Annotated in this window: 43 protein-coding genes, 2 tRNA genes and 5 pseudogenes (2 of these 50 cut by a window edge); 39 read left to right on the forward strand and 11 right to left on the reverse strand. The window is 51.1% G+C overall.

Going from position 1 to position 57,671, the window contains the following annotated elements:
* Positions 1-1,251, forward strand: a pseudogene (gene secD, locus E7747_RS03295) (protein translocase subunit SecD); it begins 1,628 nt to the left of the window's first position.
* 102 nt (positions 1,252-1,353) lie between these two features.
* On the forward strand, positions 1,354-1,869 hold the full coding sequence (locus E7747_RS03300; RefSeq protein WP_136414092.1) for a methylated-DNA--[protein]-cysteine S-methyltransferase: 516 nt from the start codon (positions 1,354-1,356) through the stop codon (positions 1,867-1,869).
* A 58-nt stretch (positions 1,870-1,927) separates the two neighbouring features.
* Here E7747_RS03300 and E7747_RS03305 read toward each other — a convergent pair whose 3' ends face one another.
* Positions 1,928-2,959, reverse strand: a complete 1,032-nt coding sequence (locus tag E7747_RS03305) for a TlpA disulfide reductase family protein (protein WP_136414094.1) — start codon at positions 2,957-2,959, stop codon at positions 1,928-1,930.
* Between the two features lie 286 nt (positions 2,960-3,245).
* Between E7747_RS03305 and E7747_RS03310 the strand changes: the two genes are divergently transcribed.
* The 3 genes from E7747_RS03310 to E7747_RS03320 all read left to right on the forward strand — a co-directional run bounded on the left by E7747_RS03310 (position 3,246) and on the right by E7747_RS03320 (position 6,317).
* Positions 3,246-3,503, forward strand: a complete 258-nt coding sequence (locus tag E7747_RS03310; RefSeq protein ID WP_136414096.1) for a DUF4492 domain-containing protein — start codon at positions 3,246-3,248, stop codon at positions 3,501-3,503.
* Positions 3,504-3,577: 74 nt separating this feature from the next.
* On the forward strand, positions 3,578-5,134 hold the full coding sequence (locus E7747_RS03315; protein ID WP_136414098.1) for a cytochrome ubiquinol oxidase subunit I: 1,557 nt from the start codon (positions 3,578-3,580) through the stop codon (positions 5,132-5,134).
* Positions 5,135-5,189: 55 nt separating this feature from the next.
* Positions 5,190-6,317 carry a cytochrome d ubiquinol oxidase subunit II gene (locus tag E7747_RS03320; RefSeq protein ID WP_136414100.1) on the forward strand — a complete coding sequence of 376 codons (1,128 nt, stop codon included), beginning with the start codon at positions 5,190-5,192 and terminating at the stop codon, positions 6,315-6,317.
* A gap of 199 nt (positions 6,318-6,516) precedes the next feature.
* On the opposite strand, the gene E7747_RS03325 is transcribed toward E7747_RS03320, so the two are convergent.
* Positions 6,517-7,815 carry a M18 family aminopeptidase gene (locus E7747_RS03325; RefSeq protein WP_136414102.1) on the reverse strand — a complete coding sequence of 433 codons (1,299 nt, stop codon included), beginning with the start codon at positions 7,813-7,815 and terminating at the stop codon, positions 6,517-6,519.
* Positions 7,816-7,969: 154 nt separating this feature from the next.
* Positions 7,970-8,800 carry a DUF3298 and DUF4163 domain-containing protein gene (locus tag E7747_RS03330; RefSeq protein ID WP_136414104.1) on the reverse strand — a complete coding sequence of 277 codons (831 nt, stop codon included), beginning with the start codon at positions 8,798-8,800 and terminating at the stop codon, positions 7,970-7,972.
* Between the two features lie 320 nt (positions 8,801-9,120).
* On the opposite strand from E7747_RS03330, the gene E7747_RS03335 reads away from it, so the two are divergent.
* The 9 genes and pseudogenes from E7747_RS03335 to E7747_RS03375 all read left to right on the forward strand — a co-directional run bounded on the left by E7747_RS03335 (position 9,121) and on the right by E7747_RS03375 (position 18,111).
* Positions 9,121-9,360, forward strand: a complete 240-nt coding sequence (locus E7747_RS03335; protein ID WP_123614068.1) for an acyl carrier protein — start codon at positions 9,121-9,123, stop codon at positions 9,358-9,360.
* Positions 9,361-9,548: 188 nt separating this feature from the next.
* A pseudogene (gene fabF, locus E7747_RS03340) lies at positions 9,549-10,816 on the forward strand (beta-ketoacyl-ACP synthase II).
* 639 nt (positions 10,817-11,455) lie between these two features.
* Positions 11,456-11,716 (forward strand): 50S ribosomal protein L28, encoded by a 261-nt coding sequence (gene rpmB / locus E7747_RS03345; RefSeq protein ID WP_123614065.1) that lies wholly within the window; start codon positions 11,456-11,458, stop codon positions 11,714-11,716.
* Between the two features lie 4 nt (positions 11,717-11,720).
* A complete protein-coding gene (gene rpmG, locus E7747_RS03350; RefSeq protein ID WP_107033239.1) occupies positions 11,721-11,909 on the forward strand; it encodes a 50S ribosomal protein L33 in 189 nt (62 codons plus the stop codon).
* 11 nt (positions 11,910-11,920) lie between these two features.
* Entirely contained in the window at positions 11,921-12,070 is a 150-nt protein-coding gene (locus E7747_RS03355) for a DUF4295 domain-containing protein (RefSeq protein WP_123614064.1), read from the forward strand.
* A 325-nt stretch (positions 12,071-12,395) separates the two neighbouring features.
* Positions 12,396-14,330, forward strand: a complete 1,935-nt coding sequence (locus tag E7747_RS03360; protein ID WP_136414106.1) for a glycogen debranching enzyme N-terminal domain-containing protein — start codon at positions 12,396-12,398, stop codon at positions 14,328-14,330.
* A gap of 13 nt (positions 14,331-14,343) precedes the next feature.
* Complete coding sequence (locus E7747_RS03365) at positions 14,344-15,603, forward strand: glycosyltransferase family 4 protein (RefSeq protein ID WP_136414108.1); 1,260 nt, start codon at positions 14,344-14,346, stop codon at positions 15,601-15,603.
* A gap of 65 nt (positions 15,604-15,668) precedes the next feature.
* Positions 15,669-17,123, forward strand: a complete 1,455-nt coding sequence (locus tag E7747_RS03370; protein ID WP_123614061.1) for a glycoside hydrolase family 57 protein — start codon at positions 15,669-15,671, stop codon at positions 17,121-17,123.
* 193 nt (positions 17,124-17,316) lie between these two features.
* Positions 17,317-18,111, forward strand: a complete 795-nt coding sequence (locus tag E7747_RS03375; RefSeq protein ID WP_228449303.1) for a glycoside hydrolase family 16 protein — start codon at positions 17,317-17,319, stop codon at positions 18,109-18,111.
* Positions 18,112-18,239: 128 nt separating this feature from the next.
* Here E7747_RS03375 and E7747_RS03380 read toward each other — a convergent pair whose 3' ends face one another.
* From E7747_RS03380 to E7747_RS03390, 3 genes and pseudogenes are all read right to left on the reverse strand, one after another.
* Positions 18,240-20,573: a hypothetical protein gene (locus E7747_RS03380; RefSeq protein ID WP_136414112.1), complete on the reverse strand. Its 2,334-nt coding sequence runs from the start codon at positions 20,571-20,573 to the stop codon at positions 18,240-18,242.
* Between the two features lie 160 nt (positions 20,574-20,733).
* The gene (locus tag E7747_RS03385; protein ID WP_136414114.1) at positions 20,734-22,749 is read right to left on the reverse strand and encodes a RagB/SusD family nutrient uptake outer membrane protein; all 2,016 of its coding nucleotides are present in this window, start codon (positions 22,747-22,749) and stop codon (positions 20,734-20,736) included.
* Between the two features lie 41 nt (positions 22,750-22,790).
* Positions 22,791-26,014: pseudogene (locus E7747_RS03390) on the reverse strand (SusC/RagA family TonB-linked outer membrane protein).
* 856 nt (positions 26,015-26,870) lie between these two features.
* Here E7747_RS03390 and E7747_RS03395 point away from each other — a divergent pair.
* From E7747_RS03395 to E7747_RS03480, 18 genes and pseudogenes are all read left to right on the forward strand, one after another.
* A complete protein-coding gene (locus tag E7747_RS03395) occupies positions 26,871-28,388 on the forward strand; it encodes a glycoside hydrolase family 28 protein (protein WP_136414116.1) in 1,518 nt (505 codons plus the stop codon).
* A gap of 198 nt (positions 28,389-28,586) precedes the next feature.
* Positions 28,587-29,069, forward strand: coding sequence for a hypothetical protein (locus tag E7747_RS03400; protein ID WP_136414118.1), 483 nt, complete (start codon positions 28,587-28,589; stop codon positions 29,067-29,069).
* 30 nt (positions 29,070-29,099) lie between these two features.
* Positions 29,100-29,684 carry an SMI1/KNR4 family protein gene (locus E7747_RS03405; protein WP_136414120.1) on the forward strand — a complete coding sequence of 195 codons (585 nt, stop codon included), beginning with the start codon at positions 29,100-29,102 and terminating at the stop codon, positions 29,682-29,684.
* 370 nt (positions 29,685-30,054) lie between these two features.
* On the forward strand, positions 30,055-31,749 hold the full coding sequence (locus E7747_RS03410; protein WP_136414122.1) for a glycoside hydrolase family 43 protein: 1,695 nt from the start codon (positions 30,055-30,057) through the stop codon (positions 31,747-31,749).
* 31 nt (positions 31,750-31,780) lie between these two features.
* Positions 31,781-32,755: a pectinesterase family protein gene (locus E7747_RS03415; RefSeq protein WP_168185211.1), complete on the forward strand. Its 975-nt coding sequence runs from the start codon at positions 31,781-31,783 to the stop codon at positions 32,753-32,755.
* A gap of 74 nt (positions 32,756-32,829) precedes the next feature.
* Positions 32,830-34,319, forward strand: a pseudogene (locus E7747_RS03420) (tagaturonate reductase).
* Between the two features lie 11 nt (positions 34,320-34,330).
* Positions 34,331-35,842 (forward strand): UxaA family hydrolase, encoded by a 1,512-nt coding sequence (locus E7747_RS03425; protein ID WP_136414126.1) that lies wholly within the window; start codon positions 34,331-34,333, stop codon positions 35,840-35,842.
* Positions 35,843-35,973: 131 nt separating this feature from the next.
* A complete protein-coding gene (gene uxaC, locus E7747_RS03430) occupies positions 35,974-37,389 on the forward strand; it encodes a glucuronate isomerase (protein WP_123614048.1) in 1,416 nt (471 codons plus the stop codon).
* A 3-nt stretch (positions 37,390-37,392) separates the two neighbouring features.
* Positions 37,393-38,897, forward strand: a pseudogene (locus E7747_RS03435) (MFS transporter).
* 693 nt (positions 38,898-39,590) lie between these two features.
* Positions 39,591-39,794 carry a hypothetical protein gene (locus E7747_RS03440; RefSeq protein ID WP_123614046.1) on the forward strand — a complete coding sequence of 68 codons (204 nt, stop codon included), beginning with the start codon at positions 39,591-39,593 and terminating at the stop codon, positions 39,792-39,794.
* A 107-nt stretch (positions 39,795-39,901) separates the two neighbouring features.
* A complete protein-coding gene (locus E7747_RS03445) occupies positions 39,902-40,276 on the forward strand; it encodes a hypothetical protein (protein ID WP_123614045.1) in 375 nt (124 codons plus the stop codon).
* 34 nt (positions 40,277-40,310) lie between these two features.
* The gene (locus tag E7747_RS03450) at positions 40,311-40,751 is read left to right on the forward strand and encodes a zinc ribbon domain-containing protein (RefSeq protein ID WP_228449237.1); all 441 of its coding nucleotides are present in this window, start codon (positions 40,311-40,313) and stop codon (positions 40,749-40,751) included.
* A gap of 144 nt (positions 40,752-40,895) precedes the next feature.
* Complete coding sequence (locus E7747_RS03455; protein WP_168185212.1) at positions 40,896-41,840, forward strand: double zinc ribbon domain-containing protein; 945 nt, start codon at positions 40,896-40,898, stop codon at positions 41,838-41,840.
* Between the two features lie 11 nt (positions 41,841-41,851).
* On the forward strand, positions 41,852-42,523 hold the full coding sequence (locus tag E7747_RS03460) for an energy transducer TonB (RefSeq protein WP_168185213.1): 672 nt from the start codon (positions 41,852-41,854) through the stop codon (positions 42,521-42,523).
* Positions 42,524-43,035: 512 nt separating this feature from the next.
* Positions 43,036-46,407, forward strand: coding sequence for a SusC/RagA family TonB-linked outer membrane protein (locus E7747_RS03465; protein WP_136414132.1), 3,372 nt, complete (start codon positions 43,036-43,038; stop codon positions 46,405-46,407).
* 21 nt (positions 46,408-46,428) lie between these two features.
* Positions 46,429-48,261 (forward strand): RagB/SusD family nutrient uptake outer membrane protein, encoded by a 1,833-nt coding sequence (locus E7747_RS03470; RefSeq protein WP_136414134.1) that lies wholly within the window; start codon positions 46,429-46,431, stop codon positions 48,259-48,261.
* Positions 48,262-48,293: 32 nt separating this feature from the next.
* Positions 48,294-48,785, forward strand: coding sequence for a hypothetical protein (locus E7747_RS03475; RefSeq protein ID WP_123614041.1), 492 nt, complete (start codon positions 48,294-48,296; stop codon positions 48,783-48,785).
* A 103-nt stretch (positions 48,786-48,888) separates the two neighbouring features.
* Complete coding sequence (locus tag E7747_RS03480) at positions 48,889-49,824, forward strand: hypothetical protein (RefSeq protein WP_123614040.1); 936 nt, start codon at positions 48,889-48,891, stop codon at positions 49,822-49,824.
* Between the two features lie 20 nt (positions 49,825-49,844).
* Here the strand turns inward: E7747_RS03480 and E7747_RS16470 are convergent, their stop codons facing one another.
* Positions 49,845-49,991 (reverse strand): hypothetical protein, encoded by a 147-nt coding sequence (locus tag E7747_RS16470; protein WP_168185214.1) that lies wholly within the window; start codon positions 49,989-49,991, stop codon positions 49,845-49,847.
* A gap of 154 nt (positions 49,992-50,145) precedes the next feature.
* On the opposite strand from E7747_RS16470, the gene E7747_RS03485 reads away from it, so the two are divergent.
* The 3 genes from E7747_RS03485 to gdhA all read left to right on the forward strand — a co-directional run bounded on the left by E7747_RS03485 (position 50,146) and on the right by gdhA (position 53,275).
* Positions 50,146-50,316 carry a DUF362 domain-containing protein gene (locus E7747_RS03485; RefSeq protein WP_107032135.1) on the forward strand — a complete coding sequence of 57 codons (171 nt, stop codon included), beginning with the start codon at positions 50,146-50,148 and terminating at the stop codon, positions 50,314-50,316.
* A 228-nt stretch (positions 50,317-50,544) separates the two neighbouring features.
* Positions 50,545-51,774 carry an IS4 family transposase gene (locus tag E7747_RS03490; RefSeq protein ID WP_136413786.1) on the forward strand — a complete coding sequence of 410 codons (1,230 nt, stop codon included), beginning with the start codon at positions 50,545-50,547 and terminating at the stop codon, positions 51,772-51,774.
* Positions 51,775-51,937: 163 nt separating this feature from the next.
* The gene (gene gdhA, locus E7747_RS03495; protein WP_136414136.1) at positions 51,938-53,275 is read left to right on the forward strand and encodes an NADP-specific glutamate dehydrogenase; all 1,338 of its coding nucleotides are present in this window, start codon (positions 51,938-51,940) and stop codon (positions 53,273-53,275) included.
* A gap of 189 nt (positions 53,276-53,464) precedes the next feature.
* Here the strand turns inward: gdhA and E7747_RS03500 are convergent, their stop codons facing one another.
* From E7747_RS03500 to ung, 4 genes are read right to left on the reverse strand one after another with little or no spacing between them, the layout of a single operon-like run.
* The gene (locus E7747_RS03500; RefSeq protein WP_136414138.1) at positions 53,465-54,067 is read right to left on the reverse strand and encodes a DUF3109 family protein; all 603 of its coding nucleotides are present in this window, start codon (positions 54,065-54,067) and stop codon (positions 53,465-53,467) included.
* Positions 54,068-54,118: 51 nt separating this feature from the next.
* Complete coding sequence (locus E7747_RS03505) at positions 54,119-55,390, reverse strand: type IX secretion system plug protein (protein ID WP_136414140.1); 1,272 nt, start codon at positions 55,388-55,390, stop codon at positions 54,119-54,121.
* Positions 55,380-55,778: a C-GCAxxG-C-C family protein gene (locus E7747_RS03510; RefSeq protein ID WP_123614037.1), complete on the reverse strand. Its 399-nt coding sequence runs from the start codon at positions 55,776-55,778 to the stop codon at positions 55,380-55,382. The genes E7747_RS03505 and E7747_RS03510 overlap by 11 nt, the downstream gene beginning before the upstream one ends.
* Before the next feature lie 31 nt (positions 55,779-55,809).
* Entirely contained in the window at positions 55,810-56,499 is a 690-nt protein-coding gene (gene ung / locus E7747_RS03515) for a uracil-DNA glycosylase (protein WP_136414142.1), read from the reverse strand.
* 133 nt (positions 56,500-56,632) lie between these two features.
* Between ung and E7747_RS03520 the strand changes: the two genes are divergently transcribed.
* The 4 genes from E7747_RS03520 to E7747_RS03535 form a co-directional block, all read left to right on the forward strand.
* A tRNA-Arg gene (locus E7747_RS03520) sits at positions 56,633-56,704 on the forward strand.
* Between the two features lie 36 nt (positions 56,705-56,740).
* The gene (locus E7747_RS03525; protein ID WP_136414144.1) at positions 56,741-56,947 is read left to right on the forward strand and encodes a hypothetical protein; all 207 of its coding nucleotides are present in this window, start codon (positions 56,741-56,743) and stop codon (positions 56,945-56,947) included.
* Positions 56,948-57,052: 105 nt separating this feature from the next.
* Positions 57,053-57,136: transfer RNA gene (locus E7747_RS03530), tRNA-Leu, on the forward strand.
* Between the two features lie 87 nt (positions 57,137-57,223).
* Positions 57,224-57,671, forward strand: partial view of a hypothetical protein gene (locus tag E7747_RS03535; protein ID WP_136414146.1) — the 5' portion only. 17 nt of this gene lie beyond the right edge of the window; the window shows 448 of its 465 coding nt (coding positions 1-448); the start codon lies at positions 57,224-57,226; its stop codon lies off the right edge, out of view.

The following is a 57,671-nucleotide window of genomic DNA, read 5'->3' on the forward strand; positions in this document are numbered from 1 at the left end:
GCGTACCAAAGAAGAACTCCGAGCCGGCAAGAGCATCCGCACAGCAATCGCCGACGGTTATGCCAACGCATTCTCTGCCATCTTTGACTCAAACCTTACCTCTATCATCACCGGTGTGATCCTCCTCCTCTTCGGTACAGGTCCTATCAAGGGCTTCGCCACTACCCTCATCATCGGTATCATCTGTTCGTTCTTCACTGCGGTTTATCTGACACGCCTTATCTATATAATGTGTGCCAAGACCAAGCCCTTCGAGAAACTCACCTTCACCACCGCTATTTCATCGAAGATGTTCTCTAACACGAACTTCAACTTCCTCGGTGCCCGCAAGGTCAGCTTCGGCATCGTAGGCGCTGTGGTTCTCGTGGTTATCATCTCCCTCTTCGCCCGCGGTCTCAATCAGGGCATCGACTTCTCCGGTGGACGCAACTACGTGGTTCAGTTTGACCATCCCGTCAAGACCCACGAACTGCAGGCTCAACTCGCACCTCTCTTCGACGGTGCTCAGCTCAGCGTCATCACCATCGACGACGACACCAAGGTCCGCATCTCGACCAACTACAAGATCGACTCTGACGAGGAAGGCATCGACAACGAAATCACCCAGATTCTCTACAAGGGTCTCCAGAACGAACTCAACGGCATGAGCATCGAAGACTTCTCGACAACAAACGAGAACATCGGCATCATGTCATCGCAGAAAGTAGGTCCGACCGTGGCCAACGACATGCGCACCGACGCTTATATCGCAGTCATCCTCGCGCTCCTCGCCATGTTCTTCTACATCCTGCTCCGTTTCCGCAACATCGCATTCTCGCTCGGCGCACTCGCAGCTGTCGCATTCACCGCATTCACCATCATCGGTTTCTACTCGCTCTTCTGGGGCGTCTTCCCTTCGCAATGGAAATCGACCAGTCGTTTATCGCCGCTATCCTTACAGTTATCGGTTATCAGATCAACGACACCGTGGTAGTCTTCGACCGTGTGCGTGAAAACGTCGGTCTCTATCCCAAGCAGAATTTCTTCACCACCATCAACTCTTCAATCAACTCGACACTCGGACGTACAGTCATGACCTCATCGTCAACCCTCCTTGTACTTCTCTGTATCTTCATCCTCGGTGGTGATGCCATCCGCTCATTCGTATTCGCAATGATATTCGGTGTAATCATCGGCACACTCGCCACAATCTACCTGGCAGCTCCCGTAGCCTACATCACCGACAGCCGCCGCAATGCCAAGAAGGCATAAAGCACAGCGCTGACGAATTACTCAAACAGAAAACTCACTGTCCGCGACGATTTACCCGTCGGACAGTGAGTTTTTTCAATTCAAACATATTCCGCTGAAACCATGAACCGAAAAATATATCTGACATCATACCAATCGCCATGCGGAACACTGGAGCTTGGCAGCTGCGACGGCAGGCTCTGCCTCTGTGACTGGACAGCCCGACAGCGACACACAGACATCGTCATACGGATTGCCAAAGGTCTCGGCTGCGGGACGGAATCGGGTGTATCAGCCTGTACTGAAGAAACCATAAAGCAGCTCGACGACTACTTCTCCGGGAAACGGACCGAATTTGACATCCCTCTGCTCTTTGTCGGAACTCCGTTTCAAAAAGAAGTGTGGCGACACCTCCTCGACATCCCCTACGCCACGACCGAATCATACTCGTCGCTGTCACTGCGCGTTGGCAATCCCACTGCAGTGAGAGCCGTGGCCAACGCCAACGGAGCAAACGCAATTTCAATCTTCGTCCCGTGTCACAGAGTCATAGGCAGCAGTGGCTCTCTGACCGGCTATGCAGGTGGTCTCGCCGCCAAACAGTTCCTTCTCGACCTCGAACAGAAAACGCCCGGCTGAGCATCCACACTCAGACCGGGCGTTGTTTCTACAAAGGATGTTTCTGATAAGAGACCTGTTATTTAGCCGGCTCCATAGCCTTGGCCACATCATTGCGGAGATCATCGTTCTGCTTGTCGCGGCTGATGATCTTACCGTCAGGGCCAAAGAGAATGATACAGGGAATACCCTGAATGCCATAGATTTCTGTCGGGATGCTCTGGGCATTGAGAATGTTCTTCCAAGGAAGTTCGTGAGACTCTATGCCTTTGAGAGTGTCCTCAGGCTTATCCCAGACAGCAACACCGATGACTTCAAGACCTTTTGGACCATATTCCTTGTAAAGATCCTTGATGACGGCTGTCTGACGGATGCACGGACCGCACCAGCTGGCCCAGAAATCGACGAGCACATATTTGCCTTTGCCCACATAGTCGCTGAGACGGAAAGTGGAGTCATTGTAGGTCACTTCGAAATCCTTGAACATCTTGCCTTCAGATGTCTCCTCCTGATTGATAAATGCCTGACGCATCTTCTGGATACGCTTGTATTCGCCAAGCGACGGATGTGCGGCTATAGCCGAGTCAAGCTGAGCGAGGTTCATCCTGCGGGCGGGACCGTAGACAAAGTAATAATACCCGAGAGGGTTATCCATATTCTCTTCCCTGAGCTTGTCTTCCGCGTCATTGATGCGGGTCTGGAATTCCTCGTAGCGCGACTGCTGCACTGAGTCAGGAAGATTGCGGAACTCCTCGATGGCAGCCATGCGCTCGGTCCAGTAAGCCTGATTCTTCGCATTAAGCTCACCGCCCTCGACAGCTCCGTTCTCAACGAGAATCGAATCTGCTTCAAGATAGAAGTCTCCGAACCCCTTGCCGTCTATCGATAGAGCGACGAGACGTGGAGCATCGATTTTGCCGGTAAATGTGGCCACACCGCCGGCCACTACCGCACTGTCAAGCTTCTCCTCCGTATCGAAGTCGATGATATAGGCAGTCTTGTCATTTAGATTCTCGTCTGTGTTGACAGTCACTACATAGCTTGATTTCGAGTCCTGCGAGCAGGAAGCCAGCATCAGCATGCCGGCTGCATAAAATAACGATCGTTTCATTTTTAGTTTGTAAATAAATTCTATTGAGTTACAGATTCAAGGCATTATTCAGGACACATGCCACATGGTCTGACACGGGTGGATTCCGTCAGGCCGCCGGCACATTTCACTGCGCAAAGATAAGTTTTTATCCCAACATCTTAAAATTATCCAAACTGTTAAATAACAGCAAAAAAATCAATATCAATAAAAAAAATCGTATATTCGCCTCCGACATTAATCATCAATAGAGTGTTATAGGAAAATAACATCGTTCACAAAACACGCCGCAACAAGGCTGACCGGCATGGCAGAAAAAAACTCACATCCAACAGACAGGCTCTTCTCACGTTTCCCGGCATGGCCCGGAAAGGTGGTGAGATTCTATGCCGACGGTTTCCGCAGCATGACGGTCGGGAAAAAACTATGGCTGCTGATACTCATCAAACTGTTTATTATTTTCTTTATCTTCAAACTGTTTTTCTTCCCCGACATTCTCAAACGCGACTACGACAACGACACCGCAAGGGCCGAAGCCGTCCGCTCCTCACTCCTCAACCGCTGAAAAACGACTGTACAGACCAAAAACTCTGACTCACAACTTTAACTATTTTACTAACCACATCTCACTTAAATCTTATGGATGATCTGATGACCGTAGTCGACTGGTCGCGATGGCAATTCGCCCTCACCGCCATGTATCACTGGCTCTTTGTGCCGCTCACACTCGGATTGAGCGTGATTGTCGGCATAATGGAGACCATCTATTACCGCACACGGAATGAAAAATGGCTTCACACAACAAAGTTCTGGATGACACTCTTCGGGATAAACTTTGCGATGGGCGTAGCCACCGGTATCATTCTCGAATTTGAATTCGGCACAAACTGGTCAAACTACAGCTGGTTTGTCGGCGATATCTTCGGAGCGCCGCTCGCCATCGAAGGACTGCTCGCCTTCTTCATGGAGGCCACCTTCATAGCAGTCATGTTTTTCGGATGGAAAAAAGTCAGCCCCGGATTCCATCTCGCATCGACATGGCTGACGGCACTCGGAGCGTCAATCTCCGCGCTGTGGATTCTTATCGCCAACGCATGGATGCAATATCCCGTCGGCATGGAATTCGACCCCGGACAGATGCGCAACATCATGGACAACTTCTGGGACGTAGTGCTATCGCCTGTGGCAATCAACAAATTTTTCCATGCCGTGTTTGACGGCTGGGTCGTAGGCGCTGTGTTTGTCTGCGGTGTCAGCGCATGGTACATGATGAAAAAACGCCGCCGCGAATTCGCACTCGACTCAATCCGCATAGCCGGATGGGTGGGGCTTGTCGGAATCCTGCTCACTCTCTGGACAGGCGACGGCTCCGCCGTGCAGGTAGCAAGAGTGCAGCCGATGAAACTCGCCGCGATGGAAGGGCTCTACAAAGGCAAACCGGGACAGGAAATCGTCGGTGTCGGCATCCTCAATCCATCAAAAAAGCCCAACGACGGACAAGACCCCTTCCTGTTTGAGATTTCGATCCCCTACGGACTGTCAATTCTCGCCAACCATGATCCACACAGCTTCGTTCCCGGTATCGACGACCTCCTCAACGGAATCGAACTCACTCCCGAAGGCGACACCATACGCACCGACTCTTACGCCGAGCGCATAGCCATCGGCAAGCGTGCCCACGAATCACTGCGAGCATTCGACACCGCAATGGCCAAGGGCGACCATGCGGCTATGGAGGAAGCACGCGCCAAACTCAAGGAAGATTACCGCTATTTCGGCTACGGCTATCTCGACAGCCCCGAGGAGGCAGTGCCCCCGGTAGCGATGACCTTCTACTCGTTCCACATCATGGTGATGGCTGGAGGCTACCTGCTTCTGTTCTTCATCATCGCCGTGTTCAGTTCGCTCAAGGGAAGCCGGCTTTGGGAAAAATGCTGGTGGCAATGGGTAGCCATTCTCACCATCCCCGTGGTCTGGATATGCTCCGAAGCCGGATGGGTCACTGCCGAAGTCGGCCGTCAGCCGTGGATCATCGAAGGACTGATGCCTAACAAAGCGGCCATATCAGCGATATCCGCCTCGACCGTGCAGCTTACGTTCTGGATGTTCGCGGCCGTCTTCACCGCGTTGCTCATCGCCGAAATCACCATCATGGTCAATCAGATCCGCAACGGCTCTGACCGGAATGAATATTAAGGTGACAGAAATACACAACAAAAGCATTATCCATCTCCTAAAATGCCATTAACTCATGGGACTTGAATCATTACAGATATACTGGTGGCTGCTGATTTCCATACTCGGCGCACTCCTCGTCTTCCTGCTTTTCGTGCAGGGCGGACAGACATTCCTGCTCAGTGTCAGCGACAATTCCGAAGCCTCGCGACGCATGATCGGCTCGTTCGGCCACAAATGGGAACTGTCGTTCACCACTCTCGTCGTTTTCGGCGGAGCATTCTTCGCATCCTTCCCCCTGTTCTACTCAACCAGCTTCGGAGGTGCCTACTGGCTGTGGATGCTCATCCTCATCAGCTTCGTTCTGCAGGCCGTGAGCTACGAATTCCGTGCAAAGAAAGGCAATCTCTACGGCACACGCACCTACGACACCTTTCTTTTCATCAACGGCTGTGTCGGCTGCGTGCTGCTCGGCGTGGCTGTGTCGATGTTCTTCTTCGGAGCTGAGTTCACTGTCTCCAAAGGCAATCTGCTCGACACAATCGCCCCCGTCATCTCGACATGGGCACCCTCTCACGGATTCGAAGCCATATTCTATTGGAAAAACCTCATACTCGGTTTTGCAGTCCTCTTCCTCGCCCGCACACAGGCCGCACTCTATCTGATGAACAACAACAAGCAGGACGACGCCTTCTTCCGCGCCAACCGTCGCCGGGTGCTCGTCAACGCCGTGGTGTTCCTGATATTCTTCCTCCTGTTCGTCGGGCTGCTCCTGACTGCCGACTCGCTTGAGACAACATTCGACGGCAGCATCGACGGAAGGCAGAGTGAGTTCACCGTCAGAGAATTCAAATATTTCTTCAATTTCATCGACATGCCGTGGGCGCTCGCATCTTTCCTCGTGGGTGTGGTCATGGTGCTCTATGCAATCATCCGCTCCGCGTTTGCCTCGCACTGGACATCCGGAATATGGTGGAGCGGCATCGGGACTGTCCTCGTTGTCCTCGCCCTCTTCTGGGTTGCAGGCTACAACAACACACCCTACTACCCCTCGCTGGCCGACCCATCGTCGTCGCTCACAATCTTCAACAGCTCGTCGAGCCACTTCACTCTCACCTGCATGAGCTGGGTGTCGGTCATCATACCCTTCGTCCTCGCCTACATCGCCTACGCATGGTATGCGATGGACCGCAAACATCACTAATCTGTATCTATACTCCAAAAGAGTTCAAAAATAAAGGATACAGAAATTCATAAATTACCCCCGGATAACAGATTTTTTATTTCAGGCACCCGGCGAGCGTGATGGGAGTTACAAAGGACTCCTCACTCAACAATCTCCGAGCAGTGAAACAAGAACCTGTTATCCGGGGGTAATTTATGAATTTCTGTACCCTTTATTTTCAGAGGTCAAAGAAAGTCTTGAAAGCGCGTATCGTATAGACGTGGTCGCGTGTGGCCATTGTCTCGCGCACCGAGTGCATCGCCCAGATGGCTTCGCCCATATCCACACCGCGAAGATCGATCTGCGATGTCAGGATATTGCCGAGAGTCGAACCGCCGGCCACATCGCTGTGGTTGACAAAATACTGGCACGGGACACCGGCCTTCTCGCAGATTGACTTGAATACGGCTGCCGATTCGGCATCGGTCATGTATTTGCAGTTGGCGTTGATTTTGATTACAGGACCGCCGCCGACCACCGGATGATTGGTCGGGTCATACTTCTCGGGATAGTTGGGATGGTAGGCATGAGCGTTGTCGGCCGAGACCATAAACGACTTGTCGATGCTGCGCAGATAGTCCTCCTCACTGCCGCCGAGACAAGTGACTATGCGACGCAGAAGCTGCATCAGCACAGGCGAGGCAGCACCCTGCTTAGTGCCCGAGCCGGTTTCCTCATTGTCAAAGATAGCCATCACGCGGGTCTGTTTTGTCGACGAAGTTTCGAGCAAGGCAGTCATCGCGCCGTGAACCATGCTCAGGTCGTCGAGACGACCTGATGTCAGAAACTCCTCGTCAAGCCCTACGAGACAGGCTGGAGTGGTGTCAAACAGCGAGAGGTCGAAATCAAGAATATCCTCCATAGCACATCCGACAGCCTCGGCTACACAGCGCAGAAGCATATTGTTTTTTTCAGCCGCCTCCCTGACGATAGCGATCACAGGAAGCATGTCTTTCTGCTTCGAGAGAGGGTTGCCCTCGTTGACCGCACGGTTGAAATGGATGGCGAGGTGGGGTATTGTGAGCAGCGGACGGTCAAATCTGACAATCTCCGTACGCGGGTTGAGCGGATCGTCGGAGCGGAGCACCACACGTCCGGCCAGCGAAAGCGGACGGTCAAACCATGTGTAGAGAATCGGGCCGCCGTAGACTTCGACATTCAGCTTAACGACCCCGCCGTCGCTGATCATCTCGGCATTCGGCTTGACACACAGACAGGGCGAATCGGAATGGGCCGAGATAATGCGGAATCCCGACGCAGGTCCTTCAGTCGAGACGACAAAGGCGAATATGGCGCTTGAGTTCTTGGTTATATAGTATTTTCCACCCGGTTCGAGCTTCCATGATTCACGCGGATCAAGGCGCATGAATCCCGCATCGTCAAGCCGGCTTCCGACGGTCTTGACAGCGAGAAAATTGACAGGACTCTTGTCAAGAAATTCCATTAGCGAACGGGCTATGACTTTAACTTCTTCCATTGATATGTCTATTAAGGTATTAGGTAAATTTATAAAATTGCCTTCGGGTGGAATTCAAATTCCGCCCGAAGGCAAAGATAATAAATTAAAGAGATACTTGCAGCAAAACTGCCGCTGTTTTTTTACAGGCTGCCGGAGAGCGGGGCCGCGAATGTCAGAACCCTTGGTCAAACAGGCGTATCACCGATGGCTGAAGGAAGCGTTCGATCTCATATGGATAGACGGCCACATCAACCGAGCCCATTGCATATGGCCCGATTTCGTAAGGGTCATAGTGGAAATAGAGCGTATTGCCGGAGATGTACGGAATGCCGGGATAAGTCAGCTGGTCGGCAAACACCCCTGCGTTCCTTAGACCGCCGACAGACACTCCGAGCTGGCGGGCAAGAGCCTCCTTGATGACAGGAACGATTGAATCGGTCGGAGTCCCGTGGCGGAATATGTTTGAATTGTCGAGCACCTGCGAGTTGGCGAAATCATAGGTGAATGGACGGACGGTCGTCATCGGATGCGCACCTCCGAGATAAGACGACGACACGAGCTGATAGGTGACCATCTCTTCGTCAAGATCCAAGACAGAGCCGGTCACGCTGCTGAAATATGTCATCGAGTCAGACGGAAGCGTATCGACAGGCACTATATTCTTCACACCTTCCACAAACGACGTATCGTCAAGATACTTATTGATTGCGTCGCGGATAGAAACCGAAGTAGTGTCTGAATATGCGAAATTCAGCAGAGAGTCCTGAAGCACCTTTATGTCATTGCCGCCAAATTTCTCCGGCCACTGGACCGAGGTATACATTTCAAGATATACCGTCCCGTAGTCTGTCTCAACACGGTAACTGCGGTCGGCGGTCAAGAGTTTCTTGTGTATCTCGAATTCAGAAATTTCACTGTCTGCGGGAGCTTCGTTCCTGTTTCCGCATGAGGCGGCCAGAAGCCCAATCAACGGAAGACCAACAAGATAATATTTCAGCTTCATAATCTTACAATAGATAAGGTTGGATATTGGTGGATATTTAGGTACAAAATTGATTAAAAAATTCCGTTTTAGGATATAACGGACATACAACGTAACATGTTTGTAACACGGCGATATTAATTTCAATCCGCAAAACAGACCACTGTGACGGCTAAAACGGCCTAAAAATCGGCAAAACGAAGCTCTGTTAACATCTTTATACGTTTGGATAGTTGAAAGTTGTCAAAAAATACTTAACTTTGCACCGCAAATGTAAAAATCATTGCATTTTGCCACCAAATTAAGAAATTTACTAATCAACTTACAATTACAACAAAGCTATGTCTGAAATTGCATCTCGAGTTAAAGCTATCATCGTTGATAAGCTCGGTGTTGACGAAAACGAAGTAACCGAAACCGCTGAATTCACTAAGGATCTTGGCGCAGACAGCCTCGACACTGTAGAGCTCATCATGGAATTTGAGAAAGAATTTGGCATCACTATTCCCGATGATCAGGCCGAGAAGATCAGCACCGTACAGAACGCAATCGAATACATCGAGGCCAACACTCAGAAGTAAGAAAAACGGTCTGCAGGCCATCAGACGGCCAGTGCTCTGACCGAGCCACAAAGGCTCCCCACGCCAATCACCATACGCGCGGAGGAGCCTTCTTCTCAATTCAGCCTCCGCGGTCAACCCCCACAGACAAAAAAACACAGCGGGATTCCGCACATATTTCTTTCACAAACCACTGTAGATTATTGCCAATGGAATTAAAAAGAGTAGTGGTGACCGGCCTCGGAGCCATCACCCCCATAGGCAACGATGTTGAGACAACTTGGCTCAACGCCGTAGCCGGCAAGAGCGGCGCCGCTCCCATCACACATTTCGACGCTTCGAAATTCAAAACCCAGTTTGCCTGCGAAGTCAAGGGTTATAACGCTAACGATCATTTCGACCGCAAGAAACTCCGTCAGCTCGACCTCTATGCACAGTATGGCATCGTCGCAGCCCGTCAGGCAGTAGCCGACTCAGGCATCGAGGAAGCAGCCAACCTCAACCGCGACCGCGTAGGCGTTATCGTCGCCGCAGGCATCGGCGGTCTCCACACATTTGAGGAAGAGGCCGGCTACTATGCAGTAAACGGAGCTGAACAAGGCCCGAAATACAACCCCTTCTTCATCCCCAAGATGATTGCTGACATCGCTTCAGGTCATATCTCCATGGAATATGGCTACCACGGACCTAACTTCGGCGTGGTTTCAGCATGCGCATCATCCAACAACGCCATCATCGACGCATTCAACCTCATCCGTCTGGGCAAGGCCGACGCTATCGTGACCGGCGGCGCTGAAGCTGCAATCTTCCCCGCAGGTGTAGGCGGTTTCAACTCAATGCACGCCCTCTCGACCCGCAACGACTCTCCCGAGACAGCATCGCGTCCGTTCAGCGCATCGCGCGACGGTTTCGTGATGGGTGAAGGCTCTGTGGTGCTCATCCTCGAAGAACTCGAACATGCCAAGGCCCGCGGCGCAAAGATCTATGCCGAAATCGCAGGTGGAGGCATGAGCGCCGACGCACATCACCTCACCGCAACCCATCCCGAAGGTCTCGGCGCGAAGCTCGCCATGAGCAACGCTCTCGAGGACGCAGGCATGAAGCCCGAAGACATCGACTATATCAACGTTCACGGAACATCGACCCCTGTCGGTGACATCTCTGAAGTCAAGGCTATCGTCGAACTCTTCGGTGATCAGGCCCACAAGCTCAACATCAGCTCCACCAAGTCGATGACCGGCCACCTTCTCGGTGCGACCGGAGCTCTCGAAGCAATGTTCTCTGTGCTTGCAGTCAAGAACGACATAGTTCCCCGACCATCAACCACGAGGAAGGCGATAACGACGAGAACATCGACTACACTCTCAACTTCACATTCAACAAGGCAGAAAACCGCCCCGTGCGCGCAGCCCTCTCGAACTCGTTCGGATTCGGCGGCCACAACGCGACTGTCATCGTGAAGAAGTACGAGGAATAATCCTGAATTTCTCCATACAAAGCCATAGCCACCGGGAGGTGTGCGGATCAACTCCGCACACCTCCCTTTTTTCACGGCAGGCGGACGAGCGGCACATCACAAATTCAAAGGCCGGTTTAATCCGGTGTCACACACCGGGTTAAATCAACACCCGACAATAGGGCGGACGACTCTTTCACCGGCATGTATCATGCGGTGTCCATAGAGTCCATATATATACGAATACACGATTGTATTACTATTCGGTGTGCATTGTTCCTTTCATGTTTATGGCCCGACATCGGCAGTTACACAGACATCCGGCCGTCGTTATACAAATTAAGTTTTTTATTGGTTGTCGCTCTTGTTGCAAAGTTAACGCCCCGGCCACGCACAAAAGATGCGATAATACAAAAACGGAATTAAGACATCAGCGCATGAAGGCAAAATCATTGCAAAATTGTGTGAGTCATAGCTAAAAAGAGTGAAAAAACTTTGGCCAAGAGGGAATAATTTCTTAACTTTGCAGCCGAGTTTTGTGGCACATCCTTGAAAAAGGGCTTTGAATGATGCACTTTGCCCTGATATGAGAAGGGAGATGGCGGCCACAAAGCGTTGTGACTTATATAATTAATAACAAAGAGATAAAAACCAACAGCCATGTCAAAAATTTGTCAGATCACAGGCAAGAAAGCAATGGTGGGCAACAATGTGTCGCACTCAAAGCGTCGCACAAAGCGCAAGTTTGATGTAAATCTCTTCAACAAGAAATTCTTCTGGGTTGAGGAGCAAGCTTGGATCACCCTTACCATTTCAGCCGCAGGCCTTCGCACCATCAACAAGAAGGGTCTTGACGCTGCTATCAAAGAAGCAGCCGCAAAGGGTTATATAACTGAAATCAAATACTTAGACATTTTATAAGAAGATGGCAAAGAAAGCTAAAGGCAATCGCGTTCAGGTCATCCTCGAATGCACCGAACACAAGGCATCTGGCATGCCCGGAACTTCGCGTTACATCACTACAAAGAACCGCAAGAACACTACCGAGCGTCTGGAGTTGAAGAAATACAACCCCATTCTCAAGAAAGTTACTGTACACAAAGAAATTAAATAATTCACTGACTCATGGCAAAGAAAACCGTTGCATCTCTGCAAAAAGGCGAAGGCCGCACTTATAGCAAGGTCATCAAGGTCGTTAAGTCGGCGAAGACCGGTGCTTACACCTTCCAGGAACAGATGGTTCCCAACGACGCCGTTAAGGACATTCTCAAATAATTGAGAATCCGCCCTATCCAACGCGCAGCAATTCTTAAAAACGAAATATCCCCGGGAAGACGTCAACACGTCATTCCGGGGCTTTTCGTATGCCAAAACCATGTCAGACACCATAATTATGTTGTGAAACATAATCGGTCAGCACATTTACGCCACATCTAATAAATTTTAGCTTCAAAGTTTGTTTTTGTCGGAATAAAAGCATAAATTCGTGACTTAAATAACGACCCCGCAGACTCTTCTCAACCCTATCTAATCTTACGGAGCCGCTTCAATTCTAATATCACAAACAGCAATCTAACAATCAATAAATAATACCCCTTACATGAGCTATCTTAAATTTGATAAAAACCTCATGATTAACTTGGAGCAGTCACTGCCAAAGGAAATGCTCCGGACGAATCAATCAGGGGCTTATCACTGCACAACGATAGTTGACTGCAACACACGCAAGCAGCACGGCCTTCTTGTCGTTCCCGTGCCGGAGCTGGGAAATTCGTGGCATGTCATGCTATCGTCGCTCGACCTTACGGTCTATCAGCACGGAGCGCCCTTCAATCTGGCTCTCCATCGCTACCGTGGCGGTGTCATGAGCCCGAACGGACACAAGTACATACGCGAGTTTGACTGCGAAAGCGTGCCCCGCACCACTTACCGCGTCGGTGGAGTAATTCTCACAAAAGAAAAAATTTTTATTTCCAACGAGAACCGCATCCTCATCCGCTACACTCTCGTCGAGGCCAACTCTCCGACAACACTGAGATTCCGGCCTGTGCTCGCCTTCCGCGACGCAAACGAACTGTGTGTCGAAAACAACGCAATCGACCAGACCATCCCGGAAATCAACAACGGTGTCTCGGCCTGCCTCTATCCCGGCTATCCGCGTCTCTACATGCAGTTCAGCCATAAGCCGACATGGACCTACGAACCGAACTGGTATAACGGATTCGAGTATGTCAAGGACCTCGAACGCGGAGTGCCCTACTGCGAAGACCTCTGGGTTCCGGGCTATTTCGAGATTCCCATCAAGAAAGGCGAGTCAATCATCTTCTCGGCCGGACTGAGCGAAGTCGCTCCCAAATCGCTGGCAAAGATGTATGAAAGCGAAATCGCCCACCGCACCTGCCGCACATCGTTCTTCAACTGTCTGAAAAACGCCGTGAAGCAGTGTTATCTCAACGAGAAAGACGGGATGTATCTCATCTCGGGCTATCCTTGGGGAAAGATTCTCGCACGCAACACCTTCATGGCTCTTCCGGGCGCGACAATCGCCATCAACCACCGCGAGGATTTCGAACGCATAGCCGACACCGCCATCAACGCCCTGCGCAACTTCATGGCTACAGGCGATACCGACAAACGCATAATCGGCATCGACCTGCCCGACGTATCGCTATGGGCCGTATGGGCATTGCAGCAATATGCAAAAGCCTACGGCCGCGACGACGCGAAGGCAAAATATCTCCCTGCCGTGCGCCAGATTCTCGACTATATCATCGGACAGAACCATCCGTTCATGAAAGTCGACGACAACGGAATGCTCGTCACCGACGGCAACGACAAACCGATGTCGTGGATGAACGCATCGCTCGGCGGACGTCCCGTAGTGGCGCGCACCGGTCTGCTTGTCGAATTCAACGCTCTCTGGTATAACGCCCTCGTATTTGCCTCAAAGCTCTCGGAAGGCACACCCGACGAGGAGAAATATGCGGCGATGGCCGAACGCATGGCACAGCCCTTTGTCAACACCTTCCTAAACGACTACGGCTATCTCTACGACTATGTGAACGGCACATACGCCGATCCGTCGGTCAGACCGAACATGGCGATAGCAATCGGACTCGACTACTCACCGCTTGACCGCCGCCAGCGCAAAAAGGTGCTCGACATTGTGACCCGCGAACTTCTCACGCCCAAAGGTCTGCGCACACTTTCGCCGAAGAGCTACGGCTACCGTCCGTGTTATCTCGGCTCGCCCGAGGAACGAGAAATGGCTCTCCACAACGGTCCGGCGCGCCCTTGGCTCATGGGATTTTACTCGGACGCATATCTCAAGGTGTTCGGCATGAGCGGAGTGAGCTACGTCGACCGCATGCTCATCGGCTTCGAAGACGAAATGACCAACGGCTGCATCGGCTCGCTGTCACAGCTCTATGACGCCAACCCGCCCTACACCGGCCGAGGTGCGATCAGCCATGTCACCAATGTGGCCGAAGTGCTCCGCACCCTCACCACACTTAAGAAATTCATAATGGACTAATCCTCACAACCCCATGAAAGCATTAATGTTCGGGTGGGAATTCCCCCCTCACATCCTCGGCGGTCTCGGAACTGCCAGCTACGGTCTCACTAAGGGTATGTGGGAGTGTGGCGACATGGATATCACCTTTGTCATACCCAAGCCGTTCGGCGACGAAGAGAAACACTTCGCCAACATTATCGGCATGTCGCAGGTCCCCATCGTCTGGCGCGATGTAAACTACGACTATGTGCTCGACCGCATCGGGAATGTCATGAATCCCGACCTCTACTACCGTCTGCGCGACCATATCTATGCCGATTTCAACTATATGCGCACCAACGACCTCGGGTGCATAGAATTTTCGGGACGCTACCCCGACAATCTTGTCGAGGAAATCAACAACTACTCGATATGTGCCGGAGTAATCGCACGCACGATTGACTTCGACATCATCCACTCGCACGACTGGCTCACCTACCCCGCCGGCATCCACGCAAAGCAGGTTTCAGGCAAGCCGCTTGTCATCCACGTCCACGCGACTGAGTTTGACCGCTCGCGCGGTAAACCCAACCCGACGGTGTTCGGCATCGAGAAAGACGGCATGAACCATGCCGACCACATCATCTGTGTGTCGAACCTCACCCGTGACACCGTCATCAACAACTACGGCATCGACCCGGCAAAGGTGACCACCGTCCACAACGCGGTGACACCGCTGACCCCTGAACAGCTCAATGTGCCAGAACACAAGAGCAAGGAGAAAGTGGTCACTTTCCTCGGCCGAATCACCATGCAGAAAGGACCGGAATATTTTGTCGAGGCAGCCGCCAAAGTGCTAAAGAACAACCACAACGTGCGCTTCGTCATGGCCGGCAGCGGCGACATGATGGACAAGATGATCCTCCTCGCCGCCGAGCGCGGCATCGCCGACCGCTTCCACTTCCCCGGATTCCAGCGCGGCAGCCAGGTCTACGAGATGTTAAAGGCATCGGATGTCTACATCATGCCATCTGTCTCAGAACCCTTCGGCATCTCGCCGCTTGAGGCAATGCAGATGGGAGTGCCGTCGATCATATCCAAGCAGAGCGGATGTGCCGAAATCCTGACCAACGTCATCAAGACCGACTACTGGGACATCGACGCAATGGCCGATGCCATCAATTCGATCGTGACTTATCCCGCAATGTACCAGCAATTGCGCGAGGACGGTCTCGCCGAAGTCAACCAGATCACATGGGACAAGGCCGGACGCAAAGTCATCGATATATATAATAAGGTGTTAAATAAATAGGGGCGTTGACTGACCAATAGCAAAGAAGAACTACGCCTGTCAAAACAACATACAGACAATTAATCATGAAAGCAATTTGTTTTTATTTTCAGATCCATCAACCATTCCGTCTGAAAAGATACCGCTTCTTCGACATAGGCAACGACCACTATTACTATGATGACTTCGCAAACGACGACATCATAACCCGCATCGCTCAGCGCAGCTACATTCCCGCAGCCGAGACTCTGCTCAGAATGATCGAAGCCGGCAACGGCAAGTTCAGATGCGCGCTCTCGATCTCAGGCACCGCACTCGAACAGTTCGAACAGTATGTCCCCGAATTCATCGACCTTCTCAAGAAACTCGCCGATACGGGCTGTGTCGAATTCCTCGCCGAGACCTACGCACATTCGCTGTCGTCGCTCGCCGACCCCGAAGAATTTGCAAATCAGGTGAAAGTCCATGATGAAAAAATCAAGGAACTCTTCGGCCAGACACCCAAGGTGTTGCGCAACACGGAGCTTATCTATTGCGATGACCTCGCGCCCCAGATTCTCGCAATGGGCTACAAGGGTGTGATCACCGAAGGTGCAAAACATATCCTCGGATGGAAATCACCCAACTATGTCTACTGCGCCGCATCAGCTCCCAAACTCAAGATTCTGCTGAAGAACGACAAGTTCTCCGACGATATCTCAGACCGCTTCTCAAACACCGCATGGGACGAATATCCCCTCACAGCCGACAAATATATCGACTGGATCGCATCGACCCCTGCAGAGGAGCAGATTATCAACCTTTTCATGAACCTCGAAGTGTTTGGCGACTTCCAGCCTCGCGAAACCGGCATCTTCCAGTTCCTCGAAGCACTCCCCCGCTTCGCCGAAGAGCGCGGTATCGAATTCTGGACACCTACCACCGTCGTCAGCAAGCTCAAGCCGGTGGCAGAACTCTCGATCATGCACCCGATTTCATGGGCCGATGAAGCACGCGACACCTCTGCATGGCTCGGAAACAAGCTCCAGAACGAGGCGTTCAACAAGCTCTACTCCGTCAGCGAGCGTGTCCGTCTCTGTGAAGACCGCCGTCTGAAGCAGGACTGGTATTACCTTCAGGCTTCCGACCATTTCTTCTACATGTCGACCAAAAACATGCACGACGGTTCGGTTCATTCTCATTTCTCGCCTTACGACACCCCGTTTGACGCATTCACGAACTACATGAACGTCCTTGCCGACTTTATCGTCCGTGTCGAAGAGCAATACCCGATGTCGATAGACAACGAGGAGCTAAGCTCGCTTCTCACGACTATCCGCAATCAGGAGCGTGAAATCGAGGTCCTCAACAAGGAAGCCGAATCAATGCGCAAGAACATCGAACACTTCAACGAAGAGCATCTCCTGCGCGAGAAAGCGGCAGAAAAAGCGTCGGCGCCTGCCAAAAGAGGCCCTAAGCCAAAAGCGAAGAAAGCCGACGATGCTCCGAAATGCAAACGCGGACGCAAGAAAGCAAACCCGGAAGAACCGAAAGCCGAGTAAAAGATAATTGACAAATCAATATCACTGAAAAGCAAATGCGCCACTCATTCCACACATGAGCAGGCGCATTTTTTTGACCCATAGGCACGCTTTCGATTGTTTATAACAGTAGGGGATGAACGTGTCGTCCACTTTTTAACTATTTTACAAACGACAAAATCTTTTGAAAATGAAGAAATTTATCCTCGCACTAATGCTGTCGGCCATACTTCCGGCAACAGTGGCGTCTGCCAATGACGGAAACGATTCCAACGACGGATGGACACTTGTATGGAGCGATGAGTTCGACTATGACGGCGCACCTGACTCGACAGTCTGGAATTTCGAACAGGGATATATCAGAAACCATGAGGCCCAATGGTATCAGAAAGACAATGCCGTCTGCCGCGACGGATTTCTTGTCATCGAGGGAAAGAAGACCGATGACCCGCAGAAACCATACACGTCATCGTCGCTAACAACGATGAACAAGAAAGAATTCAAGTATGGCAGGTTTGAAGTGCGCGCCAAAATACCGGTCGGCGGAGGCGCATGGCCGGCGATATGGGTCCACGGCACAGGACTGCAGTGGCCGTCGTGCGGCGAAATCGACATGATGGAGTGCTACCCCATAAAGGGAGAGCCGCACCTGCTGGCAAACGCCTGCTGGGGAACGGACAAACAGCTCGTCGCCAAATGGGATGCGGCCAAAATACCACTCTCGCATTTCACCGAAAAAGATCCGGACTGGAAAGACAAGTTCCATGTGTGGCGCATGGACTGGGATGAAAAAGAAATCAAGCTTTATGTCGATGACGAACTGCTTAATGAAGTCGCGCTGAGTGAGACGGTCAACGGATCGTTCGGACGGCATATAAATCCGTTTACAAAACCGCTCTACATAATAGTCAACCTTGCGATGGGCGGCGATGCCGGAGGTGAGATAGACGATTCGATGCTACCGTTTGTCTACGAGATTGACTACGTAAGGGTTTACCAGAAAAAATAACTGTCTCCGCCCTTTTTGAGACGGAGACCGGAGGGAGAGTGACGGGCTGCCTGAGAGAAGAGCAGCCTGTCAAGGGAACAGTTTTGCCATGGATCGATTCTGTATTGTAAGGTTTACAACACCGTGTTTCAATTGCGCCAACGCGGGTCGCCTATATTCTTCTCTACAATTATCGAGGGAAGAGTCTTATAGCGCAGAGCGTTGTAGATATCGGCAGGAGCTTCATGGTCCTTTGGATTGGGCTTCGAGGCATCGTAAGCCGTGTAGGGAGGATTGGGGCTGGTGAAGAGATCCGTAGCGCGGAGCACTTTACCGTTGTCGTCGGTGAGCGCTTTGACCTTGAGGTCGTCCTTCTCTCCGAGATTGCCCGGGTTCCATGTCAGTGAGCCGAAGGAGTTCTTGGCATTGGAGAACTGTGAGCCGGTGAAAATCTTGTCGTCCTTGTCGTGAGAGTCCTGACAGCCTACAGAGTAGTTGTCCTTGACTCTGAACGAGAATTCGCCATTGCCCTTGATTGTACGGATGTCAGCTCCGGTCTGATAAATAGAACGGGAGTCAGCCTCATCGCGGGCGATTACAATGAGATTACGCTGGAATGAGTAATATGAACCTCCGGGGACATAACGGGTCTGGAAGAAGTTACGGCCCGACGAGCGAGTAGAGAAGTTGATGAAGGTGTTGCCTTCGATGCGGATGTTCCACTTCACGTTGTCGGAGTAGTTGAGGTCCTTGTCGTTGTCAGATATGAGGGCTGTGCGGGGCGAATCATACATGGTGTTGTTTGTCCATGAGAAATCACAGAAGATGTTTGAGGTTGTCTTGGCACCGTCACCTGCGATCCATGCATATCCGCGACCGTTATTGTCGAAGTAACCGCAGTTGTAGAAAAGGTTGCCGTCGACCACGATTTTTCTGAATGTCTTGTCCTTCTTTCCCTGCACGCGGAGGAAACCACGGATCATGCGCTGGAAAGAGCAGTTGCGCACTTCAAGAGATTCGAACACAACTTCCATACCGTCGCCATACATGTTGGCGAAATAGTTTCCTGAAGCGGAAGCCACGCCGGTCTCCTGATGTCCGAAGTTAGTGGCGAGGGGACAGTCAAAGTCGATGTTCTCGAAGACCACAGAGCCTACTTCGATGGGGAAATCCGATTCACCGGCCTGACGCTGACGTCCGAACATGAAGTTGGCAGTGTTAAGCTCGGCTGTCTCAGCTCCATACTCGTCAAGACGCACACCTATACCGCCCATATAGACCTTTGCACGCTTGCCGGCAGCGACGTCGGCGGGATTCGTGGCGAGAGTGAAGCCTTTTGCAATCACAGGGTTCTCATAGAAGTAGTATGCTTTTCCACCTTCAAGATAGAATACCTGACCTTCGGCAAGACGCACGTTGTTTGCGAAGTTACCGATAATGGTGTCAAGCGAAGAAGCGTCGTAGGCCACAGCACCGGGGACGGGGTCTTTCGCCCAGACCTTGTGCTCGATGAGGATAGGTTCGCCGGGAGCGCCGTAGATAGGCTTGCTGATCGAGTTGTAGCGGGCATCCACGATGGCCGGTTTAGACTCATTGACAGCGTTGATCTCATATTTGGCGTTCATGGTCAGACCGCCGATTCTGAAAGTAGCCACACCATCCTTGAAATCTGTGGGCTGAAGCTGATAGTCAAGCCACTGAGAGTCAATCGTTGCATCAGGAGTGTCCTTAGAGGGAGTGATGACGAGTTTGTCGACCTTAAACTTGGCGGTGTTCATGTCGTTCTGGGTTCCGTCAGACACGAAGTCGAAGTTCTTGCTGAAATCCTCGAAAACCGACTGATATTCCGACTCTTTGGCAGCCACTTCCTTCACATGATCGATGACATTGACGTTGAGAGTCACGATAAAAGCGTCGTTGCTTTTAGAAATCTCAGCCTTGACCATTTTTGGAGTGGTGTAGCGTGGCTCGGTCACCAGTCCTGCCTGCTCGGCCCATTCGCGTCCGTTGCCCATGCCATACCATTTGGAGTGATGAGCCTCGTTTCCATCGGGATGAAGCACGCGGATTGCGAAACGGTAGCCCTGCTCATATTCGAGGTCGTCGATACGGAGGGTAAGCTGATCGGGGGGAACTATCTTGGAATATTTGCCGTCTTCCCACTGATAGAGACGTTCGGGATTTGTCCAGTCCTCTTCCTTGCCGGAGGTCAGTCCGGATTCAGGTCCGAATTTTATTTCATAGCCGGCTGCATTTGACACGCCATACCATGCGAGAACCACAGAGTTGAGCTCGTCGGTGAGGACTCTCATACCATAGGGATCGTCGTCGACATTGGTGTTTTCCTTGAGTCGGAACATCGTCATCGGCATGCGGTCATAGTCCTCGGCCGGGTTGGCCGGACCCATGATCTCATCCTCTTTACAAGAAGCGAATCCGAGAGCAAAGATGGCAGTGAGGCAATATAATAATGTCTTCTTCATTTTAGTATTTGATGATTTTAGAGATTGTCTAAAAAAAGATTTTATGATTTTAAGATAGGTCAGAGAAATGTCATCGTTTTTCAGACAATCTCTATTCTTTAGATTCAGGTTTTTTGAATAGGTAGCTCTTCAAATAAGTTTTTCAGAGCTACCCGGATTATTATCTGTAGCCGTACTGGTTGACATACTTGCCCTGAGAGCGGGTGATGACCGAACGCGGATACGGGAGGATGTAGCGCACAGCGGGAAGCTCATCGGCCGACGGGAAGACCGAGGGGTCGGGAGCTCCGACATAGTTTCCGTTGTCGTTGATAAGGATGCTGCCGCTCTTTGAATCGCAATAGATGTAGCCTCGCAGAGAATAGCAGAAATGAGCTGTCGGGCGTGAGGTGTTCTCGTCAAACCAGTTCATATAGTCGGCACGTGCGACCTGCTGGTCTTTTCCATCAACCTTTATCTTGATTTTTTCATCACCCGATTCAGGAAGACGGTAGGGGTTGACTATGTAGACCACTCTCACATTGGGAGATGCCTGAGGGAACTTGTCGAAAGAATAGTAATTATCGTTAGGAGCATTGTTGACATAGTAAAGCGAGTTCATCCATTTGGTGTCATAGACGCTTCCGTTACCGAAGTCATACTCACCCACAGGGCTGTCATAACCGCTGCCACGGTCGGCGGCCGCATAGTAGCGGAAGAAAGTCCAGTAGAGCTGTTCGCCGAGCATATTGTTGCGTACAAGGTCGCGCCAGCGCATGTTCTCGCCTGCAAATTCAAACTTGCGTTCGTCGAGGACGGCCTTGAGGAATGCTTCCTTGTTCATCTCGCCGGTGTAGGCCACCTTGGCTGAATTTCCGGGGAACGCACGCTGTCTCACCTGTTCGTAGCGTTCGATCGCTTTCTGTGTCGGACGGCCGTTGATCTCATTTTCCGCCTCAGCCGACATCAGGAGAACATCAGCATAACGCATGTAGGGGAAATTGAAACCTGTGTTGCCTTCGGTAGCTGATCCGAGACCGTTCTTATTCCATAGTTTCGACCATTTTCCATTGTAGTTAGTGCGTCCGTTGTTGAGCTGGGCCTCGCCCTGATTGTTGTAGCCGAACAGCTGGTTCACGAAGTCACGGCGAACGTCGTCCTCATCGAAGAGGTAGCGGTAGAGAGCATTGAGCTGCGCCGAGCTGGAAGCCTTTCCCCAAGCATGGTTTGTCACACCGCTCTGGTTGTCCATCTTCGGACCGTGGATATAGCCTATGTTGCCCGAAGAGAGAGTTCCGAAAGGTATTTCCCAGATAATGTCGTCGCCGGGAGTGTAGTCATAGTTACAGTTTCCGACAAACACTTCATGGTATTGCTTAGACAGAGAGTGGGAGGTACGCTGCACGACCGAGTCGCAATACTCGGCAGCCGTTGCATAGAAGTCCTTGTAGTTGTCGGGGCGCTTCATCGTGCCGAACTCGCCGCCTTCGGGGCGGAGGGAATAGCCTCCGGCCGTCATGGCCAGACGGGCTATCATAGCCCAAGCCATGTCCTTGGAGATGCGCTGCGGCCCGTCGGAAAAGGACTGGGCGGTTGAAAGCTGCATCTTCGAGGCTATGCCCTTGAGGTCTTCGATAAGGTCAGAAAGAATCTCGGTGCGGTCGCCGACATCATAGATTTTCGAAGGGCTCTTGTAGGACGGCAACAGCGAATAGGGCACATCGCCGAAATACCACACAAGGTCATGATAGAATATCGAGCGGAGCACTTTAACCTCTCCGAGCATCTGCATGAGTTCGGAATCCTCCTCGTCGTAGATGTCGGCGTTCTCGATGCCGTCAATGAGCATGTTGGCACGTTCGATGCCGGTATAGAGAGCGTCCCACGCTTTCTTGATATCGCCTCCGTCAGGGTCGCACTCATAGCGCTGGTAGGCTGAAGAAGAGGCAAATTCGCTGTCAAGAATCTTGAATTCGACATCGGTGTTGAATGAAAGCTTCTCGATGAAATTCTGTCCGTAGGTGTCGTTTGTCAGCATTGCCGCATAGACACCGTTGAGGGCATTGCGCATCTCCTTCTTGTCAGAGAACACATATTCCGGCGGATTCTTTGACGGGGCGTCCACATCAAGATAGTCCGAACAGGAAGCAAGCGCCACTGCTGAAAGACCGGTCAAAAATATATTGCGTAATTTCATTTTTTCTTTTGTCTAAAAAGAGGTATTATCGATTTTTGTGTTTAGAAAGTGACATTCAGACCGAACACATAGCTGCGGCTACGGGGATAGCGGTTGAAGTCGAAAGAAGGAGTGAGACCGCTCTGCACGTCGACTTCAGGGTCATAGCCGGTGTAGCCGGTGAGGATGAAGGGGTTGGTGACAGAGGCATAGAAGCGGAGCTTCGACATGCCGGCCTTTGTTATGAGATTCAGCGGCAGGTTATAGCCGAGGGTGATGTCGGTACAGCGGAGGAACGATCCGTCTTCTACGAAATAGCTCATGGTCACGTCCTTGTTGAGATCCATAGGATTCCAGCGGGTCTGGCCTTCGTTCATTTCGACATAGCGGTCATAAGCGCCCTGCATCCAAGTGTTGCCATAGAGACATTCAGAGCCTTCGGCATAACGCCAGCGGTTTGTGAATGAGCTGAGCACGTTCTTGAAGCTGTTCTTGTTGTCGATCGACGACGAGAGGTAGTAGGCAGTGGCATTGTAGACATCGAAATCAAGGAAATAAGTGAAGTTTGCGTTGAAATCGAAGTTCTTCCACTGGCCTGAGAGACCGAAACCGCCCTGAAGCTTTGGAGTAGTGCGTCCGATGACGGTGCGGTCATGGTCATCAATCACTCCGTCACCGTTGAGGTCTTTGAACTTGGGCTTGCCGGGAAGCGTGGGAGCACCTGACTGTGAGTTGTCGAAGATGTTGTCCATGCTGACAGTGCCGGGTTTGGGATAGTAGGTAGCCTTGGGCACATCGTAGTCAAACTCATCGGTCGAGTAGAGACCGTCGTAGACGAATCCGTAGAGCAGACCTACTTCACCGCCGACTTCGAGACGATAGTTGTAGCCGCCGTCATCAGAACGGGAGTGGGTTTCGTAGAGATATTTGTTGTCGCCTGTCAGTTTGTCGACGACCATCTTGTTTGCGCCAAGGTTGAAGTTAGCCGATAGCGAGTAGTCCTTGCCACGGAGAATGTCACCGCTGATTGCGATTTCAAAACCACGGTTTGTCACCTGTCCGATGTTCCGGAACTGCTGGGTGTAACCTACAGTCGAAAGGATGTCGGCCTTATAGATGAGGTCGGAGGTGGTGTTCCAGTAGTATTCGGGAGTGATGCGGAGACGTCCGTTGAAGAGGGCGATATCCAACGCAAGGTTGCGTGTGAGGGTTGTCTCCCACTTCAGGTCAGGATTGGAAGGTATTTGTCAGGACCATACCAGAGGAGTCCGTCGTTAGCGCCGCCGGTCTCTCCGAAAGCAGGGCCGCCGGAGGTGTTGGTCTTGTAGAGGTAGCGCCACATATCGGCATCAATGTTATTGTTGCCGGCCTTACCGACGGCAGCACGGAGCTTGAGTTCGGTGAGCCAAGTGAAATCTTTCATGAAGTCCTCGCTTGAGAGCACCCATGCACCTGAAACCGAGGGGAAGTAGCCCCACTGGTGGCCGGGAGCGAACATCGACGAACCGTCGGCACGGAATGTGGCCGAGAAGAGATACTTGTGGTCATAGTTGTAGTTGAGCTGACCGAAGTATGAAGTTGTGCGGTTGGGAGTCCCGAGTTCGGAAGTCGACTGATAGGGTGAGCCGAGTCCCATGTTGTTGAGCGCTTTGTCGGCCGAGATATTATCAGGGAAATAGCGGTTTTTCTGATAGGTCGATTCCGACTGGCGGTGGTAGAGCTCGAAACCTGCAAGGGCATAGAAATTGTGTTTGTCCTTTATGTCCCAGTCATAGGAAGCGGTCGTGGTCCAAGTATAGGAATTTGTCTGTTCCTTCTCGATCGAGGCCACGGGATTCGAGTTATGCTTCTTGCCTTCGGAAGTGTGACGGCCCCAGAAACGCTTGTCGTCACGGAAACGGATGGTGTAGACACCTTCGGTGCGGAGGGTCAGACCGTCGAGTGGTTTCCATTCGAGTGACGCCTGATTTGCGATAGTGTAGCTGTGGCGCTTGCGGACATTGGTGCGGATATCGCTCACAGGGTTGGTGTATTCGAAGATTTTCTCCTGATCGGGGTCGATTGTCTCGGCCGGCCACCATGCGCCGTCGCGTTCGCGGATACCGTTGGTCGGGCGATAACGGAGTACGTCAATGATACCGCCTGTTCCCACGTTGTCGCCACCTGCGCCCTCGTCACGTCGGTAAGACATCTTGGGGTTGTATTGCAAGGTGAGGTTAGGAAGGAGTTTGGTCTGAAGTTTGGTGAGGATGTTTGTACGGCGCACGCCTGTGTTCATGATTATACCTTCGTCGTCAGACTGAGTTATCGAGACGTTGTAGCGGGTCTTGTCGTTTCCGCCGCCGATCGACACGTTTGCGGTATATGAGAAGGAATTGTTGCCCATGACCTCGTCCTGCCAGTCGTGGGTGCGGGCCTGACGGTAGAGATCCATGTCCTGCGGATTACCGAAGTTGTAACGGAACAGACGGGTCTGGGTGTTACGGGTCGAGTGGCCTGTAGCATAGTCCCACTGATAGTTTACAAAGTCATATGAATCCATCAGGTCGAGCTTCTTTGAAATGTGGCTGACCGAACCCTGAGCGTTGAACGACACCTGAGTCTTGCCTTCCTGAGCCGATTTTGTGGTCACGATAACTACACCGTTACCACCCTTCGCGCCATAGATGGCTGTGAGCGAGGCATCCTTCAGGATGTCGATCGACTGTATGTCGGACGGAGGGATATCATTGATGTTATCGGTCTGAAAGCCGTCGACGATGTAGAGAGGGTCGTTTGACTGTGTTACGGATGTCGCACCGCGCACGCGGATGTTGATATCAGCGCCCGGCTGACCGTCGACTGTGGTGACCTGCACACCTGCCACCTTACCCTGAAGGGCTACTGCGGCCGATGTCACGGGGACGGCGGCAAGCTTTGTGCCTGAAACCGATCCGACCGATCCGGTTAGGTCGCGGCGGGCGCGGGTGCCGCCATAACCGATAACCACAACTTCGTCAAGGGCCTCGGAATCTTCAGTCAGGACAACATTGATTGTCGACTGGCCGTTGACAGCGATTTTCTCGGTCTTATAACCGATGTAGGATACTACGAGAGTAGCCTTGGGAGCAACATTTTTGAGGGTAAAATTACCATCGAGATCTGTCACGACCACATTTTTAGTGCCGTCAATCTGAACGGTAGCCCCAATCATGGGTTCTTCGGTGCTGTCGGTCACCGTACCGGTGACGGTGAGCTCCTGAGCGTCGGCATTAAATCCCACACAGAGCACCAACAGGAGAAGCATTGTTTTCCATTGCGTGGCAAAGGAGAGGTTAAGCAGCCTTTGACTACGACTTACGATTAAGTCTTTCATGCTGTGTTTCAATAATAATAAATTAAGATTTCGTTCATGCAATTTTTGAATAGTGTCAGAAAATATGTTTCTTTACGTTGATTGGCAATGAGGAGTGTGGAGAGGTCTTTTCCATTCAAAATTTCGGTCGCCACGACATAGCTCCGCATACAACAAGCCAGACTACGCGAGCCAGCTATAATCGAACGGAGAATGGAGGAAGCTAAAAAAATTACAGATTGGAACAGAATGTGCTTTCAAATAACGATAAAGGAGTCAGCAAGAATTTACCGAAAAACATTGTAATCATCTTTTCCCATCCATGATTTCTGTCGGGACGCCCCACTCATCGACACGGACTGACACCGCACGACACAAAGAGGCCGGAATCCAAGGCACGACTGAAAGGGGCGCATGGTTGAAAAATCAGAATTTCCAATAATAATTACGAAATGTGCATTTTTCTATAATCAGAGTTGATGCTTTCGGTGTGTTTTTTCGTTTGTGAATGTAAAGTTAACCCTTTATTTTTCATCATGCAAATTTTTCCCTCCAATTTAGTATATTTTAATGGCTTATGTCATTTTTACTTAATTTTATATTAAAGTCTGCGAAATGAGTGCCCTGCATTTTCCCACGTCATAAACACCTATCTTAAACTATATAGGGACACGGCTCAAAACTGTTAACATTAAATAATTATTATGCAAGCGGTTTGTAGATTTGGTGACGTAGTGTTAATTTTGCACTCTGCAACCCAAATATTTAAAATTCAAACCCCAATCATTATACAATTAACAACAGAACCATGAAGAAAATCCTATCAGTAGTGGCAGGCTTGTGTATCGGCTTCTCGGGCATAGCCCAGACAGCTCTCTCCGCCACCCCGGGTGCGGCCAAAGACTGCTGCGAAAAAGTATGTGACAAAAAGGACGGGTGCAAAAAGAAATGCACTGAATCTAAAAAATGTAATAAAAACTCCGGCAAAAGTCTTGACGCAAAAGAAGCATGGGCGACTCTCTATCCACAGATAGAAAAATCAATCCAGGCTCCGACGTTCCGCGACAAGGATTACAAGATTTTTGATTACGGCAAAAAGTCCAAGACCAAAGGATTCCTCTACACCGAGCTTATAAACAAGGTGATTGACCTCTGCTCAAGCGAAGGCGGCGGCCGTGTCATCATCCCTAAGGGAACTTGGCTTACCGGTCCTATCACCCTCAAAAGCAATGTCAATCTCCACCTTGAAGAAGGGGCGACACTGCTGTTTTCCGACGATCCGAGCCAGTATCCCATCGTGAAGACCCGCTGGGAAGGAATGGACTGCTATAACTATCAGCCTATGATCTATGCCTATCAGCAGGAAAATATCGCTCTCACCGGCAAAGGTACTGTCGACGGTGGCGCTTCAAATGAAAACTGGTGGCAGATGAGCGGCAAACGCGGTTATGTCGAAGGCCCTGTCACCCAGAAAATCGGCCGTCCGCTGCTCCAGATATGGAACGAGGAAGGTGTTCCCGTCGAAAAACGAATCCTCGGCGACGGCTACGGCATGCGTCCGCAGCTTGTCAATCCGGTTGAATGCAAAAACGTGCTTATCGAAGACGTGACGCTTCTGCGCTCCGCTTTCTGGGTTATCCATCCCCTGCTCTGCGAAAATCTCACCGTCAAGGGCGTACACATCCAGAACGATGGTCCTAACGGCGACGGCTGCGACCCTGAATCATGTAAGAATGTACTTATCGAAGGTTGCTACTTCGACACCGGCGACGACTGCATCGCAATCAAGAGCGGACGTAACCGCGACGGACGTGAACAGGCAATCCCGTCGGAAAACATCATTGTCCGCAACTGCAAGATGAAAAACGGACATGGCGGCATCGTGGTCGGAAGTGAAATCTCAGGCGGATTCAAAAACCTTTTCCTTGAAGACTGCGTGATGGACAGCCCCGAGCTTGACCGTGTGGTACGCATCAAGACCAATGCCTGCCGCGGAGGCGTCATCGAGGACATCTATGTACGCAACGTAGAGGTCGGCCAGTGCAAGGAATCAGTGCTTAAGATCAACCTTGTCTACGAGCCCAACGAGGACTGCGACCGCAGCTATCCTCCGACTGTGAAAAATGTATGGCTCGACAATATCACATGCAAAAAGAGCAAATATGGTGTGATGATTGAAGGCTTCAAGGAAATCTGCAACATTGACAATATCAACGTCGACAACTGCCACTTCGACGGCGTGACATCCGATGGAAATTCCATCACAGGTATGACCAAAAATGTCAGATTCAACAATCTCTACATCAACGGAAAGCTGGTGAAATAACCTGCCCGGAATCACCATAGTCCGAAATCCGAACAGAAAAGTCCGTGACGGCTGCAAACAACAGCCAGCACGGACTTTTTATTTTTGTCGCCTCTTCATCCACACATACGGAAGAAAAGCGGAATATACTCCTAAAACTTTTGCATTCAGTCAAAATATGTCGTACATTTGCCTATACACCTAAAAATCATAAAAACCATGAAATATTTATCTTCGTTTCCCTTTTTATTATGTCCAATTACACTATTGTCTGCGATAAGTTCTAATATTGAAGACGGAAATTCTATCAACCCGGTAGTTTCTATCTTAAATATGCGTAGTACAACCTCACAAGATATTATTGATGTTGACACATTATCCGATGGAAAACTTTTATGGAAATATGATTCTAACGAATTTGTATCAGGAGACGATACAAAAGGTTGGCTTGTGACCCTACCAGATTCACTGCGTTACATTCAGGACGGGAACAGCTATAATTTATGCCTAAAAAACGATACTATTTGCTGGACTGGTATAGAGAATAGGCAGACTCGAATTTTTTTCAATCCTCCTATTCCATTATTTACATCCATCCCGGACAATGTCAAATTTATGACACGAAAGGACCATCTACTTGAACACTTTGGAAACTGGAGAAATAAGACCGAAGGCCCACTACTAAACCGACAAATAAAATAATATTTAATTATCAAAATAACACAAAAAAACATGGAATCAAAGTACGAAGAAATTAGGAATTTAATGTTTAAGCTATCTCATTTAGGTGTGTGGAATTTCTCTGAAGATGGTGGATTCTTTATTGGGAAAGCCCCCCATCGCGGGATAAGAGCCTGGCAGAATAAAATCTATCCAAAGATTTCGATGACGGAGATTGAAATTATGGAGAATGAAATGCACCGTCAAATAGCGCCATCATATATCCGATTTCTTACTTCATTCTCTAATGGGCTTGATATATTTAATGACACACTCGGACTCTACGGATATCGCTACAGTTTCAGACGGGATGAAACACATAATCAGCAACCATATAACTTAGTCTGGTTAAACCGATTTCAGAGACCATTGAACATAACCGTTGACATGTTTTTCATTGGAGAATATAACTGGGACCATTCTTTTCTATATGTGACTCCTGACCAGAAGGTACATTTCTGTCACAGGGAGGATGCCACAAGTCTTTTTACATGGGATTCTATTGAAGATATGCTTCTGAGCGAAATTAAGAGAATCTACACCCTTTTGATGACAGAGGTGTGGCGATTGACCCGAAACATCCAACTACCCCTATAATATAAAGTCGACAGTTCCCACACAATAACACATAAGCCGACAACAGCCTAAAAGCCATTTGTCAAGGCTATCCCTCCCACAGCCCCGCAGGATACAGTAAGAAATACTTCTCACCATCCTGCGGGGATTCTTAGTTGATATAATTTAATTAGCATATTTTTAGCATACATTTCAGACTAAGCGTTAATTATTTTAAAAGTTTGTTGAATTTCGACAGAAAATCATTAACTTTGGAAGAAAATTTGCGCACTTAAATCTATAACTTTCAAAAACTTACCTTAAACGGCTAATTTACTATCATTTAGTAATATCCGCAAAGAGAGCGGAAACAATGCCGTCCACACAGGTTATAGTTATTTTTTTACACCTCATGAATCTAAGTAAACGTATCACATTCCTTACCATAGCGGCTGCGGCCTCTCTGGGAGCATTTGCCGATGGAAAGTCCTACACTTCTCAGATATGGTCGCCAGACCTCGGCAACGGCCAGTACAAAAACCCGATTATCGATGCCGACTACTCCGATCCGGACGTGGTCCGTGTCGGCGATGACTACTACATGACCGCATCAAGCTTCTGCGACATACCCGGTCTGCCCATCCTGCACTCAAAGGACCTTGTCAACTGGACAATCATCGGCCATGCCATAGCCGAGATGCCGGAATATGCACAGGCCGCACCCGACCCCAGCCACGGCAACCATGTCTGGGCGCCCGCAATCCGCTATCACAATGGAGAATTCTACATCTATTACGGCGATCCCGACCTCGGCATCTTCATGACAAAGACCAAGAATCCGGCAGGGCCGTGGGAACCGCTCGTCCATGTCCACAAGGCTAAGGGCATCATCGACACATGCCCCTTCTGGGATGAGGACGGCAAGGCATACATAGCCCACGGATATGCAGGCAGCCGCGCCGGAGTCAAGAGCATCCTCGGAATGATTGAAATGACTCCCGACGGAACTTCGACAATCGGTCAGGACCGCGTCATCTATGACGGCCACATCGAAAACGAGACCATCGAAGGTGCGAAAATGTATAAAGTCGGAGACTGGTACTACATCTTCTCGCCCGCAGGCGGTGTCGCAACAGGATGGCAGGAAGTTCTGAGATCAAAAAGTCCTTGGGGACCTTACGAGGTGCGCAACGTGATGGATCAGGGCAAATCAAGCGTCAACGGACCTCATCAGGGCGCATGGATCGACACTCCCGACGGCAAGGAACACTGGTTTATCCACTTCCAAGACAAAGGCCCTTGGGGACGTGTAGTCCACCTCCAGCCAATGGAATGGCGCGAAGACGGCTGGCCTGTGATCGGCGTCGACCCTGACGGCGACGGACGCGGCGAACCCGTCATGAAATATCGCAAACCGAATGTCGGAAAGACATATCCCGCGGTCAATCCTGTCGAAAACGACGAATTTGACGGCACTACATTAGGTCTACAGTGGCAGTGGAAAGGAAATCCCAGCGCCCTCTGGTATTTCTGCGAAGCCAACACGTCGAAACTCCGTCTGTTCTCACACAAGACAAGCGACAGCCCTCGCCTCTATGACGCTGCCAACCTCCTTCTTCAGAAATTCCCCGGTGAAAACTTCACCGCAACAGCCAAAGTACAGTTCTGTCCGCGCAAGCGCAACGGAAAAGTCGAGGCCGGCGAACGCGCAGGTATAGCTGTGATGGGATATAACTACGGCGCGCTCGCCCTCGAAAGCCGTGCCGACGGTATCTATCTCACCGAAGTCGGTGCGAAAAGTGCCAACAAGGGCACTAAGGAGAATGAAATCGAAGCCGTGAAACTCGACGGAGGCGACAAGGAAATGTATCTCCGTGTCCAGATCAAACGGACAGGTGTCAAGAACCCGACATCGAAAGACGACTACAAGGGAGAGGCAATCTTCTCGTACAGCTTCGACGGCAAGAAATTCACAACCTTCGGACAGCCCATCAGCCTTACAAGCGGCCACTGGATCGGCTCAAAGGTCGGTCTGTTCTGCGTCCGCAACTGGGAAAGCAATGACAGCGGCTGGCTCGATGTCGACTGGTTCCGTATAACCAAATAAAACAGACCGGCACACAGCCCGGTCACACAAAATGAACGCAATGAAAATAAAGCTCATAACACTTCTTATCATGCTTCTTCCGGCAGCAATGGGACTCAAGGTCTCCGCTGCCGAATACAAGCATGATATCTATGTCAACCAAGACGGTTCGGGCGACTACACAACAATCACCGAAGCCCTCGAAGGAATCCGTGCCTATATGGACTATACGGTTACCGTCCACATCGCCAACGGCACATATAAAGAAAAAATAATCATTCCCTCTTGGCTTAAAAATGTAAGCTTCATCGGTGAAGACCCGGAAAAGACCGTCATAACCTTCGACCATCACGCAAACATCGACAAGATGGGCACATTCCGCACCTATACCGTGAGAGTCGATGCCAACGACGTGCTTTTCAAAAACCTGACAATCGAAAACAACGCCCCACAGCTCGGACAGGCCGTTGCTCTCCACACCGAAGGCGACAAGATACGTTTTGTCAACTGCCGTTTCCTTGGAAATCAGGACACGATTTTCACCGGAGGCAAAAACGCGCGCCTCTATTTTGCCGACTGCTACATCGAAGGGACAACCGACTTCATCTTCGGTCCGGCGACAGCCTATTTCAAGAACTGCGACATTTTCAGCAAGCGTGATTCCTATATCACAGCCGCCTCGACTCCCGGCGATGTCAGATTCGGCTACATATTCGACAGCTGCAAGCTCCGCGCTGCCGACAATGTGAAGAAAGTCTACCTCGGCCGTCCGTGGCGACCCTACGCCCACACGGTGTTCATCAACTGCGAGATGGGCTCGCACATCCGTCCCGAAGGCTGGCACAACTGGAACAACGCCGACAACGAACGCACAGCCCGCTACGGCGAATATGGCTCACACGGCCCTGGCGCAGCGCAGTCAGGACGTGTCGGCTGGGCGATGAATATCACCGATGCTGACGCAGCCGCCTACCGCAGTCTTACAGAAGTATTCTCTGTAACCTCCGGCTGGAATCCAACAAAATGACAAAACAATGACATCAATTCTCTCCTTTCTTCTTAATCTGACAACAACTAATCAAATCACAATACTTATTAATCATGAAAGCTCTAAACAAACTCACCGCTCCCAAAGCAGTGGCCCCCGAAAGAATCATCCAATTCGGCGAAGGCAACTTCCTCCGCGCATTTGTTGACTGGATCATCAAGAACATGAACGACAAGACCGACTTCAACTCATCGGTTGTAGTAGTTCAGGGTACACCCGACGCATTCGTCACCCAGCTGCTTGAGGGACAGGACTGCCTCTATCACGTAAATCTTCAGGGCCGTCTTGACGGTGAGGTGGTAAACTCACTCACCCGCATCGATGTGATCAGCCGCGCACTCAGCCCGTTCACTCAGTTCGATGCCTTCCTCGCGCTCGCCGATCAGCCCGAAATGCGCTTCGTTATCTCAAACACAACCGAAGCAGGTATCGCATTCGACCCCGAATGCAAGCTGTCTGACCGCCCCGCAGCTTCTTATCCCGGCAAGCTCACACAGCTTCTCTACCGTCGATTCAAGACTTTCAACGGTGCAGCCGACAAGGGCTTCATCATCATGCCCTGCGAGCTTATCTTCGAAAACGGCCATCACCTCAAGGAAATCATCTTCAAATACATCGACCTCTGGAAAGAGGAACTCGGCTCTGACTACGAGGCATTCAAGAGCTGGTTCAGCGAAAGCTGCTACGTATGCGCCACACTCGTTGACCGCATCGTTCCGGGCTTCCCCGCAAGGACATCAACGAAATTCAGGAAAAACTCGGCTACAGAGACAACCTCGTCGTTCAGGGCGAAGCATTCCACCTCTGGGTCATCGAACGCGCGTCAAACATCTCGATCGAGCAGCTCCGCGCCGAATTCCCCGCTGAAAAGGCAGGCCTTCAGGTTCTCATCACTGACTCTGAAGCTCCTTACCACGAACGTAAGGTCACCCTTCTCAACGGTCCTCACACCGTCCTTTCACCTGTCGCATTCCTCAGCGGCGTGAACATCGTGCGCGATGCCTGCAACCACCCCGTCATCGGCAAATATATCAACAAGGTGCAGTTCGACGAACTCATGCAGACCCTCAACCTCCCGATGGAAGAGCTTCAGAAGTTCGGCGCTGACGTGCTTGAGCGCTTCAATAACCCCTACGTCGACCATCAGGTGACTTCAATCATGCTCAACTCATTCCCGAAATACCAGACCCGCGACCTCCCCGGCCTCAAGACTTATCTCGAACGCAAGGGCGAACTTCCCAAAGGTCTCGTGCTCGGCCTCGCAGCCCTCATCACCTACTACAAGGGCGGCAAGCGTGAAGACGGCACTGAAATCGTTCCGAAGGACGACCAGAAGATCATGGATCTCCTCACCGAACTCTGGGCTACAGGCGACACCCGCAAGGTGGCTGAAGGCGTACTCGCTGCCAAGGATCTCATCTGGGGCGAAGAACACGGCGATCTCAACAACATCCCCGGTCTCACCGACCTCGTCACCGAATACCTCAACTCCATTCAGGAAAAGGGTATGCTCGAAACTGTCAAAGAAGTAGTTGAAGCTTAATCTCAGCCCGGATGAAGGACTTTCTTAAAATCAATCTCGCCGACAACGTCGCAGTCGCAATCAGCCCGCTCTCGGCAGGCACGACTGTCAACGTCGACGGTGACGACATAACACTTGTGGCCGACATTCCTGCCGGCCACAAGTTCGCCCTTTGCAAAATCGCCGAGGGTGAAAACGTGATCAAATACGGTTTCCCTATCGGCCATGCACGCCACGCAGTGAAAAAGGGCGCGTTCCTTGACCACAACGACATCAAGACAAATCTTGAAGGTCAGCTCGACTATTCAGACATCTCTATCGACAACCCGTCGCCCGAAGCCCCCGGCGCTGCCCTCAAGGGAGCGGAAGCCACATTCATGGGCTACGAGCGTCCCGACGGTCAGGTCGGCATCCGCAACGAAATCTGGGTAATCCCCACCGTAGGCTGTGTCAACGGCATCGCAAAGCAGATTGTCGACCGTCTCAACGCCGAGACTAAGGCTGAAGGCGTGGACGGCATCTTCGCTTTCCCACACAACTACGGCTGTTCACAGCTCGGCGACGACCACGAGAACACCAAAAAGATTCTCCGCGACATGGTGCTCCACCCCAATGCGGGCGGAATCCTCGTCATCGGTCTCGGCTGCGAAAACAACCAGCCTAAGGTCTTTGAGGAATTCTGTGGCGACTATGACCGCAACCGTGTCAAATTCATGGTGTGTCAGGAAGTCGAGGGCGACGAAGTTGAAGCCGGCCTCGAAATCCTCCGCAGCCTCTACGAGCAGGCCCGCACCTTCGAGCGCACACAGCAGCCCGCGTCAAAACTCCGCATCGGCCTCAAGTGTGGCGGCTCTGACGGATTCTCGGGCATAACCGCCAACCCGCTCCTCGGAGAATTCTCCGACTGGCTCTGCGAACAGCAGGGTGGAACTACCGTGCTCACCGAAGTGCCCGAAATGTTCGGCGCCGAGACAATCCTCATGCGCCGCTGCGCCGACGACAAGCTTCTCGGCGAAACCGTCTCGCTCATCAACAACTTCAAGGAATACTTCCTCAGCCACGGAGAGCCCGTCGGCGAAAACCCCTCGCCCGGCAACAAGGCGGGAGGTATCTCCACTCTTGAAGAAAAAGCCCTCGGCTGCACCCAGAAGTCGGGCAAGAGCCCTGTATTCGGTGTGATGGAATACGGCGAACGCATCCACAACCACGGACTCAACCTCCTCTCCGCCCCCGGCAACGACCTCGTGGCTTCGACCGCGCTCGCTGCAGCAGGCTGCCAGATGGTGCTCTTCACAACAGGCCGTGGAACTCCATTCGGCACTTTCGTCCCCACGATGAAGGTTTCGACCAACTCCGGACTTGCCGCCCGCAAGCCGACATGGATCGACTTCAACGCCGGACGTCTCGCTGAGGACAGCACAATGGCTGATGTCCTCGCCGACTTCGTGGCCTACGTGCTCAAAGTAGCTTCAGGCGAACAGGTTAATTCCGAAAAGAGCGGCATCCACGAAATCTCGATTTTCAAAAACGGAGTCACACTCTGATTCCATTCCCCCTACGGTGGTTACAGCCTCCCCGGCGCTTCCCCGAAGCGCCATGAGAGCGGTAACCACCATAATCACATTTTTCTCTCAACCTCCCACTTCTAACCTCTTAAAACCAAAAACATCCACGCATGAAACCTTTCATGGACGAAAACTTCCTGCTGCAGACCGAAACCGCACAGAAGTTATATCACGAACACGCAGCTAAAATGCCCATCATCGACTACCACTGCCACCTCATCCCCAAGATGGTTGCCGATGACCACCGCTTCAAATCAATCACCGAAATCTGGCTCGGCGGCGACCACTACAAGTGGCGTGCAATGCGCTCAAACGGCGTAGACGAACGCTTCTGCACCGGAACTGACACCTCTGACTGGGAAAAATTCCAGAAGTGGGCCGAAACCGTTCCCTACACCTTCCGTAACCCCCTCTACCACTGGACTCACCTCGAACTCAAGACAGCTTTCGGCATCGACAAGCTTCTCAACCCCGAGACCGCCCGTGAAATCTTTGATGAATGTAACGACAAGCTCCTCAACGATCCCTCGATGACCGCACGCGGACTCATGCGCCGCTACAACGTGGAGACTGTCTGCACCACCGACGATCCCGTCGACTCGCTCGAATACCACAAGCAGGTGCGCGAAAGCGGATTTGAAATCAAGATGCTCCCAACATGGCGTCCCGACAAGGCTATGGCCGTTGAAGTACCCGCCGAATTCCGCGCATACGTCGAGAAGCTCGCTGAAGTTTCAGGCGTTGAAATCAACAAGTTCAACGACATGATCGACGCTCTCCAGAAGCGCCACGACTTCTTCGAGGAAATGGGCTGCCGTCTCTCTGACCACGGCATCGAGGAATTCTATGCCGAAGACTACACCGATGCCGAAATCGAAGCAATCTTCGACAAGGTTTACGGCGGCAAAGAGCTCACCAAGGAAGAAATCCTCAAGTTCAAGAGCGCCATGCTCGTCATCTTCGGCGAAATGGACTACGAATCAGGCTGGACACAGCAGTTCCACTACGGAGCTATCCGCAACAACAACACCAAGATGTTCAAGCTCCTCGGCCCTGACACCGGTTTCGACTCGATCGGCGAATTCACCACTGCCAAGGCATGTGCCAAATTCCTCGACACACTCAACACCCGTGGCAAGCTCACAAAGACCATCCTCTACAACCTCAACCCCTGTGCCAACGAAGTTATCGCAACCATGCTCGGCAACTTCCAGGACGGCACTGTGGCCGGAAAGATCCAATTCGGTTCAGGCTGGTGGTTCCTTGACCAGAAAGACGGTATGGAGAAGCAGATGAACGCCCTCTCACTCCTCGGTCTGCTCAGCCGCTTCGTCGGCATGCTCACCGACTCGCGCTCGTTCCTCTCATACCCCCGCCACGAATATTTCCGCCGCACTCTCTGCAACCTCGTCGGAAACGACGTTGAAAACGGTCTCATCCCCTACACAGGCTACGAAGAAAACCGAGTAAACCAGATGATCGAGGATATCTGCTACAACAACGCCAAGAACTATTTCAAATTCTAATCTATGGCATCAGCAGCAACCTCCCCCCTTGCAGCAGCAAACAAAAAGATGACCAACTTCCGCTGGACCATCTGCGCGCTGCTTTTCCTCGCGACCACAGTCAACTACATGGACCGTCAGGTGCTTTCGCTCACTTGGAAAGAGTTCATTTCTCCCGAGTTCCACTGGACCGACGCCAACTATGGTCTGATCACAGCCGTCTTCTCCATCGTCTATGCCGTGGCCAACCTTCTTGCCGGCCGCTTCATCGACTGGATGGGCACCAAGAAAGGCTACCTCTGGGCAATCGGCGTATGGTCGGCCGGCGCATGTCTCCATGCGGTCTGCGGTGTGGCTACTGAAGCCACGCTCGGCATCCACGACGCTGCCGGACTCGTCAAAGCCACCGGCGACGTTGCAATGACAATTGCTACCGTATCTGTCTACTTCTTCCTCGCCGCCCGCACCATCCTCGCTCTCGGTGAGGCCGGAAACTTCCCCGCAGCCATCAAGGTGACTGCCGAATACTTCCCCAAGCGTGACCGTGCCTACGCCACATCCATCTTCAATGCAGGATCGGCTGTCGGCGCCCTCATCGCACCCTTCACCATCGGCCCGCTCGCCAAATTCTTCCAGAGCATCGGCTGGGGCAACGGATGGGAAATGGCCTTCATAATCATCGGTGCTCTCGGCTTCGTCTGGATGGGATTCTGGGTAGTCCTCTACAAGAAACCCGCTGAAAATCCCCACGTCAACGCTGCCGAGCTTGCCTACATCGAGCAGGACAACGAGACTGCCGACGAAAGCGCAAAGCAGAAAGCCGAAGTCGAGGACAGCGAGACAGCCACAATCCCCTTCTGGAAGTGTTTCAAATACCCCCAGACATGGGCCGTGTTTGTCGGCAAGTTCATGACCGACGGTGTGTGGTGGTTCTTCCTCTTCTGGACACCCGCCTATATCACCGACGTGTTCAAGCTCTCGACTTCATCGGGCGAAGGCATGGTCATGATCTTCGTGCTCTACCTCATCACCATGCTCTCGATCTACGGCGGCAAGCTCCCGACCATATTCATTGACCGCGCCGCGCGCCGTGGAGTCAACATCGACCCCTACGCCGCTCGCATGCGCGCAATGCTTATCTTCGCAGTGTTCCCCCTCCTCGCACTTCTTGCACAGCCCCTCAGCTCCGCATCGCCTTGGCTTCCCATCATCATCATCGTATAGCCGGTGCGGCTCACCAGTCATGGAGCGCCAACATCTACTCTGTCGTGGGCGACATGTTCCCCAAATCGACCATCGCCACCATCATCGGTATCGGCGGTATGGCCGGTGGTCTCGGATCATTCCTCATCAACTACGGCAGCGGTATCCTCTTTGACTATGCCGCACAGACCAACATGTCATTCATGAGCTATGAAGGCAAACCCGCCGGATACTTCATCGTATTCTGCATCTGCGGTGTCGCTTATCTCGTAGGCTGGGCAATCATGAAGCTCCTCGTTCCCCGCTACAAAAAAATCGAAGTATAAGCCAATTTAAATAATTGTAAATAACATATTACGATTTACCCTAAAAAGGCAATGCCGAAATCCAAGGATTTCGGCATTGCCTTTTTGTTCATTTTGTACATTCTCATTAAATTCCATAGAAATCTAATTGCGACTGATATAAATTTTAATTATCTTTGCGACCACAACTGATAGAGTTCGGTTGTTTTTACATATTCATAACAAAAGCGTTTTTTGCTTTATCCTTTAATAGAAAATCGCCAAATTTTTATAGTCGAAGGATTAGCAGTCACAAAACGCTCATGCTTGCCTATATCCACCCCCGGCAAGGGGCAAGGTCGATATATCGGCATGGCGTGAGGGTGGACTGTTTATTTCGACTAAGGCGTTTGGCGATGCCTCTATTAAGATAAACAGCACGAAGTCCCTGCGCTTTTTGTATTTCTTAACCTTAATACGATTATTGTCATACAGAGGGGACACGATGGCAGCCTTATTTACACATGAGAACGTTTTACAGTATACGCAGTAAGTACAAGTGCAAGTGCATTTCACTCATATAGCAGAGTGATGTCAGTCAGATTCAATCGGGTTTAAATTCAATTTTTATCATACATGTCTGGATGTGACCGTAAATATGCGCATATCCAAATGACTTAATATCTGCGTAAAAAATGAAATTCAAATGTAACTCATGCCAACACATGTTCTGGCATGAAGCGGACAAAAATGAATGTTTCTGCCCTAAATGCGGCAATACAAGCACCCGTCATACAGAAGAAAAAGAAGAGGGACAAGGTGCTTTCTGCAACGAATGTGGAACAGAAATCCCCTCATGCTCCGCAACCTGTCCAATTTGCGGATGCCCAGTATCTTCCACTAAAATCCGGCATTGCCATGAATGTGGTGCTGAGATGACAGATTCCGTACATGTTTGTCCACAATGCGGATGCCCCGTGACACCTGCCGCCCCGCTACCGATCTCACCTCTACCTCCTGTATCCATTACGCAAACGGCATCTCCTATGGAGATTGAAGAGCAGGAATTGTCTCTTCCTCCAAGGAGCAAGGCTTTATACTGGTTTATCGGTGGTATTGTCGCGATTATGCTGGTTGGTTTCGGTTTATTTCATTCCGCAACCGACTTTTTCAAGGAGAAAATCTCAGCCTCGGAATCAGTCGCAGAAACTCCCCGACAAGTTGTAATTGACGGAACAAACCTGCGGCTGCGGTATGCTCCACATCCTAATGCTGAGACATACAAGCGGATTGACGGAACTAACTGGCATCCCCAAAAAGGAGAACGGTTCCCATATAAAGGAGAAACGGAGGACTTTTATAAAATTGATTATAACGGCATTGTGCTATACGTTTCCAAATTACACACCCACATAGACTAATCATTTAATTTATTAACACTAAATCTTTTACATTATGGCCCTTATCTATTGTTCCAATTGTGGAAAGCAGGTTTCAGACAAAGCCTCTACGTGCGTTCATTGCAGTGCAGCCCTGTCACCGGTACAACCGCAGATACAACCACAGATACAACCTCAAATTCAGCCTCAGACTGCCCAGCAACCATTCCAGCAGCACACAAATGCGACTCAACAGGCAGTTTACGTTAATGTTCCCACCAAGCAGTCCAACGGTATAGGCACTACCGGACTCGTTTTCTCCATTCTCGGAGTCTTCCTCGGATGGATACCTGTACTCGGATGGATTGTATGGTTTCTCGGTGTTCTTTTCAGTTTCATCGGTTTGTTCAAAAGTCCGCGTGGCACTGCTATCGCCGGTTTCATTATCTCATTCATATGGCTGATTGTTTTGATATTTGTAATCGGGTCTATCGCATCCCTTTCATCTTTTATTTAAACTTATAGTATGAGCTGTAAGTATTTGTGCATTTTTATATTTCTGATTATCGTGTGACATCTGTAAGCCCCACCGATGATTACGGATATTTCCAAAATGCACAGATACTTACTATTTTATCCCGACAAACAACTGCGCATTAAAATGAAATTCAAATGTAACTCATGTCAGCATGTGTTCGAGCATGAAGCGGACAAAAATGAATGTTTCTGTCCTAAATGCGGCAATATCAGCCGCCGGACAGAAGAAATAGAAGAGGAACAGTCTGCCGTGTGCAGTGAATGTGGAACAATAATTCCTTCAGATTCCACATCCTGCCCCGTTTGTGGCTGTCCCATATCTGCCACACAACACCGGCATTGCGATGAATGCGGTGCGGAGGTGTCTGATTCCGCACAGGTTTGTCCTCAATGCGGATGCCCCATTTCAGCTCCAATATCCTCACAGACATCTGGAATCCAGTACGTAGATGAGACCGGAATCTCCGAAGTCTCTGCGACTGACGTCCAGTCGCAGGACTCCTTCGATACCATTTCCGATAGCACGACTGAGCAGGATAAGCAAAAGAAATACTATTATATTATAGGAGGATCTGTCATCGCATTGGCTGTTTTAGGTGCTCTTATATGGTTCTTTACCAACCGTTCATCAGACGCTGATGACGACGGCGACAAACACATTGTAGTTGCCGAAAATCTTTTTTTCCGTTCATCACCATCTGCCATCACTGACAATAATCTGATTAACCGTCTTTCCTACGGAACCGAACTCAAACTGCTCGGTCGTGAAGGCGACTGGGCCGAGGTGGAAGTCGAAGGCGAACACGGTTATGTCGGCTGGCGCTACATCCTCCCCGATTCATCGTTCACACGTCTTAACCGGGCTTGGGACACGGCAAACATACGTGAGATCGTGGATCAGAACCGCTCGCGCCTCGCCGTGTTAGACTATATCAACAAACATTCACTCGAAACCGGCGCCCCCTACTGGCAGATTCACTACGCCAACGAAAAAGGCAAAATGCCAAACAATGTCGCATGGCCCGATCTGAAAACATGTGTGATAAATATCCGGAATTCGCCTTCATAATAGAAAACGATATGACACACGAGCGCCGCATGGCAATCTACTCTTTTAATCCGGACACAGAAGAACCAATGCTTATCTATGACCAGCCTGTAGAATACGAGGGTATGATTCAAGACATCAGCATTGACCGTAGAGGCAATATCCAAATCAGCTTTACAGGAAACAGGATTGGCGCCGTCGAAGAAACCAATTACGACGATTATGATCCCGGATGTGCAACACTGGAAGAATTGCAGGAAGAAGCCAATCGAGAAAGCGAGACAATACCGGAAGATATACAGGACTTGATTAAGACCTCAGAACTCCAGATAGTCTCAGAAGAGACCGAAGATGAAACCATCATGCCGCTCGTCGATCAAAGTAAGGTGTATCCCTCCGCCGAAGTTGCCCCCCAGTTTCCCGGAGGCGAAGCTGCGATGATGCGCTGGATAAGCGAACACTTGAAATATCCACTTATGGCGCAAGAAAATAATATCCAAGGCCGTGTTATTGTTGGTTTCACAGTGACAAAGACCGGAAAACCCGAAGATTTCAGAATCATCCGAGGAAAAGACCAAGACCTTGACAAGGAAGCACTTCGTGTTGTAAAGACTCTTCCTGACTTCATTCCCGGAAAAATCAAGGGTATCCCTGTTGATGTCACATATACCATTCCAATCACATTTCGCCTGTCATCTATGTAATCATTCATGAAACAGAGCATCTCAATCGGGTTCTAAAAGGGCTGTTCAAAATCTAAAAATTTTGGTTATTAAAATTCGATACCCTGACCTAAATCAGCATGTGTAAATCAAGAGGTCATAAAACACAATAACCCCTCTTGCACGAATTAGTCGGACACCGATTAATCAATCTTCATAACTCCCTATGTTATCGGCTATTTAAGCCATCGGCATAGGGTTTTGTTTTTATTGTACAACCTACACTATTCAATCCTCCAAGCCAACCCTAAAGGGGATGCCTTGAGATGCAAAATCAACGTAACGCATTGAAATGTTAATGAATAGATTTTATGTTAAATATTTTGTCAGAAAGTATTTTTATACTAAATTTGCCAACCGATACATGAAATTCGCAGCAGATCATATTCAATCAGCAACTCAACCGGAACCTTGGAAATCAGTGCTTAACCGCTCACACCGTTAAATCAGCCTGAACAAACAATACTCATCATAATACCCATTTAGTAACTATCATGAAACAGAGACCAAAATCTCTATCATCCGTACTCGGATCAAACAATGTCGACAGAAAGTTGGCGTGCGGAGTGCTTGCATTCGCCCTCATGGGCGGAACAGGCATGACAGCCCATGCTGCCGACAGCAATAGGGGGGGATATTTAGCTGCCCCTCAAGCAAATAGCAACAAGCACACTGTCTCAGGTGTAGTCGTTGACGAAAGCGGCGAGCCGATGATCGGTGTGTCAGTAATCCAGGAAGGGACAACAACAGGCATCGCGACTGACTTCGACGGACGCTACACTCTCACCGTCCCCGCAGGCGCAGTCCTCAACTTCTCCTACATCGGTTACAAAAGCCAGAGTGTAAAGGTCGGCAACCAGACCACAATCGACATCACAATGCAGCCCGATACCGAAGTCCTCGACGACGTGGTGGTGATTGGCTACGGTACGGTTAAGAAAAACGACCTCACAGGTTCGGTTTCTTCCGTAGACACAAAAGCACTTAACGCAAAGGGCGCACCTACCGCTCTCTCGGCTCTTCAGGGTGCAAGCCCCGGTGTGAACATCGTGCAGAACACAGGCCGTGCCAACGGCAACTTCGACATCCAGATCCGCGGTAAGTCGTCAATCAACTCAGGCACCACTCCCCTCTTCGTAGTCGACGGAGTGATGTGTGACAACATCGACTTCCTCAACCCGCAGGACATCGAGCGCATGGACATCCTCAAGGATGCTTCGTCGACAGCCATCTACGGTTCGCGCGCCACAGCCGGTGTCGTGATGGTCACAACCCGAGGCGGACTCAACGTCAACCGCAACGTCAAGACATCCATCACATATGACGGCTACTACGGCATCAACCACGCCACACGTATGCCCGACTTCATGGACGGCGAGGAATACTACAACTACCGTCTCGCCAAATTCATGAACAACGTGACACCCTTCGGACCGCAGACGACCTATGGCCCGAAGACTCAGGTCGAGCTCGGACAGGCTCTTCTCCAGACCGTGAAAAACGACTATGAGTCACCTTTCCGTCTGAAGGAAATGATCGCAAACGGCGAGACCGTCGACTGGCCTTCACTCGTCACCCGCGACGGCAGCCAGCAGAACCACTATCTTGCCATCGGCGGCAGCAGTGACAGTGCGAACTACCACTTCGGCATCGGCTACAACGGACAGGAAGGTCTCTATCGCGGTGACGATTCCAAGACCTACACCTTCAAGGGTTCGGTCGACGCACGCATCAACAAAGTGATCGAAGCCGGCTTCACCTTCAACCTCGCACGCATCGACACATCATATGCCGACGACGGCGCAATCTCAAACGCCTACCGTGTCAACACCTTCATGCAGCCCTACGACTCTGAAGGCCACCTCAACCGCTATCCCGGTGCGAAAGGCGCTCTCGGAACTGACGACCACCAGTTCACAGACTTCGTCAACCCCCTCTACTCGATGAAGAACCAGACTCACGAGAAGCGTCTCTACCGCGCACTCGGTAATGTCTACCTGCAGCTCAATCTCATGAAGGGTCTCAATGTCAAGACGACATTCTCACCCTCCTACAGCAGCTCACGTGAAGGCACATTCACCGGCTACATCGATCCCGAGACCGGCATGACCTACGCCGGCGGCGAACCGTCGTCGAGCGAGGCAAAGGTAATCAACAAGAACGGCTTCGCCTATGTCTGGGACAACACAATCAATTTCAACCGCACCTTCAACAAGGTTCACAACGTCAACTTCATGGGGCTCTTCTCTATGGAAAAGAGCACTTCGGAGACCTACACCTATGTGGCCAACGGTGTGAATGAGAACACCGACTGGTGGAATATGGGGTCAGGCACTGTCAACTCAAGCTCTGGCTCAGGATATACCGAATACAGCATGATGTCATATGCGCTCCGTGCAAACTACAACTACGACGGCAAATACTTCGCCACCGCCACAATCCGCTGGGACGGTTCGTCGAAATTCGCCGACGGGCACCGCTGGGGCTCATTCCCCTCAGGAGCGCTCGCTTGGCGTATCAGCCAGGAAGAATTCCTCCGCGATGTAAGCTGGATTGACAACATCAAACTCCGCGCCAGCTACGGTAAGACCGGTAACAACGACGGTATCGGCAACTTCGACTTCATGGTCGGTGTCAACGGTCCGTACTACTATCCCTTCGGCCCGGACTACTATCAGGGTTTCTATCCCTCGGGCATCGTCGACAAGAACCTCAAGTGGGAGACCTCTACAGAATGGGACTTCGGTATCGACTTCGGCTTCCTCAACAGCCGTATCAACGGTACGATCGACTTCTACAACAAGAATTCCGAACACCTCCTCTATCCCGTCGAACTTCCCCTTGAATCAGGAGGCGGGACAATGAACACCAACATCGGTAAGGTGCGCAACCGCGGTTTCGAACTTTCACTCAACACCGTCAACATCACCAACCGCACATTCGAGTGGACCACCACCCTCAACTTCTCGCTCAACCGCAACCGTGTCAACGAAATCAACGGTACAGGCAACTTCGCGTCATCAAGCGACGTTTCCAAGTGGCTCTGGATCGGCTTCCCGTATGACAACGTCTACACATGGGACTGGACAGGCATCGTCAGCGACCTCAACATGGTTGTCCCCGACCATGAAATCGCCCGCGCCAAAGGCTTCACCCCCGGCCAGACTGTCCGCTCTTGCGACTACTACTATACCTGCTACGGTCTGACCGAAGGCCAGCCCATCATCCGCGACAAGGACGGCAACGGTATAATCGACGAAAATGACAAGGTCATCTTCGACAGCCAGCCCGACTTCACCGCCAGCCTTTCGTCAAACATGACCTACAACCTTCCCAAGAAGGGCGGCATGATCGACTTCTCGTTCAACCTCTATGCAAGCGTCGGCGGCAAGGTGGCATCTCCATTCCTCGGCGGCGACTACTATGACTACCATGACCGTGGACGCGGCAAGATGATGTTTGACTACTACATCCCTGCCGGTACACTCATCGACTGCGACGGTATGCGCGCCGACGGTACATACATCAACCCCGTCTACCAGACCGAGACCCACTACGGCAAGTGGCCCACACCCAACTGTGGCGAATCTGACGGTATCGGAACAACCCTCACCTACTTCCAGGCCGCCCGTCAGGTGACCGACGCATCATTCCTCAAAGTGAAAAACATCACCGTCGGCTACACCTTCGCTCCCCAGCTGCTCAAGCACATCGGCTGCAATCAGGCCCGTCTCTATTTCACAGTGACCAACCCCTTCGTGTTCACAAAATATGAAGGCTACGACCCCGAATGGGCAAAAGCCGCTCTCAAGAACCAAGGTCCGAGCGTTGTCTCTTATCAGATTGGCGCAAGCATTAAATTCTAATCCCTCAGTTTGAACACCAAAATGAAATCATACAAATATATCGGAATGGCCATGCTCACCGCTTTCACCCTCTCGGGATGTAGCGACTTTCTCGATACGGAAAACAAGAGCAACGCCAACCAGAACGGTGAGGAATTCTTCAAAAAGAATGCCGAAAGCCTCCTCACATCAGCATACTATTCATACCGCGACATCGTCAACATGATCGATATCGCCGATCAGGGCGCCGACCTCTATATCAACGCCCGCGGTGCTGACGACGGCACTTTCTCCCTCTACAACTTCGACCCCGAGAACGGCACTGTCACCAACCTTTACAAATACTGCTACAAGGCCATAAACTATGCCAACGGAGTCCTTTCCTACACCAGCGACCCCAAGCTCGTGGCCGAGGCAACATTCCTCCGCAACTGGGGCTACTACTATCTGACCCAGCACTTCGGCGGTGTGCCCTATGTGACATCCTACATCGAAAGCTCGACCCGCGACTATCCCCGCGCCGCGCTTGCCGACATCTATGCAGGAATGCTCGCCGACCTCGAAGCATGCTACAATGAAGCAAGCCTCCCCGAAATCGACCACACAGGACGTGTAAGCAAGCGCGCTGTGGCAGCCCTCGCCGCAAAGACAGCCCTTGCGGCAGCATGGGATCTCGGAACCACCCTCACTGACGAAGTGAAGGGAACATACACGGTACACAACACTGAAATGTTCCGCACAGCTGCCTCTTGGGCTGAAAAGGCCATCGGCGGAGTGCAGCTCACAATGTCGTTTGAAGACAAATGGTCGCCAAAGAACGAAGGTAACGACGAAGAAATCTTCTCAATCCAGTATGACCGTCTGGGTTATCCCGGCAACAAGACCAACGGCGGCCATAGCCTGATGTATGACTACATGGGCTACTACGGCAACTGCGTCCAGACCGGCCACAAGGGAACAAAGTCAGGTGGCACAAACTCATTGTCCTACAAGGCGATGGAATTGTTCGAACGTGGCGACCAGCGCTACGAAGGCACTTTCATGACAGTCTACTACAACCCCGAACTTAAGGACGGTGTTGTCGGCTGGGGCGATGACGGCTATCTCGCTTACTACAACCTGTCGGCTGCGGAACTCGCAAAGAAACCCATCTCCATCAAGTTCTATCCTTCCTATACCACCGAGGCCGAGGCTCTCGCCGATCTCGAAGCCATCAAGTCGCAGACTGTCAAGTTTGCCACCGGCACTCATGGCAACAACCTGCCCTTCGCCTGCATCATGGGAGCAGATCAGATCACACAGTGGTACTTCAACGAGGACGGCTCTCTTCAGGCCAAGAAAACCCTGAGCACCGCCGACTTCATCAAGGCCGGCTTCGCCTCTTCGCCATGCGTGAAGAAGTGGGACGACCCCGAGTCTGAAAACGTGACTGAGAAAAACTGCTACCGTGACATCGTGGTGTTCCACGTCAGCGACATGTATCTCATCGCAGCCGAGGCTTATCTCCTTGCCGATGACCAGCCCGCGGCCCTCGCCAAGATCAACGCTGTCCGCAACCGCGCCGGTCTCCCCTCGCTCGCTTCATTCAGCAGCTACGAAGCTCCCTACTCTATCTCAAGCAGCTTCACCGAGACACCCCTTGACCTCGTGCTCGACGAACGTGCCCGCGAGCTTTATGCCGAGCGCACACGCTGGGAAGACCTCCGTCGCACACGTCAGCTCGTGCGCTACAACATCGAGTTTGCCCGCGCTATCGACAACGTAGCCGACATGCAGAACTCAAAGGGAGAAACCAAGTGGTATCGTCCCATCCCCGCAACGGAAATCAACAACAACACCTCGATGACACTTGAGGATCAGAATCCCGGTTATTAATCGAATTTTAAACGCAAGCAACTTATACAAACATGAATAAGATTCTTAATCGCCTCTTCATCCTGACCGCTCTTGTCATGGCCCTGTCAAGCTGCAAGGACGAGGCAGAAATACCCGGCCACGGCAAGCCCGGAAACCCTGAGAAAGAAGTAGCCGGAACTTATGTCGGAACATGGACCAAAACCCAGCGCAACTCCACCGCAGAGCCTGTCACCGCCGAAGGCACTCTTACGTTTACCGCTACCGACGAAGCCTACATTACAGTTGTAAAAATCGGATGTGAATCGTCGGCTATGGATTTCAACAACACTTCCAGCTTCGCAAGCACCGAAAGCCGCGCCAACATCGTGGGTCAGTCAGCACAATACGTATTCTACAATGTCCTGACCACAAACGGCCTCGGAACATCGTTCAACGGCACTGTCTCATTCGGAGGCGAAGCTACAATGACTTTTGCCAAGACAATCCGCCAAGGACGTGTGACCTACACCTACGACTACACCTTCACAGGCACAAAACAGTAATTCCGAAACATAAAAAATTTCATCCGGAGATCCCTCGGTCTCCGGATGAATAAAACAGACAACCAACCAATCAGTATTGTTTAATTTTAAATTTCTTACCACGATGAAGAAAAATTTACTACTTCTCGCTTCTCTCGCAGTAGCTTTCGGAGCTTCTGCACAAGTTGAAACCATTTTCTTCGATTCAACTATCGTACCTGAAAAAACTACCGTTGACGGCGGCACCGTGCTCGGTCAGGGTGAAGCCGGCACATTCAAAGTTGCTTACACCGATGACTGGGGTCCCCAGAGCATCGCGATGGACAACTACAACGCAATCAGAATCAACGGCGTTGACCTCGGCAAAATGCCTTCAGGTATCGGCGGCAGCACTAACCCCGCCGGCTGGTCAACCTCAACTGCAGCCACCGGTGGTGCTGTTTTCCTCTTTGAAGCAGCAAAAGACGGTTATGTGACCATCCCCTCTAAGTTCTCTTCAAACAAGAACTACTGGGCATTCGAAGGTCTTGCAGGAGAAGGTGAGCTGTGCCTGTCTTACACTCTCGCAATCGAAGGCGTATCAATCGGCCAGCCCATTGTCTATACTCTTCCCGCTGACGCTGAGGGTTACCTCAACCTCGCTGCAGCCGACATCGAAAAGTATGTTGACGGTACTTCTGTAAGATGGCCTGAGAAGATCGCTTTCGGCGCTGACGCTGCCGATATCAAGAAAAACGGTTTCGGCGTCATGATGTTCCCCGTTTACGCAGGATGCAAGTACCTCTTCGGTGCTCAGGGTTCAAAGATGATCACCTGCGGTGCTATCTTCACTACAGAAAAGCCCTCTGTAACACTCTACGGCATTCCCGCTGAAGGCGAAGACGCTCCTGCTGAATTCGCAGTGAACTACCCCGGCGCTGACACATCGGCCATCGAGTCTATCATCACCGACCAGACTGTTGACGAAAACGCTCCTATCTACAACGTGATGGGCCAGCGCGTCACCAAAGAATATAAGGGTATTCTTATTCAGAACGGCAAGAAGTTTGTAAACTTCTAATAAAGAATTCATACACAATTCTATTTCGCATCAGAGGGGCATTGTCGCGAGACATCGCCTCTCTGAACTTTTTTAGCCCGGCAGAAATCCGGAGCATACCTGACTATGGCTTCATCCGCCGCCATTGCCTGACGGCCGTCTCCACTGCCCACAGCTCTCTTTTTCACTCTTTTAAACCGCCTTAAGCATTTTTTTTGCAAAATGTGGATGGAATTTCCGCGAAAAGAGTTACTTTTGCAAGACAATTTCAAAGCGCGGTGCAAAACCGTGGAAACAGAAAAATATTCGTATAAATTATCTAACAACCAAAATTAATCTATCATGGCTTACGTAATCACAGACTCTTGCGTGGCTTGTGGCACTTGCCAGCCCGTCTGCCCCGTTGACGCTATCTCTGAAGGCGATATCTACCACATCGATCCCGATACTTGCATCGAGTGCGGTTCTTGCGCAGAAGTTTGCCCCAGCGAGGCTATCATCCCCGGCGAATAATCAGCAAGAGAGACTCACTCTTTTAACGAAAAGAATTCAAAAGCTGCTTCCGGATGTTATAAAACATGGAAGCAGCTTTTTTTCATTTTTTTCATCCGCCCTATCAAATATAATTATTTATTGCTGTCCGATAAAACTTTTTGAGGCAAAACAAAATTAGGACTGGCACCTATTGCAGGAGTCAGTCCTTTTAGTTTAGTTTGTGTTGGTCAAAACATATTCTAAACTATGCCCAAAAGTAGTCATTTTAGCGGACAGCCGCTCTATGGTCAGGTAATAAAACTGCTTGACAAGTCGAAAATTCTTCAGTTTAGCCGCGAATACGGAGGAGAGAGATATACCAAACGGTTTAACTGCTGGATTCATCTGGTGGTAATGCTCTATGCCGTGATAATGCGATTCGACTCATTGCGTGAGATAACAGCCAGTTTGCTTGCCGAGACGCGTAAACTGTCTCATATAGGTATTACTTTCAAAATCGGGCGCAGCACACTTGCGGATGCCAACAAGAGGCGCCCCGAAGCTATATTTGAGGCTATATATCGTGATCTATATGCCACTTACCGCCACGTTCTTTCCTCGGACAGCCACAGCCGCAAGACTCCAAAATGGATGAAACGACTGCAGATTATCGACTCCACGACTATTACTCTGTTCTCCAACCTGCTGTTCAAGGGAGTCGGACGCCATCCAAAGACCGGAAAAAAGAAAGGCGGAATCAAGGTTCATACCGTCATACATGCCAACGAAGGTGTGCCGTCGGATATAAAGTTCACATCAGCGGCTACAAACGACTCATTCATGCTCAAGCCAACAACATTGAGTAAAGGCGACATAATGGCAATGGACCGCGCATACATCGACTATGAGAAGTTCCAACAACTGACGGAGCGTGGCGTAACATACGTCACCAAGATGAAGAAGAACCTGAAATACAGCATATTGTCGGACACTATGTATCAGACTCCTGACGGACTGATGGAGGTCAGGATACAGCAAGTGGAGTTTGTAAAGCAGGTTAAAGGCGGAGAGGTCATTCGACATAAATCACGCATAATCACTTATGTGGATGTCAAGAAGCGCAAACTGATATCGCTGCTGACCAACGATATGGAGTCCGACCCGGAGGAAATCATCGCGATATACCGACAGAGATGGGAAATTGAGCTGCTGTTCAAGCAGATGAAACAAAACTTTCCACTTAAATACTTCTATGGCGAGAGCGCCAATGCCATCAAGATCCAGATCTGGATCACACTAATCGCCAATCTACTGCTGATGGTTATGCAGAAGGGGCTGAAACGCCAGTGGAGCTTCTCCGGGCTGGCAACAATGGTCAGAATTACCCTGATGTACTACGTTGACTTCAACAGCCTGTTTAACAACCCGGAAAAAGAGTGGGAAATCATCCTTTCCGAGGCCTCCGGAGCGCCTCCCGAACCGTCATTGTTTGACTGAGGGGGCTTGTAAGGTAAAAAAGAAGACTCGAACACCGTAAAATCAGCGTTCGAGCCATACTTTATTGCGCTATTTGAGTTTTATCGGACAGCAATAATAATTATTACATTTGCACCGTTAACCAAATCATCAATACATACCTTTTCAATTAATTTCTTCTATCATGGATATTAACACCATTCTCAACAACCTGGAAGCCAAGCATCCGGGTGAAAAGGAGTATCTTCAGGCAGTCAAGGAAGTCCTCATCTGCGTAGAGGACGTCTACAACCAGCATCCTGAATTTGAAAAAGCAAAAATCATCGAGCGCATGGTCGAGCCTGACCGCATCGTCACATTCCGCGTGACTTGGGTCGACGACAAGGGCGAAGTGCAGAACAACATCGGCTACCGCGTGCAGTTCAACAACGCTATCGGCCCGTACAAAGGCGGCATCCGTTTCCACGCATCGGTCAACCTCTCGATTCTTAAATTCCTCGGCTTCGAGCAGACTTTCAAAAACGCACTCACCACTCTCCCGATGGGCGGAGCAAAGGGCGGCAGCGACTTCTCGCCACGCGGCAAGAGCGACGCTGAAATCATGCGTTTCTGTCAGGCATTCATCCTCTGCCTCTGGAAGAACCTCGGACCTGACCGCGACGTGCCCGCAGGCGACATAGGTGTAGGCGGACGTGAAGTAGGCTACATGTACGGCATGTACAAGAAGCTCGTCAACGAATGCACCGGCACATTCACCGGCAAGGGTCTTGACTTCGGCGGCTCGCTCATCCGCCCCGAAGCTACCGGTTTCGGCGCGCTCTACTTCGTGCAGAGCATGCTCGCAGAGAAAAAAGACGACATCAAGGGCAAGACAGTCGCTGTTTCCGGCTTCGGCAACGTGGCTTGGGGCGCTACCCTCAAGGCTACCGAACTCGGCGCGAAAGTGGTGACAATCTCCGGCCCTGACGGATATATCTACGACCCCGACGGAATCTCAGGCGACAAGATTGACTACATGCTCTATCTCCGCGCTACCGGCGAAGACATCGTAGCCCCCTACGCCGAGAAATATCCCAACGCCCAGTTCTTCCCCGGACAGAAGCCTTGGGGACAGAAAGTCGACATCGCCCTCCCCTGCGCGACACAGAACGAAGTCGACGGCGAAGACGCAAAGAAACTCGTTGCAAACGGTGTTGAACTCGTGGCCGAAGTTTCAAACATGGGCTGCACACCCGAAGCGATCGATACCTTCCTCGCATCGAAGACCACATACGCTCCCGGCAAGGCCGTGAATGCAGGCGGTGTGGCTACCTCAGGTCTCGAAATGAGCCAGAACGCCGAACACCTCCAGTGGAGCGCCGAAGAAGTTGACCGCCGCCTCCATGAAATCATGAAGAATATCCACACTCAGTGCGTGAAACACGGCACAGAGCCCGACGGATATATCAACTACATGAAGGGCGCAAACATCGCCGGCTTCATGAAGGTTGCCAACGCCATGATCGGTCAGGGCATCATCTGATTTCCACGCTGAAAAATACTTAGGAAATTACTTAGAATTCTTAGGTACAGAAATTCAGAAATAACAAAAATAACAGATTTTTATTCTCGTCTGCCGGGATGACATTTTCAGTTTACCCGAATGACTAAAATAAAAATCTGTTATTTTTGTTATTTCTGAATTTCTGTATCCCTCTTCTCTATCAATCTGTCATTTCTGATGCCTGATATCCTCTCCGTATTCTTCCAGATAGGCTTCGCAGGCGAGTTTAAGCTCATCATACCACTCCTTGCCGAAATGTGCGGTCAACGGCCCTTCGAGAAACTGATAGAGCCTCACCCCGAGCTTGCGTCCAAGCTGTTCGGCCGGCTTGCATATCTTCCACTTGTGATAGTTGACAGCCGTAAACGAAGGATATTTCGTCAGTCTCACGGGATAGAGCGCACAGGAGGCCGGTTTGCGGAACGCGCCGGTCTTACCCTCGTTATACGCACACTCTATGGCACACTGACACAGCCCTCCGGGAGCATAGCAGGTATAGATACAGTTGCGTCCGTCGACAATCTGTGTGACCAGATCACCGTCGGGATCGAGATAGCTCGTCCCCTCTTCCGCCATCCGCTCCTTGGCCGATGGAAGCAGCTTGTCCTCAAACTGCGGAATCAGACGGTCGATTTCATCGCGTTCCTCCTCAGTGATCGGCGCACCCGCATCGCCCTCGATGCAGCATTCGCCCTTACACTTTTCAAGGTCGCAGCAAAAAAACACTTCCGCGAGGTCAAGCGACACCAATGTATCCTGTATCTGTAACATAATTTCTTCCTCTGTTTCTTCCATTATGGTTTTGTTGGTTTATCCTCTTGTTCAATTTCCCGACACAATCATGCCCACGCCGATCAGCCGGTCGAAACGGCCTCCGCGCGGACGGTAATAGACCCTGACCGTGTATTCGTTGACAGTCTGATAAAAGTCACCCTCGACAGGGGCGGTCTCGCCTTGCAGACTCCCCGACGGGACGGTGAGATACTGATAGTTGTATGCCCCCTGTTTCAGCATCATCGAATTTTCATAGCGTCCCGTCGCCCGGTTGTAGACCATGCGCGACACAGGGTCGAACCGCCGCTGGACAAAATCACCGTCGAGAAACACGTCAGCCCCGGCGATTTCCGGCATCTCAAGTCCGAAGTGGACCATCACATAGTCCGCTTCAGTGTCTGAACGCGACGACGATGACTCGCGGACAAAAAAACGTCCGTGCTGGGTGCTGTCGTAGCTATACGGAATCGCGCCACGCGGACTGTCCGTGTAAAGCCACATATTATATATAGGCGTATCGGCGCTGATATTCTCCACGCCCATGCCCGGATATGATGTTGAGACCGTCTCGAAACGGCGATACTCGTTTCCAGCCTTGAAAATCAGGGGACGCAGATGCTCGTAGATCACCCTGTCGCCGAGCACACGCTGCGGAGCGGTCAGCACCACCTCATTATCGGCTCGACCGTTCTGACTGACAACAATCCGGAGGTCGTTGAACGGATCGTCAATCCCTGCGGCATGTTGCAGATCCACGGTCAGCCCGAGTTGCTGATGATTCCGGTTTGTGTCTATGTCGGTCAGCGATGTCACCCCAGCATAGACCCCTGCCGAAAAGTCCGACACCCCGAAGCGGGCCTGAAGCAAAGTTTCGTCAGGATTGCTTTCGTCGTATACGCGCAGCAGATAGTTGCCGGTCTCGGTGATGCGTATCTCGCGGTTGGGAATTGTAATGGAATAGTGCACGTAGTGGACGAGTGTCGCCCGCGAGAACTCATAGTCCTCAACCTCACCTTCGTTGAAGCCGTCGAGAAACTCCGAAGCCACCAGTCCTTCCGGCTGCCAGAACGCATCGCAGTGGATCAGTTCGTAGCGCATGAACCGCCGTTCGTCGCCAAGCTCATCGAAACTCACCGTCAGCCGGCTCAGCGGGTCACCGAGTGTAATCACCGGGGGAGCGAACTCATTGGCGTCAAGCGTCACCTTCAGCGAACGGAAAGCCGGGTCGAATATGGCCTGCGACGTGTCAGTCACCTCTGCTCTGCCGGCAACAAAAAGCCAGAGCAGACACAACGCGGCCAGACAGCGACTAAAAGCCATCGGCCTCAAACTGCCGGTGGAGCATCTCGACTCCGTCAGTTATCAGATCGATGCAGGGCTTGCGTCCGGGACGTTTCAGCTCCTGACAGACATAAGATCCGTTAAGCTCCTCAAACATGTCGAGCGGCTGCCTCACCTTGGCGTAGAGCGCCGGACGCTCAAGCTTGTCGTAGACGAGTCCGCACACCATTGCCGCACCAGTCATCACACCGCATACCTCGCCCTTGCCGCCGATTCCGCTTCCGAATCCCGACGAAATGCGGGCGAGCACTTCGGCATCCACGTCGGTCATATCGTCGAAAGCCATCGCGACACACTGACAGCAGTTACGGCCTTCGCCGCGCAGACGGCGCGCAAGTTCCTTTCGTTGTTCCAATGTATATTTCATGATTCCGAAAAAAATTTTTTACAGTTTGATTTTATAAGTTCTGACATCCGTCAACACAACACCAGTCAACCGGGGTGATTCCTTTCGACACGAGATAGGCATTGGCCCTTGAGAAAGGCTTGCTTCCGAAAAATCCACGCGAGGCGCTGAGCGGCGACGGATGCGGCGACGTTATGACACAGTGGCGCGAGCGGTCGATGAACTCACCCTTGCGCTGCGCGTATGCCCCCCAGAGGATAAACACAAGATTGTCGCGCTCCGAGGCAAGCTTGCGGATCGCAGCGTCGGTGAATGTCTCCCATCCCTGATTCTGATGCGAGGCCGGCGCGCCCGCGTCGACCGTAAGAGTCGCGTTCAGGAGCAACACGCCCTGACGCGCCCAGCAGCTCAGATCGCCCGACAGCGGAGCCCGACAGCCGAGGTCATCTTCAAGCTCCTTGTAGATGTTGCGCAACGAACGCGGCAGATCGACACCCGGATTGACCGAAAAACTCAATCCGTTGGCCTGACCATAGCCCGGATAAGGGTCTTGACCGAGAATCACCACCTTCACCTCGTCAAAAGGACAAGAGTCGAAGGCTGCGAAAATCTTGCCGGCCGGCGGGAAAACCGTCTGACGAGCATAGCGGTCACGCACAAAGGCGGTCAGATGACGGAAGTAGTCCTTATCCCACTCGTCGGCGAGCGCTTTTTTCCACGAAGAGTCAATTCTAACGTCCATTAGTCAAATTTTGATTTGTTCTTTGCAAAAATACAAAAAAATCACTAATTTTGCATCCCACAATCCGGTGAAAGCACTCCGGCACATCGTAAGCGGTCAAGAAGCCGCCTCGCCGGAGCGTTCATCTCGATTTGTTCCCGTAGTTCAATGGATAGAATATCGGATTCCGGTTCCGACGATTAGGGTTCGACTCCCTACGGGAATACAACATTTCCACAAAAGCCGCAATCAAGCGAAAGTTATGAGACACTGGATACTGCTAATTCTATTTTCTGTCAGCCTGATATTCTCAGTCAAGGGATATTTCCGGCCCGCAGCTCCCGAGGCTACCGACTATGACGGGGTGAAGGCCGAATACAAATCCCTAAGCAAACGCTACTGCCTGATATGCACATGCCTCTTTCTCTACCTGATAATGCAGCAAATCGAATCCATCGGCCTTGAATAAGCCCCGAGGGTGATAAAATCGGTTTGGAGATATGGCAAAAAAGATTTAACTTTGCGCCATCAAAGGCCACGCCTCTTGTTTACATCATCCATAATCATTAAGGATGCTCGAATGGTGGAATGGTAGACACGAAGGACTTAAAATCCTTTGGTCATTGCGACCGTGCGGGTTCGAGTCCCGCTTCGAGCACAGACAAATATCCGCAAGTGAATGTATCCGTCCATAAAGGACTGCACACCACCTGCGGATATTTTTTAGTATCTGATATACACTCCTATGCGTCATTTGATTCTCCGTCATGTCACGGCGTTTATTGTAATCGTCACTTCGATAGTAGCCGTCAGTTGCATTAAGAACAGCAAACCACAACAGACAATTCCCTCCGACGACGAGGAGAGAGTCTACATGCTCGTGGCCACACCCGGCGCTGAGGGCGACTTTACCCGTGCCGTCGCCGTAAGCGACTCGCTGTTTGCCGACATGCTGACAATCGCCTGCGTAGAAACAGGCCATGTCGCCGAAGCCCTCGACTTCGCCCGCAGGGCGCTCCGTCTTGCGGAGGAGCTGGCCGATACGACCGCATGCTCAACGCCTTCAATTCGCTCGACTCCGTGCGCCGTTCCGACATCGACCGTGAACTTAGCGACCTTAAAATTCCATCAACCAAAGCTGTCTGCAAAATATCCACAGCGCCTTGGGGATTTCCCTAAATTCGGTTTAGGCT

The organism is Duncaniella dubosii, from assembly GCF_004803915.1.
Lineage (GTDB): Bacteria > Bacteroidota > Bacteroidia > Bacteroidales > Muribaculaceae > Duncaniella > Duncaniella dubosii.

Coding starts and splice junctions, on each gene's coding strand:
- E7747_RS03415 (WP_168185211.1), top strand. CDS start 31,781: ATGAACGCAATGAAAATAAAGCTCATAACACTTCTTATCATGCTTCTT.
- E7747_RS03400 (WP_136414118.1), top strand. CDS start 28,587: ATGAAATATTTATCTTCGTTTCCCTTTTTATTATGTCCAATTACACTA.
- E7747_RS03305 (WP_136414094.1), bottom strand. CDS start 2,959: ATGAAACGATCGTTATTTTATGCAGCCGGCATGCTGATGCTGGCTTCC.
- E7747_RS03405 (WP_136414120.1), top strand. CDS start 29,100: ATGGAATCAAAGTACGAAGAAATTAGGAATTTAATGTTTAAGCTATCT.
- E7747_RS03325 (WP_136414102.1), bottom strand. CDS start 7,815: ATGGAAGAAGTTAAAGTCATAGCCCGTTCGCTAATGGAATTTCTTGAC.
- uxaC (WP_123614048.1), top strand. CDS start 35,974: ATGAAACCTTTCATGGACGAAAACTTCCTGCTGCAGACCGAAACCGCA.
- E7747_RS03380 (WP_136414112.1), bottom strand. CDS start 20,573: ATGAAGAAGACATTATTATATTGCCTCACTGCCATCTTTGCTCTCGGA.
- E7747_RS03440 (WP_123614046.1), top strand. CDS start 39,591: ATGAAGCGGACAAAAATGAATGTTTCTGCCCTAAATGCGGCAATACAA.
- E7747_RS03510 (WP_123614037.1), bottom strand. CDS start 55,778: ATGAAATATACATTGGAACAACGAAAGGAACTTGCGCGCCGTCTGCGC.
- E7747_RS03445 (WP_123614045.1), top strand. CDS start 39,902: ATGGAGATTGAAGAGCAGGAATTGTCTCTTCCTCCAAGGAGCAAGGCT.
- E7747_RS03480 (WP_123614040.1), top strand. CDS start 48,889: ATGAAGAAAAATTTACTACTTCTCGCTTCTCTCGCAGTAGCTTTCGGA.
- E7747_RS03370 (WP_123614061.1), top strand. CDS start 15,669: ATGAAAGCAATTTGTTTTTATTTTCAGATCCATCAACCATTCCGTCTG.
- E7747_RS03310 (WP_136414096.1), top strand. CDS start 3,246: ATGGCAGAAAAAAACTCACATCCAACAGACAGGCTCTTCTCACGTTTC.
- E7747_RS03315 (WP_136414098.1), top strand. CDS start 3,578: ATGGATGATCTGATGACCGTAGTCGACTGGTCGCGATGGCAATTCGCC.
- E7747_RS03375 (WP_228449303.1), top strand. CDS start 17,317: ATGCTGTCGGCCATACTTCCGGCAACAGTGGCGTCTGCCAATGACGGA.
- E7747_RS03460 (WP_168185213.1), top strand. CDS start 41,852: ATGACACACGAGCGCCGCATGGCAATCTACTCTTTTAATCCGGACACA.
- E7747_RS03335 (WP_123614068.1), top strand. CDS start 9,121: ATGTCTGAAATTGCATCTCGAGTTAAAGCTATCATCGTTGATAAGCTC.
- E7747_RS03395 (WP_136414116.1), top strand. CDS start 26,871: ATGAAGAAAATCCTATCAGTAGTGGCAGGCTTGTGTATCGGCTTCTCG.
- E7747_RS03475 (WP_123614041.1), top strand. CDS start 48,294: ATGAATAAGATTCTTAATCGCCTCTTCATCCTGACCGCTCTTGTCATG.
- rpmB (WP_123614065.1), top strand. CDS start 11,456: ATGTCAAAAATTTGTCAGATCACAGGCAAGAAAGCAATGGTGGGCAAC.
- E7747_RS03450 (WP_228449237.1), top strand. CDS start 40,311: ATGGCCCTTATCTATTGTTCCAATTGTGGAAAGCAGGTTTCAGACAAA.
- E7747_RS03525 (WP_136414144.1), top strand. CDS start 56,741: ATGAGACACTGGATACTGCTAATTCTATTTTCTGTCAGCCTGATATTC.
- E7747_RS03425 (WP_136414126.1), top strand. CDS start 34,331: ATGAAGGACTTTCTTAAAATCAATCTCGCCGACAACGTCGCAGTCGCA.
- E7747_RS03330 (WP_136414104.1), bottom strand. CDS start 8,800: ATGAAGCTGAAATATTATCTTGTTGGTCTTCCGTTGATTGGGCTTCTG.
- gdhA (WP_136414136.1), top strand. CDS start 51,938: ATGGATATTAACACCATTCTCAACAACCTGGAAGCCAAGCATCCGGGT.
- E7747_RS03485 (WP_107032135.1), top strand. CDS start 50,146: ATGGCTTACGTAATCACAGACTCTTGCGTGGCTTGTGGCACTTGCCAG.
- rpmG (WP_107033239.1), top strand. CDS start 11,721: ATGGCAAAGAAAGCTAAAGGCAATCGCGTTCAGGTCATCCTCGAATGC.
- E7747_RS03500 (WP_136414138.1), bottom strand. CDS start 54,067: ATGTTACAGATACAGGATACATTGGTGTCGCTTGACCTCGCGGAAGTG.
- E7747_RS03470 (WP_136414134.1), top strand. CDS start 46,429: ATGAAATCATACAAATATATCGGAATGGCCATGCTCACCGCTTTCACC.
- E7747_RS03505 (WP_136414140.1), bottom strand. CDS start 55,390: ATGGCTTTTAGTCGCTGTCTGGCCGCGTTGTGTCTGCTCTGGCTTTTT.
- E7747_RS03360 (WP_136414106.1), top strand. CDS start 12,396: ATGAGCTATCTTAAATTTGATAAAAACCTCATGATTAACTTGGAGCAG.
- E7747_RS03300 (WP_136414092.1), top strand. CDS start 1,354: ATGAACCGAAAAATATATCTGACATCATACCAATCGCCATGCGGAACA.
- E7747_RS03355 (WP_123614064.1), top strand. CDS start 11,921: ATGGCAAAGAAAACCGTTGCATCTCTGCAAAAAGGCGAAGGCCGCACT.
- E7747_RS03410 (WP_136414122.1), top strand. CDS start 30,055: ATGAATCTAAGTAAACGTATCACATTCCTTACCATAGCGGCTGCGGCC.
- E7747_RS03490 (WP_136413786.1), top strand. CDS start 50,545: ATGCCCAAAAGTAGTCATTTTAGCGGACAGCCGCTCTATGGTCAGGTA.
- E7747_RS03465 (WP_136414132.1), top strand. CDS start 43,036: ATGAAACAGAGACCAAAATCTCTATCATCCGTACTCGGATCAAACAAT.
- E7747_RS03455 (WP_168185212.1), top strand. CDS start 40,896: ATGAAATTCAAATGTAACTCATGTCAGCATGTGTTCGAGCATGAAGCG.
- ung (WP_136414142.1), bottom strand. CDS start 56,499: ATGGACGTTAGAATTGACTCTTCGTGGAAAAAAGCGCTCGCCGACGAG.
- E7747_RS03320 (WP_136414100.1), top strand. CDS start 5,190: ATGGGACTTGAATCATTACAGATATACTGGTGGCTGCTGATTTCCATA.
- E7747_RS03365 (WP_136414108.1), top strand. CDS start 14,344: ATGAAAGCATTAATGTTCGGGTGGGAATTCCCCCCTCACATCCTCGGC.
- E7747_RS03385 (WP_136414114.1), bottom strand. CDS start 22,749: ATGAAATTACGCAATATATTTTTGACCGGTCTTTCAGCAGTGGCGCTT.